Origin of the sequence: Novosphingobium sp. ERW19, from assembly GCF_012641315.1 — a bacterium.
GTDB lineage: Bacteria > Pseudomonadota > Alphaproteobacteria > Sphingomonadales > Sphingomonadaceae > Novosphingobium.
In genome coordinates this window covers 387821-443786 of the sequence record NZ_JABAIC010000001.1, presented here as the reverse complement: position 1 = coordinate 443786, position 55966 = coordinate 387821, and the positions used below count along the sequence as shown (strand labels likewise).

The 55966-nt window shown below is 64.9% G+C and carries 53 protein-coding genes, 1 tRNA gene and 1 other RNA gene (2 of these 55 cut by a window edge); 37 read left to right on the top strand and 18 right to left on the bottom strand.

What is annotated here, in order from left to right:
- The 3 genes from tig to HGI46_RS02255 form a co-directional block, all read left to right on the top strand.
- A protein-coding gene (gene tig / locus HGI46_RS02265; protein WP_168902918.1) for a trigger factor crosses the window boundary here: on the top strand, positions 1 to 960 show its 3' portion. It extends 603 nt beyond the left edge of the window; only the last 960 of its 1563 coding nucleotides appear in the window; its start codon lies beyond the left edge, outside the window; the stop codon is at positions 958 to 960.
- A 354-nt stretch (positions 961 to 1314) separates the two neighbouring features.
- On the top strand, positions 1315 to 1962 hold the full coding sequence (locus tag HGI46_RS02260; protein ID WP_168902917.1) for a hypothetical protein: 648 nt from the start codon (positions 1315 to 1317) through the stop codon (positions 1960 to 1962).
- 46 nt (positions 1963 to 2008) lie between these two features.
- On the top strand, positions 2009 to 2725 hold the full coding sequence (locus HGI46_RS02255; protein ID WP_168902916.1) for a thermonuclease family protein: 717 nt from the start codon (positions 2009 to 2011) through the stop codon (positions 2723 to 2725).
- A gap of 4 nt (positions 2726 to 2729) precedes the next feature.
- Here the strand turns inward: HGI46_RS02255 and HGI46_RS02250 are convergent, their stop codons facing one another.
- Positions 2730 to 4343 (bottom strand): amidase, encoded by a 1614-nt coding sequence (locus tag HGI46_RS02250; protein ID WP_277346240.1) that lies wholly within the window; start codon positions 4341 to 4343, stop codon positions 2730 to 2732.
- 28 nt (positions 4344 to 4371) lie between these two features.
- Between HGI46_RS02250 and clpP the strand changes: the two genes are divergently transcribed.
- Together clpP and clpX are read left to right on the top strand one after the other, a co-directional pair.
- Positions 4372 to 5064 carry an ATP-dependent Clp endopeptidase proteolytic subunit ClpP gene (gene clpP, locus HGI46_RS02245; protein ID WP_168902915.1) on the top strand — a complete coding sequence of 231 codons (693 nt, stop codon included), beginning with the start codon at positions 4372 to 4374 and terminating at the stop codon, positions 5062 to 5064.
- 150 nt (positions 5065 to 5214) lie between these two features.
- Entirely contained in the window at positions 5215 to 6471 is a 1257-nt protein-coding gene (gene clpX, locus HGI46_RS02240) for an ATP-dependent Clp protease ATP-binding subunit ClpX (RefSeq protein WP_039336115.1), read from the top strand.
- 98 nt (positions 6472 to 6569) lie between these two features.
- On the opposite strand, the gene HGI46_RS02235 is transcribed toward clpX, so the two are convergent.
- The 6 genes from HGI46_RS02235 to HGI46_RS02210 form a co-directional block, all read right to left on the bottom strand.
- Positions 6570 to 7145: a fasciclin domain-containing protein gene (locus tag HGI46_RS02235; protein WP_168902914.1), complete on the bottom strand. Its 576-nt coding sequence runs from the start codon at positions 7143 to 7145 to the stop codon at positions 6570 to 6572.
- A gap of 351 nt (positions 7146 to 7496) precedes the next feature.
- A complete protein-coding gene (locus HGI46_RS02230; RefSeq protein WP_168902913.1) occupies positions 7497 to 8453 on the bottom strand; it encodes a cation diffusion facilitator family transporter in 957 nt (318 codons plus the stop codon).
- Positions 8454 to 8496: 43 nt separating this feature from the next.
- An RNA gene (rnpB, locus tag HGI46_RS02225) (RNase P RNA component class A) lies at positions 8497 to 8908 on the bottom strand.
- A 25-nt stretch (positions 8909 to 8933) separates the two neighbouring features.
- Positions 8934 to 9638 carry an N-acetylmuramoyl-L-alanine amidase gene (locus HGI46_RS02220; protein ID WP_118074527.1) on the bottom strand — a complete coding sequence of 235 codons (705 nt, stop codon included), beginning with the start codon at positions 9636 to 9638 and terminating at the stop codon, positions 8934 to 8936.
- Between the two features lie 6 nt (positions 9639 to 9644).
- Complete coding sequence (locus HGI46_RS02215; protein ID WP_118072351.1) at positions 9645 to 10292, bottom strand: histidine phosphotransferase family protein; 648 nt, start codon at positions 10290 to 10292, stop codon at positions 9645 to 9647.
- Between the two features lie 79 nt (positions 10293 to 10371).
- Entirely contained in the window at positions 10372 to 10794 is a 423-nt protein-coding gene (locus tag HGI46_RS02210) for a M67 family metallopeptidase (RefSeq protein ID WP_168902912.1), read from the bottom strand.
- Positions 10795 to 11040: 246 nt separating this feature from the next.
- Here HGI46_RS02210 and HGI46_RS22020 point away from each other — a divergent pair, with 246 nt between their 5' ends.
- From HGI46_RS22020 to HGI46_RS02185, 5 genes are all read left to right on the top strand, one after another.
- Positions 11041 to 12798, top strand: coding sequence for a HAMP domain-containing methyl-accepting chemotaxis protein (locus HGI46_RS22020; protein WP_206065475.1), 1758 nt, complete (start codon positions 11041 to 11043; stop codon positions 12796 to 12798).
- The gene (locus HGI46_RS02200; protein ID WP_168902910.1) at positions 12795 to 13964 is read left to right on the top strand and encodes a carbohydrate porin; all 1170 of its coding nucleotides are present in this window, start codon (positions 12795 to 12797) and stop codon (positions 13962 to 13964) included. Before HGI46_RS22020 ends, HGI46_RS02200 begins: the two co-directional genes overlap by 4 nt.
- Positions 13965 to 14866: 902 nt before the next feature.
- Positions 14867 to 15283, top strand: coding sequence for a secondary thiamine-phosphate synthase enzyme YjbQ (locus HGI46_RS02195; RefSeq protein WP_168902909.1), 417 nt, complete (start codon positions 14867 to 14869; stop codon positions 15281 to 15283).
- A gap of 194 nt (positions 15284 to 15477) precedes the next feature.
- Positions 15478 to 17403: a methyl-accepting chemotaxis protein gene (locus HGI46_RS02190; protein WP_168902908.1), complete on the top strand. Its 1926-nt coding sequence runs from the start codon at positions 15478 to 15480 to the stop codon at positions 17401 to 17403.
- A gap of 41 nt (positions 17404 to 17444) precedes the next feature.
- On the top strand, positions 17445 to 17795 hold the full coding sequence (locus HGI46_RS02185) for a TonB family protein (protein WP_118072345.1): 351 nt from the start codon (positions 17445 to 17447) through the stop codon (positions 17793 to 17795).
- A gap of 119 nt (positions 17796 to 17914) precedes the next feature.
- Here HGI46_RS02185 and HGI46_RS02180 read toward each other — a convergent pair whose 3' ends face one another.
- The 4 genes from HGI46_RS02180 to ligK all read right to left on the bottom strand — a co-directional run bounded on the left by HGI46_RS02180 (position 17915) and on the right by ligK (position 21998).
- On the bottom strand, positions 17915 to 19183 hold the full coding sequence (locus HGI46_RS02180) for an amidohydrolase family protein (protein WP_168902907.1): 1269 nt from the start codon (positions 19181 to 19183) through the stop codon (positions 17915 to 17917).
- 53 nt (positions 19184 to 19236) lie between these two features.
- Positions 19237 to 20127: an amidohydrolase family protein gene (locus tag HGI46_RS02175; RefSeq protein ID WP_168902906.1), complete on the bottom strand. Its 891-nt coding sequence runs from the start codon at positions 20125 to 20127 to the stop codon at positions 19237 to 19239.
- A 136-nt stretch (positions 20128 to 20263) separates the two neighbouring features.
- Positions 20264 to 21331, bottom strand: coding sequence for a 4-oxalomesaconate tautomerase (locus HGI46_RS02170; protein WP_168902905.1), 1068 nt, complete (start codon positions 21329 to 21331; stop codon positions 20264 to 20266).
- On the bottom strand, positions 21324 to 21998 hold the full coding sequence (gene ligK / locus HGI46_RS02165) for a 4-carboxy-4-hydroxy-2-oxoadipate aldolase/oxaloacetate decarboxylase (RefSeq protein ID WP_039336089.1): 675 nt from the start codon (positions 21996 to 21998) through the stop codon (positions 21324 to 21326). Before ligK ends, HGI46_RS02170 begins: the two co-directional genes overlap by 8 nt.
- Before the next feature lie 106 nt (positions 21999 to 22104).
- On the opposite strand from ligK, the gene HGI46_RS02160 reads away from it, so the two are divergent.
- From HGI46_RS02160 to HGI46_RS02100, 13 genes are all read left to right on the top strand, one after another.
- The gene (locus HGI46_RS02160) at positions 22105 to 23256 is read left to right on the top strand and encodes a LysR family transcriptional regulator (protein ID WP_168902904.1); all 1152 of its coding nucleotides are present in this window, start codon (positions 22105 to 22107) and stop codon (positions 23254 to 23256) included.
- Positions 23257 to 23319: 63 nt separating this feature from the next.
- Positions 23320 to 24141, top strand: coding sequence for an NAD(P)-dependent oxidoreductase (locus HGI46_RS02155; protein WP_168902903.1), 822 nt, complete (start codon positions 23320 to 23322; stop codon positions 24139 to 24141).
- Entirely contained in the window at positions 24138 to 25163 is a 1026-nt protein-coding gene (locus tag HGI46_RS02150) for an amidohydrolase family protein (protein ID WP_168902902.1), read from the top strand. Before HGI46_RS02155 ends, HGI46_RS02150 begins: the two co-directional genes overlap by 4 nt.
- Positions 25160 to 25582: a protocatechuate 4,5-dioxygenase subunit alpha gene (gene ligA, locus HGI46_RS02145; RefSeq protein WP_168902901.1), complete on the top strand. Its 423-nt coding sequence runs from the start codon at positions 25160 to 25162 to the stop codon at positions 25580 to 25582. Before HGI46_RS02150 ends, ligA begins: the two co-directional genes overlap by 4 nt.
- A gap of 1 nt (position 25583) precedes the next feature.
- Positions 25584 to 26426, top strand: coding sequence for a class III extradiol dioxygenase subunit beta (locus HGI46_RS02140; RefSeq protein ID WP_168902900.1), 843 nt, complete (start codon positions 25584 to 25586; stop codon positions 26424 to 26426).
- Between the two features lie 72 nt (positions 26427 to 26498).
- A complete protein-coding gene (locus HGI46_RS02135; RefSeq protein ID WP_168902899.1) occupies positions 26499 to 27443 on the top strand; it encodes a Gfo/Idh/MocA family oxidoreductase in 945 nt (314 codons plus the stop codon).
- Between the two features lie 214 nt (positions 27444 to 27657).
- A complete protein-coding gene (locus HGI46_RS02130; protein WP_168902898.1) occupies positions 27658 to 28446 on the top strand; it encodes a CmcJ/NvfI family oxidoreductase in 789 nt (262 codons plus the stop codon).
- 56 nt (positions 28447 to 28502) lie between these two features.
- Positions 28503 to 29984 (top strand): carotenoid oxygenase family protein, encoded by a 1482-nt coding sequence (locus HGI46_RS02125; RefSeq protein ID WP_168902897.1) that lies wholly within the window; start codon positions 28503 to 28505, stop codon positions 29982 to 29984.
- On the top strand, positions 29981 to 30898 hold the full coding sequence (locus tag HGI46_RS02120) for an SDR family oxidoreductase (protein ID WP_168902896.1): 918 nt from the start codon (positions 29981 to 29983) through the stop codon (positions 30896 to 30898). Before HGI46_RS02125 ends, HGI46_RS02120 begins: the two co-directional genes overlap by 4 nt.
- A gap of 369 nt (positions 30899 to 31267) precedes the next feature.
- A complete protein-coding gene (locus HGI46_RS02115; protein WP_168902895.1) occupies positions 31268 to 31927 on the top strand; it encodes a TetR/AcrR family transcriptional regulator in 660 nt (219 codons plus the stop codon).
- Positions 31928 to 32101: 174 nt separating this feature from the next.
- A complete protein-coding gene (locus HGI46_RS02110; RefSeq protein WP_346766659.1) occupies positions 32102 to 32371 on the top strand; it encodes a cytochrome c in 270 nt (89 codons plus the stop codon).
- On the top strand, positions 32368 to 33987 hold the full coding sequence (locus tag HGI46_RS02105; RefSeq protein WP_168902893.1) for an FAD-binding oxidoreductase: 1620 nt from the start codon (positions 32368 to 32370) through the stop codon (positions 33985 to 33987). Before HGI46_RS02110 ends, HGI46_RS02105 begins: the two co-directional genes overlap by 4 nt.
- Before the next feature lies 1 nt (position 33988).
- Positions 33989 to 35167 (top strand): cytochrome P450, encoded by a 1179-nt coding sequence (locus HGI46_RS02100; protein ID WP_168902892.1) that lies wholly within the window; start codon positions 33989 to 33991, stop codon positions 35165 to 35167.
- 273 nt (positions 35168 to 35440) lie between these two features.
- Here HGI46_RS02100 and HGI46_RS02095 read toward each other — a convergent pair.
- Positions 35441 to 35517, bottom strand: a tRNA-Pro gene (locus HGI46_RS02095).
- 108 nt (positions 35518 to 35625) lie between these two features.
- Between HGI46_RS02095 and HGI46_RS02090 the strand changes: the two genes are divergently transcribed.
- Positions 35626 to 35904 carry a hypothetical protein gene (locus tag HGI46_RS02090; RefSeq protein WP_118074525.1) on the top strand — a complete coding sequence of 93 codons (279 nt, stop codon included), beginning with the start codon at positions 35626 to 35628 and terminating at the stop codon, positions 35902 to 35904.
- A 99-nt stretch (positions 35905 to 36003) separates the two neighbouring features.
- Here the strand turns inward: HGI46_RS02090 and HGI46_RS02085 are convergent, their stop codons facing one another.
- A complete protein-coding gene (locus tag HGI46_RS02085) occupies positions 36004 to 36789 on the bottom strand; it encodes a sulfite exporter TauE/SafE family protein (RefSeq protein WP_168902891.1) in 786 nt (261 codons plus the stop codon).
- Between the two features lie 10 nt (positions 36790 to 36799).
- On the bottom strand, positions 36800 to 37723 hold the full coding sequence (locus tag HGI46_RS02080; protein WP_118072332.1) for an MBL fold metallo-hydrolase: 924 nt from the start codon (positions 37721 to 37723) through the stop codon (positions 36800 to 36802).
- A gap of 110 nt (positions 37724 to 37833) precedes the next feature.
- On the opposite strand from HGI46_RS02080, the gene HGI46_RS02075 reads away from it, so the two are divergent.
- From HGI46_RS02075 to HGI46_RS02050, 6 genes are all read left to right on the top strand, one after another.
- Positions 37834 to 38139: a metalloregulator ArsR/SmtB family transcription factor gene (locus tag HGI46_RS02075; protein ID WP_168902890.1), complete on the top strand. Its 306-nt coding sequence runs from the start codon at positions 37834 to 37836 to the stop codon at positions 38137 to 38139.
- Positions 38140 to 38263: 124 nt separating this feature from the next.
- Positions 38264 to 38890: a gluconate 2-dehydrogenase subunit 3 family protein gene (locus HGI46_RS02070; RefSeq protein WP_168902889.1), complete on the top strand. Its 627-nt coding sequence runs from the start codon at positions 38264 to 38266 to the stop codon at positions 38888 to 38890.
- Positions 38891 to 38902: 12 nt separating this feature from the next.
- The gene (locus tag HGI46_RS02065; RefSeq protein WP_168902888.1) at positions 38903 to 40582 is read left to right on the top strand and encodes a GMC family oxidoreductase; all 1680 of its coding nucleotides are present in this window, start codon (positions 38903 to 38905) and stop codon (positions 40580 to 40582) included.
- Between the two features lies 1 nt (position 40583).
- Positions 40584 to 42038 (top strand): MFS transporter, encoded by a 1455-nt coding sequence (locus HGI46_RS02060; protein WP_346766658.1) that lies wholly within the window; start codon positions 40584 to 40586, stop codon positions 42036 to 42038.
- A gap of 62 nt (positions 42039 to 42100) precedes the next feature.
- Positions 42101 to 42688 (top strand): HD domain-containing protein, encoded by a 588-nt coding sequence (locus HGI46_RS02055; RefSeq protein ID WP_118074522.1) that lies wholly within the window; start codon positions 42101 to 42103, stop codon positions 42686 to 42688.
- Positions 42689 to 42800: 112 nt separating this feature from the next.
- Positions 42801 to 44384, top strand: a complete 1584-nt coding sequence (locus HGI46_RS02050; RefSeq protein ID WP_168902887.1) for a fatty acid--CoA ligase — start codon at positions 42801 to 42803, stop codon at positions 44382 to 44384.
- A gap of 49 nt (positions 44385 to 44433) precedes the next feature.
- Here HGI46_RS02050 and HGI46_RS02045 read toward each other — a convergent pair whose 3' ends face one another.
- Positions 44434 to 45090 carry an alpha/beta hydrolase gene (locus tag HGI46_RS02045; RefSeq protein WP_084278426.1) on the bottom strand — a complete coding sequence of 219 codons (657 nt, stop codon included), beginning with the start codon at positions 45088 to 45090 and terminating at the stop codon, positions 44434 to 44436.
- A gap of 126 nt (positions 45091 to 45216) precedes the next feature.
- Between HGI46_RS02045 and HGI46_RS02040 the strand changes: the two genes are divergently transcribed.
- From HGI46_RS02040 to HGI46_RS02015, 6 genes are all read left to right on the top strand, one after another.
- Positions 45217 to 46272, top strand: coding sequence for an aminotransferase class V-fold PLP-dependent enzyme (locus HGI46_RS02040; RefSeq protein ID WP_168902886.1), 1056 nt, complete (start codon positions 45217 to 45219; stop codon positions 46270 to 46272).
- Positions 46269 to 47351, top strand: coding sequence for a cysteine desulfurase family protein (locus tag HGI46_RS02035; RefSeq protein WP_168902885.1), 1083 nt, complete (start codon positions 46269 to 46271; stop codon positions 47349 to 47351). The genes HGI46_RS02040 and HGI46_RS02035 overlap by 4 nt, the downstream gene beginning before the upstream one ends.
- 2 nt (positions 47352 to 47353) lie before the next feature.
- A complete protein-coding gene (locus HGI46_RS02030; RefSeq protein ID WP_118072329.1) occupies positions 47354 to 47686 on the top strand; it encodes a 2Fe-2S iron-sulfur cluster-binding protein in 333 nt (110 codons plus the stop codon).
- 56 nt (positions 47687 to 47742) lie between these two features.
- Complete coding sequence (locus HGI46_RS02025; RefSeq protein WP_168902884.1) at positions 47743 to 48891, top strand: mechanosensitive ion channel family protein; 1149 nt, start codon at positions 47743 to 47745, stop codon at positions 48889 to 48891.
- 106 nt (positions 48892 to 48997) lie between these two features.
- Positions 48998 to 50155, top strand: coding sequence for an iron-containing alcohol dehydrogenase (locus tag HGI46_RS02020; protein WP_168902883.1), 1158 nt, complete (start codon positions 48998 to 49000; stop codon positions 50153 to 50155).
- Positions 50156 to 50291: 136 nt separating this feature from the next.
- Complete coding sequence (locus HGI46_RS02015; RefSeq protein WP_168902882.1) at positions 50292 to 52421, top strand: malate synthase G; 2130 nt, start codon at positions 50292 to 50294, stop codon at positions 52419 to 52421.
- 31 nt (positions 52422 to 52452) lie between these two features.
- On the opposite strand, the gene rsmA is transcribed toward HGI46_RS02015, so the two are convergent.
- Genes rsmA through HGI46_RS02000 form a run of 3 tightly spaced genes read right to left on the bottom strand, consistent with a single transcriptional unit; the run spans position 52453 to position 54972 of the window.
- Positions 52453 to 53274 (bottom strand): 16S rRNA (adenine(1518)-N(6)/adenine(1519)-N(6))-dimethyltransferase RsmA, encoded by an 822-nt coding sequence (gene rsmA, locus HGI46_RS02010; RefSeq protein ID WP_168902881.1) that lies wholly within the window; start codon positions 53272 to 53274, stop codon positions 52453 to 52455.
- Positions 53271 to 54272, bottom strand: coding sequence for a 4-hydroxythreonine-4-phosphate dehydrogenase PdxA (gene pdxA / locus HGI46_RS02005; protein WP_168902880.1), 1002 nt, complete (start codon positions 54270 to 54272; stop codon positions 53271 to 53273). The genes rsmA and pdxA overlap by 4 nt, the downstream gene beginning before the upstream one ends.
- A gap of 10 nt (positions 54273 to 54282) precedes the next feature.
- A complete protein-coding gene (locus HGI46_RS02000) occupies positions 54283 to 54972 on the bottom strand; it encodes an HAD-IA family hydrolase (protein ID WP_168902879.1) in 690 nt (229 codons plus the stop codon).
- A gap of 61 nt (positions 54973 to 55033) precedes the next feature.
- Here HGI46_RS02000 and glmU point away from each other — a divergent pair, with 61 nt between their 5' ends.
- Positions 55034 to 55966 carry the 5' portion of a bifunctional UDP-N-acetylglucosamine diphosphorylase/glucosamine-1-phosphate N-acetyltransferase GlmU gene (gene glmU, locus HGI46_RS01995; RefSeq protein ID WP_168902878.1) on the top strand. 429 nt of this gene lie beyond the right edge of the window, so the window shows 933 of its 1362 coding nt (coding positions 1-933); its start codon is at positions 55034 to 55036; its stop codon lies beyond the right edge, outside the window.

The following is a 55966-nucleotide window of genomic DNA, read 5'->3' as shown; positions in this document are numbered from 1 at the left end:
GAGGAACAGCTCGTCGGCGTGAAGGCCGGTGACGAAACCGTCATCACCGTGACCTTCCCGGAAGACTACCCGGCCGAGAACCTCAAGGGCAAGGAAGCCACCTTCGACATCAAGGTCAAGGCGGTGAAGAACCCCGGCGAGTTCGAAGCCAACGACGAGTTCGCCAAGGCGCTTGGCCTCGAAAGCCTCGAGCAGCTCAAGACCCTGCTGCGCGGCCAGCTCGAGCAGGAAACTGCCGGCCTGACCCGCACCCAGATGAAGCGCGCGCTGCTCGATCAGCTCGCCGCCGGTCACGACTTCGCCGTGCCGCCTTCGATGGTCGATGCCGAGTTCGAGCAGATCTGGGCCCAGCTTCAGCAGGAAGCCCAGAACGAAGAGAACCCGGAAGAGGCTCTCAAGGAAATCGAGGCCGAGAAGGACGATTACCGCAAGATCGCCGAACGCCGCGTGCGCCTCGGCCTGCTGCTGTCGGAAATCGGCCAGGCCAACGGCGTGACCGTCTCCAGCCAAGAAATGGAAATGCTGATTCGTCAGGCTGCCCAGCAGTATCGCGAGCAGGACCGCCAGCGCTTCGTCGACTACGTGCGTTCGGAACCGCTTGCCGCCGCCCAGCTGCGCGCGCCGCTCTATGAGGACAAGGTCGTCGACTTCCTGTTCGACAAGGCCGAAGTCACCGAGCGCGAAGTGACCAAGGAAGAGCTGCAGGCCGCGATCGAAGCCGAGGAAGGCGCTGCCGCCGCTGCGGCAAAGCCTGCCAAGAAGGCTCCGGCCAAGAAGAAGGCTGCCAAGGACGAAGCTCCGGCCGAGGAAGCTGCTGCTCCGGCTGCCGAGGAAGCGCCGAAGAAGAAGGCCGCTCCCAAGAAGAAGGCGGCTGATGAAGCCCCTGCTGCCGAAGCCGCCGCTGAAGATGCGCCTGCTCCGAAGAAGAAGGCCGCGCCGAAGAAGAAGGCCGAAGGCTGATCTCCATTTCGGATTGATCCGGTTCGCAAGAGCCGGATTTCGGACGGCCCGGCGCGCATCAGCACGCCGGGCCGTTGGCGTTTCTGGCCATCCGCTACGTAATTGCGCGCCGCTTGAATGCGTATTTCGTTAGGAAAAATACAGACCGTTCGGTTTCCGATCCATCTCCCGTTCGCACCCGAGTCGCATTGTGTCAGCATCCATCGGCAAGGAACCTCGTCTGGGGGAACTGCCATGCACACAGTCCGCAATCGCGTAGCCTCGCGTCCTCGTCCTCCGAAGATTTCAACCAGTGGCAGGGCGTCATCGAAGGGAAGGGCTTCACCGAAGGGTGGGGCATCACCGAAGGGGAAAGTGCCTCTGGCGCCAATGTCTGCGCGGGGGCGGCGGGAACCCTCGTTCCTTCTGCGCCAGCCAGATCCGCCGGCATTTCCGCAGCACCTGATCCTTCCCGCCCCGCGCGGCGCGGTCATCGCCAGCATCCCGTGGCCGGAAGCGCCGGTCCCACCCGCACCGAAGAAGCCCGCCAAGGTCGCCAAGGGCAAGAGCGTCAAACGCCGCCCGCCATCCGCCAGAAAGACCACCCGCAGCAAGCCGCAACGGCGCAGTAGCACCGGGGCCGTGCAAACGGTGGCGGCAACCTCAGCCGCTCCCCCGCCAGTGGAGCCGCCAGCACCCATGACCACGATCGACCTGCTCGACCGCGCGCTGGCGCTGGAGCCCGAAGTCCCCGAAACCTTGCCTCAACCCCTTTCGGCCACAGCCTCCGCAACCGTGGCCGAACCCACCCCGCTGCCGCGCTCGCACGCCCCCATGCGTCTGCGCGGCAGCGGCCTTTTCGAATTCATCGCGCAATGGTTCGAAAGCCTGGCGGTCTGGCGCAGGACACGCGGACAACTTGGGCAAAAGCGCCGCAGCCTTGCTCGCGCCAATGCCCGCCAGCGCGCGCTGCAATCGCAATTCGAAGCGCTCGAGGCCCTGCAGGCGCAAATTAAATCCTAACCTGCCTTGCGCAAAGGGATGGCCTGCCCCGTTCAGGAGATTCCCCGTGCGTGCCTTCCTTGCCCTGCTGCTTGCCACGATCCCACTCCCCGCTGCCGCGCAGATCATCAGCGGCAATGCCACGGCATTGGATGGCGACACGATCAACATGACCGGCCAGCGCATCCGCCTGTTCGCAATCGATGCCCCCGAACTCGGCCAGAAATGCGCGCGCGGCGAAACGAACTGGGACTGCGGCGCAGAGGCGAAGCGTCATCTCGGCTTGCTGCTGCAGGAGGGCGAGGTGAAATGCAGGGTCCGCGGCCAGAACGCACAGGGCTTTGCGATTGGCGAGTGCATGATCTCCGAACGGGACCTGTCCGAAGCCATGGTCGCCGCCGGGTTTGCCGTTGCCATCGAAAACAGCCCCGGCGACGCGCCGTATCTTGAATTGGAACAGGGCGTGAAGACCACGAAGGCCGGCATCTGGGGTGGCACTTTCGATTCGCCATCAGACTGGAGGAAGGCCCATCCCCAGGCCCGTATCGCCGCCAGCGTCAGGCCGAAGGCGCAAGGGGCACCCCGATCAGCCTGGCCCAGCGGGGCCCAAGTCTATCGCAACGCCTTCGGCTGCGCCATCAAGGGCAACGTCAGCCAGCGTAACGGCGAATACATCTACTACCTGCCCGGCATGAACTATTATGACGGCACGCGCCCCGAGCGGCTCTTCTGCACCGAGGCAGAGGCCCAGGCTGCAGGCTTCCGCCGGTCCCGTGGCGGCTAGAGTATCACTCCCCCCAGCGCTTGAACGAGGGCACCGGTAGTGCCGTGGTCCGGGCGCGTTCATAGGCCGCGCCCGCTTCGAGCACGCGCTTGTCGTCCCACTTCGCGCCCATGATCGAAAGGCCGATGGGCAGCCCCTCTACCGCGCCCATTGGTACGGACAGGTGCGGATATCCGGCAATGGCCGCGAGATTGCCCGCGCCCACGCCAACGAAGTGATCGCCGAGCACGAGATCGATCGGCCAGGCCGGGCCTTCGGTCGGCGCGACAAGGAAGGTCACCTTGTTCTCGCGCAGCAGCCTGTCGATGCCTTCAGCGCCAGCCAGCCTGAGCGAATTGGCGCGCGCGGCCTCGTAGGCAGCCTTGTCTGTGGTCGCCTCGGCCTGTTCGAACACGTCCTGTCCGAACCAGCGCAGTTCCTCAGGGTGGGCCTTGTTGAAGGCGATCAGGTCGGCCAGCGACTTTGGCCCCTGCCTGCCGGGCAGCGAGCGCAGGTAGGCGCCCATGTCCTCGCGCAGTTCGTAGAGCAGCACGGTGAACTCGTCGCGGCCCATCTCCGGCGCAGGCTCGTATTCGATCTCGACGAGTTCTGCACCCGCAGCCTTCATGTCAGCCAGGGCCTTGCCGAACAGGGCGAGCAGCGCGGGGTGATTGCCCGCCTGCTTGCGCAGCACGCCGATGCGGACGCCTTTGAGGCTGGCACTGGCAAGTCCGCTGGTGAAGTCCGTCTTGCGCTTGTCCGCCTCCATGGTGGCAGCATCGGCGGGGTCGCTCCCGGCAAGAGCATTCATCAGCAGCGCGGCATCGGCAACGCTGCGGGTCATCGGTCCTGCCGTGTCCTGGCTGTGGCTGATCGGGACGACGTGGGTGCGGCTGACCATGCCGACGGTGGGCTTGAACCCGACGATGCCGTTGACCGACGCCGGGCATGTGATCGAGCCATCAGTCTCGGTGCCTATGGCCGCCCATGCAAGGCCAGCCGCTATGGCCGAGCCGCTGCCCGAGGACGATCCGCAGGGCGTCCGGTCGATCGCATGCGGGTTCTTCGTCTGCCCGCCGATCGCGCTCCAGCCGCTTGACGAGGAGGACGAGCGGATGTTGGCCCATTCTGACAGGTTGGTCTTGCCCAGGATCACCACGCCTGCCTTGCGCAATCGCGCCACCAGCGGCGCATCGCGGCCGGTGACGCTGTGTTTCAGGGCGAGGCTGCCCGCCGTGGTGGGAAGGGGGCCTGCCATCTCGATGTTGTCCTTGATCAGCACAACCTTGCCCGAAAGCGGCCCCTTGATCGCCGTGGCGGCGGCTTCGTCCTTCGCGGCATCGGGATTGATCGCCAGCACCGCGTTGAGCCTCGGTCCGGAGTCATCAACTGCCGCGATCCGCGCGAGGTAATCTGCCGCGCTTTGTGCCGCGCCGGGCGAAGGCGTAAGTGCGGTCACTGCGAGAGCGATGCCAAGAAGCTGCAATTTCATCGGGGTGTCCTCGTCCGAACTTTGCCGCTGAAGCTGCGCAAGCGATCTCGCAGATGCAAGCGCCTTGGTGGAAGTGACACCATCGGGCAGGGAATTCCCCGGATTCGGGGTTAATGCCCTTGAACATCGCGCCGTGGCACGCGACATAGCGAAGCCTAACCATATGAGGATTTCCATGCTCGACCTGTTCGGCGCATCGAGTGCGCAAGGCAAATTCACCACCGATCCCGTCACCGGCGCGCTGATCCCGGTCGTGGTCGAACAATCGAGCCGCGGCGAACGCAGCTTCGACATCTATTCGCGCCTCCTGCGCGAACGCATCATTTTCGTGACCGGCGAAGTCGAGGACCACATGGCCTCGGTGATCATCGCCCAGCTCCTGTTCCTCGAGTCGGAAAATCCCTCAAAGGATATCTCGATGTACATCAACTCGCCGGGCGGCGTGGTGACGGCGGGTCTCGCGATCTACGATACCATGCAGTACATCCGCCCCCGCGTGTCGACCGTATGCATCGGCCAGGCTGCGTCGATGGGCTCGTTCCTGCTCGCCGCCGGTGAGCCGGGCATGCGCATCGCGCTTCCCAACGCCCGCATCATGGTCCACCAGCCTTCGGGCGGCGCACGCGGCATGGCCTCGGACATCGAGATCCAGGCCCGCGAGATCCTGCGCATCCGCAAGCGCATGAACGACCTTTACGTCAAGTTCACCGGCCGCTCGCTCGACGAGATCGAGAAGGCGATGGACCGCGACACCTTCCTCGAAGCCGAGGAAGCCAAGAACTTCGGCCTCGTCGACAAGGTGTTCGAATCGCGTCCGACGACCGATTCGGTTGGTGGCGAGGAAGGTTCGGGCGGCGCGCCCGCATAAGGAAAAACCCTGAGGGGCAAGGCCTTAAGCCCAGCGAAAGGCTTTGCCCCCTAGGATCACGTTACTGTAATCGAGTCCGGTTGATTAATGCCCTTGCGGTAGTAGGATGATCGGGCCCGCCTCTCGTGGAGAGGCGCCTGGGATGGACGAATGACCAAGCTTTCCGGATCGGATACCAAGAGCACCCTCTACTGCAGCTTCTGCGGCAAATCTCAGCATGAGGTGCGCAAGCTGATTGCCGGGCCGACCGTGTTCATCTGCGATGAATGCGTCGAGCTGTGCAACGACATCATCCGTGAAGAGACAAAGGCTGGCATCGCCGGCAAGAAGGATGGCGGCGTACCCACCCCGCGCGACATCTTCGAGACTCTGAACGACTACGTGATCGGGCAGGACCGCGCCAAGCGCGTGCTCTCGGTGGCCGTTCACAACCACTACAAGCGCCTCAAGCACAGCGGTAAGGGCGGCGATGTCGAACTGTCGAAGTCGAACATCCTGCTCGTCGGGCCGACCGGTTCGGGCAAGACGCTGCTGGCCCAGACGCTCGCCAAGACCTTCGACGTGCCCTTCACCATGGCCGATGCCACCACGCTGACCGAAGCCGGTTACGTGGGTGAGGACGTCGAGAACATCATCCTCAAGCTGCTGCAGGCGTCCGACTACAACGTCGAGAAGGCGCAGCACGGCATCGTCTACATCGACGAGATCGACAAGATCAGCCGCAAGGCCGAGAACCCCTCGATCACGCGCGACGTTTCGGGCGAAGGCGTGCAGCAGGCCCTGCTCAAGCTGATGGAAGGCACAACCGCCTCCGTTCCGCCGCAGGGCGGGCGCAAGCATCCGCAGCAGGAGTTCCTGCAGGTCGACACCACGAACATCCTGTTCATCTGTGGCGGCGCCTTCGCAGGTCTGGACAAGATCATCGCCGACCGGCTGCAGAAGCGCTCGATCGGTTTCGGTGCGCACGTTGCCGATCCGGAAAAGCGCCGCGTTGGCGAACTGCTCCAGAAGTCCGAGCCGGAGGATCTCCTCAAGTTCGGCCTGATCCCTGAATTCGTCGGCCGCCTGCCGGTGATCGCGACCTTGAACGACCTCGACATCGAGGCGCTGGTCAAGATCCTCAAGGAACCGAAGAACGCGCTGATCAAGCAGTACGCCAAGCTGTTCGAGCTGGAAGACGTGACGCTGACCTTCACCGACGACGCTCTCGAGGCGATCGCCAAGAAGGCCATCGAACGCAAGACCGGCGCGCGCGGGCTGCGCTCGATCGTCGAAGGCCTGCTGCTCGACACCATGTTCGACGTGCCGACCGAGACCGACATCAACGAGGTCGTGGTCGACAAGGACGTCGTCGAAGGCCGCAAGGAACCGATCCGCGTCCACAAGGGCAAGGAAGAAGCGGCCTGATTTCTGGCTTCGACTGAACATGAAAGAGGGCGGGTACCGAGAGGCACCCGCCCTTTTTGTTGGCCACTGCCCCCCCTGTTTGGAAGGGGCAAGCAAGATCAGTTCGGCAGCGAGACCGCGTCGGTCACATGGATCACGCCGTTCTTCTGCATCACGTCGGCCTGGGTCACGTGGGCCATGCCGCCCTTTTCATCGGTGAGCATGACCGTGTCGCCCATCAGCGAGGCGGTGAGCTTGCCGCCGGCGACGGTGGTGAGTTCGGTCTTGCCGCCATCTGCCTTGATCTTGGCGACGAGCTGCGCGGCGGTCACCTTGCCCGGCACGACGTGGTAGGTGAGGACCTTTGCCAGCGTGGCCTTGTTCTCGGGCTTGAGCAGGGTGTCGACAGTGCCCGCAGGCAGCTTGGCGAAGGCAGCGTTGGTGGGAGCGAAGACGGTGAACGGACCGGTGCCATTGAGCGTGTCAACCAGACCAGCGGCCTTCACGGCGGCGACCAGGGTGGTGTGATCGGCCGAGTTCACCGCGTTTTCGACGATGGTCTTCGAGGGATACATCGCTGCGCCGCCGACCATCTTGGTCTCTTCATGGTGGTTGGCGAAGGCGGGCGTGACGAATACCGGCGCAGCGGTGGCGGCGGTGGCGGCGAGGGCCGCAATCAGGAACTTCGAGCTCATCGGTAACTCCTTGGTCGAAACGTGGCTTTGTCCGGCGCAAGATACGAGGCTGCCGGCCCGCCCCTCCGCGACCAGAGGTGGTGGCTGCACCGCGCGATTCCACATGGCCCATGGTGCATGTGATTGATTATGAAGGGTTGTTTCGAAAAAATAGGCGCGCTGCGTGGGGCAGCGCGCCTGAAGAATTGGTGCCCCCGGCCGAAGGGAACGAGTAGCCGGGGATCAAGGGAGGAACCGAGGCGGAGGGGTATGTCTGCCCCGGTCGGAACGTCTCCGGCACCCGGTATGGCGCTCGGCGCCTTATCTCGCGACATGTCTCTTGGGACATCACGGGATGCCCCATGGGGCTGTTTACACTACATTATCGTGCAACAGGGCGCATTCGTGGCCGTCAATTGTCTCGACCTGGACGGTGGCGTGGCCAATGCCGAAGTCGTGGTCCAGCTCATGCGCGAGCTTGTGGAGGAAGCTGTCACCCGGATGCCCGCCCGGCATCACGAGATGGGCGGTAAGCGCGGTCTCGGTCGTGCTCATTGGCCAGATATGCAGGTCGTGCACCGCTTCGACCCCGCTCAGCGAGTTGAGGAAGTGCCGCACCTTGCGCTCGTCGATCCCCGGCGGAACGGCGTGCAGGCTCATGCGCAGCGAATCCTTGAGCAACCCCCATGTCCCGACCGCGATGATGCCGACAATGAGCAGGCTGGTGACCGGATCGATCCATTGCGCCCCGGTCAGCGTGATCAGCAGGCCGGCAACGACGACGCCGGCTGAAACCGCAGCGTCTGCGGCCATGTGCAGGTAGGCGCCGCGGATGTTGATATCGTGCTTGCGCCCGCGCATGAACATCAGCGCCGTGGCGGTGTTGATGACGATGCCGATGGCAGCCACCGCCATGACCGGGCCACCCGCGACCGGCTCCGGCTCTATCAGCCGGCGGATCGTCTCGACCAGAATGGCGCCCAGCGCCACCAGCAGGAACGCGGCGTTGCCAAGGGCGGCAAGAATCGAGCTGGATTTGAAGCCATAGGTGAAGCGGGCCGAGGGCGGCCGTGCCGCGAGCACGCTGGCCGTCCAGGCGATGACGAGGCCGAGCACGTCGGACAGGTTGTGCCCGGCATCTGCCACCAGCGCCATCGATCCGGCGATGACGCCATAGACCGCCTCGACCACGACAAAGCCCAGGTTCAGCGTGATGCCGACAGCAAAGGCCCGGCCGAAGCTGGCAGGGGCGTGGCTGTGACCGTGATGATGATCAAGGGCGTGCCCATGATCATGTTGGATGTGGTGATGATGGTGGCCGCCGGACATGGGATGCGTCCTAACAACTTACACGCCTGTAGGAAACCATCGAAGCGCCAGGGGGCCTGTAAGCCGGGTTCTGTAGCGCCGACGGTATCCTATACAGGACCGTATCGCCGCTGGCAGCCATTCCTCTAGGCGGACCGTTGCCGGAACGCTCAAGCAATCAACCCGGACTGCTGGCCCGAAACCGGCCTGCCCATTGCTGGGCGCGCAGTCCCTATTCGATCTTGCTCCGGGTGGGGTTTGCCGTGCCGCTTCCGTTGCCGGTCGCGCGGTGCGCTCTTGCCGCACCCTTTCACCCTTACTCGTCCTTGCGGACTAGCGGTCTGCTCTCTGTGGCACTTTCCCTTGACCCTCCACCTTGCGGCGTCAGGCCCGGCGGGCGTTACCCGCCACCCTTGTTTCGTGGAGCCCGGACTTTCCTCGGGATCTTGCGATCACGCGGCTGCCCGGCCCCCTGGCGAGCGGTCACCTAGCATGGCCCCCCTATCTGGCCAAGCCCATGTCGCGTTCCAACAGGAGTTCGAAGAGCAATGCGCCGATCTGGCCATCGACCTGGCCATCGATCCGCTGTGGGCGCCAGCGCCGCTGGAAGGCGCGCACGGCGGCTGCCTGATCGGAAATGTCATAGCCGAAGCGCTCGAGCGCGAGGAAGAACGCCGCCTCGTTGTCGTAGAGCAGGCGCATCGAGAGCTTGGGGGTGGGCAGGCAGAGGCGGTGGCGGGCAAGCAGCTCCCACGGGAAAAGCTCGCCGGGGTCTTCCTTGCGGGCAGGGGCAACGTCGGAGTGGCCGACCACGTTGGCGCGGGGCACGTTGTGTCGCTTGACGATGTCGGCCAGCAGCGGCAGCAGCGCCTCGATCTGGGCATCGGGGAAGGGGCGGTAGCCGAATTCATGGCCGGGATTGACCAGTTCGATCCCGACGCTCGCCGAATTGACATCGGTGATGCCGCGCCACGACGAGCGTCCGGCATGCCACGCGCGCTTGTCTTCGTCGACGAGTCCGGTGACGGTGCCGTCCTCGTCGATCAGGTAATGCGCCGAGACTTCCGCTGCCGGATCGCAGAGCCGGTCGAGCGCCGCCTGCGCAGTCTCCATGCCGGTATAGTGCAGCACCACCATGTTGACCGGCAGCTTGCGCTCGTTCCAGTTCGGCGATGGCACCTCGCGATGGACGAGCCAGCGGCGCATCATCGATCAGGCAGCCGGGAGCACTGCGCCCATGACCAGGCTTTCCGCCGTGACGTGGACCTGCACGCCGCCGCCGACCGAGGCGGCAAGCTGCTGGACCATCGCGGCGGGCGCCGTCTTGCTGGACAGTTCGCTCATCGGCAGGGTGCCTTCGAGCGCCTGGCCGACAGCCGGATCGAACGCAACGCGCTGTCCGGCGGCGCGCACGACGATCTCGATCGCGCCGCCGTTCACCTCGGCGCCGATATCCAGCGTGCCGCCGCGGACCAGCGCGTCGAGCCCGATCAGGGCCAGGTTGAGCAGGGTCTTCACCGCCGGCTTGGCGAGGGCGTCGACGCCGAACATCCAGTTCACAGCGACGCGGCCGTTGCTGCCGGCCAGCGCGTCGATCAGGGCGCGCGCCTCGTTCACCGGCACGGAGTCGCCGAAGCCGCCTGCCGCACCGAAGGCAAGGCGGAAGAACTTGAGCTTGTCGGCCGATGCCTTCGCGCTCTGTTCAAGCAGTTCGAAGCAGCGCTGGCGCATTTCGGGGTCCTTCTCCTCGACAAGGAGTTCGAGACCGTTGGAAAGCGCGCCCACCGGGCTGAGCATGTCATGGCAAAGGCGCGAGCAGAGCAGGCTGGCGAGATCGAGCGCGGAAGCAGGTGCTGTCATGTTCTGATGGAAGGCCTTTTTGGATCAGTGGTCTGCGCAAGGGACTCTGTGCGAGCAAACGGGTTGATGGCTTACAGCCTTAGCCAGCGATGATCGCATAGGAAAGCGCTTCGAACCCGTTGGGGCCATCGTGCCAACACGTAATTGCCCACGGCTTGTCCCGTTGGCCGTCGCTGAGCGGCGCGGCAATCGCCCAGATCTTGCCATCGTGCGCGGCGCTGGATGCGTCGGTGGTGGACGGGCGGGCAAGGCCATTGGGATGCGAGTGGAAATAGCCGAGCACTTCCGGCCCGCCGGCCCGCGCCGCCTTGTGCGCGGCGATCAGCGCGGCGGGATCGATCTCGAAGTGGCGGAGCGGATCCTGTGCAACGTTTGTCGTCCGAACCGCCTGCTCGATGTGCGAGCCGCTGCCGAGCAGGATGCCGCAGGCTTCGGCCGGAGCGGCCTCCTGCGCCGCAGCGATGATCGCGGCCATGGCACTCGTGTCGATCTGGAGCGGCATGGGCAAGCTTTGCAGGAAGGGGGCAATAGTTGCAAGTGCAGCGCCCGAACTCCTGGGAGACGCCGGTAATTGTGCTGCGCGCGATAGTTAACTTGATGACTAGCGCCTTGGTTGAATGTTGGTAATTGCCCCCCGTGGAATTACCTAAGGCCCTGCTTGGCCTATGTTTGCTGTTCCGCTGCACACTGCCGAACCTGTTGAAGCACCAGCGCAATGCTTGCGGTGCTCTGAGATACGGAGCGTCAGGTGGTTTCTGGGCAATCGATAAAGCGCAAGGTCACGATAGGCTGCTTGATCCTCGGCGCCGGGGCGCTGGCTTCGACCGCGCTCAGCATGGGCGGGATGTGGCGGCAGGAACTGGCGGTGGCCGAACTCAACGCCGCAACCGGCCTGTTGCGCGATCACATGGAGGCCGACATGGGCCACGATGCGATCCGGGGCGAGGTCGTCAGCATCGTCGCGGCCCGTCAGACCGCAGCGATTGACGGCGCAGAGGCCGCGCGTGAGCTCAAGGCGCGACTGGGCGAGTTCGAGAACCGGATGGCGCCAACGGCGCGGGCAACCGATGCGCCGCAAGTGCTCGCTGCGCGCAAGGCGGCGGACCCGGCGTTCCGGGACTACGTCGCGATCGGACGGTCGATCGCGGCGGCGGCAGAGCAGGGCGCGGTCCCCGACGACGCCGAGTTGCAGCGCTTCCAGCAGCGGTTCAGCCAGCTCGAAGGCGAGATGGCCAAGATTTCGGATGCGGTTGAAGCTCATGCTGCGCAGACAGTCAGCGCGGCCGATGCGGTTGCGCAGCAGGCGCGGCTTATCTCGCTCGCGAGCCTGCTGCTGCTGTTGCTTGCCCTCGCCTGGGTCGCCCGTTATGCGCGGCGGGATCTGGTGACCGCGATCATCGCCATCTCGGAGCGGGTACAGGCGATGGCCGCGGGGCGGCTCGACGTGACGATGGCGGGCGAAGACCGGCCAGACGAGATCGGCGACCTGGCGCGTGCTGTGGTGGAACTGCGCGACAACCTGAGCGAGGCACGGGCCGATACGGCACGGCAGGCCGAAGCCATTGTCGCCTCGATCGGTACCGGCCTCAGCGAGCTTGCTGCGGGCAATCTTGCCTATCGCATCGACGTTCCGCTTTCAGGGCCGTTCGAAAAGCTGCGGCGCGATTTCAACGGGGCGCTTGGCGAACTGGGTTCGGCGCTGGCCAAGATGCAAGCGTCGACCGAGCGGCTGCACGGCGTGGCGCGCGATATCGGCGGGGCGGCCGGAGACCTGTCGAACCGCAACGCCAACCAGGCGGCGAGCCTGGAGGAAACCGCCGCTGCGATCGCCAGCCTCTCGCGGCGGGTGCAAGGATCGACCGAGGCGGTCTCGACCGCGCGCACGGCCGTCGATCAGGTCGGGCAGGAGATCAATCGCGGTGGCGAGGTGATCCAGCACGCCGAAGCGGCGATGGACCGCATCGAGAGCGCGGCGCAGGAGATCGGCTCGATCGTCAGCGTGATCGACGGGATCACCTTCCAGACCAACCTGCTCGCGCTCAACGCCGGTGTCGAGGCGGCGCGCGCCGGGGATGCCGGCAAGGGCTTTGCCGTGGTGGCGAACGAGGTGCGCGCGCTGGCGCAGCGCAGCGCGGATGCCGCGCGTGAGATCAGGGACCTGATCACCAATGCCTCGGGCGAGATCGGCAATGGCGTGACGCTGGTGCGCGATGCCGGATCGAGCCTGCGCGCCATCACGGGGCAGATGGACGAGATCAACCGGGTGATGGAAGTGGTCGAGGCGGGCGCGAGCGAGCAGGACCTTTCGCTGCGCTCGATCGATGCCACGTCAAAGCAGATCGAGCAGATCACCCAGAGCAACAGCGCTGTGGCCGAACAGGTCAGCGATGCCAGCCACATGGTGATCGCCTCTATCGAGGAAGTCGTGCAGCAATTGTCGCGCTTCGAGATCGGGCACGGCAGCCATGCCGCTGCGGTTGGGGCGACGAGGGCACTGGCGGCATGATCGGGCGGATGCTCTCTTGCGGCGTGGCCTTGGGGCTGGCGCTCGGCGCGCCTGGTGCGCAGGCTCAGGATGCGCCGCCGCCTCCGGTCGATCTGGCGGGTGAGGCGATTGTCGATCTGGCGCAGCTCGTTTCGGGAAACGGCGACCGCAAGGTGCGGGCGCTGACCAACGTGAATCTCACCGCCGATCTCGACCTTGCGCGGCTGATCGGACTGGACGGGACCCGCGCCCACGTCCACGTCCTCGACAATCGCGGGGGGCGGCCCAACGATGCCGTGGCGACGCTGCAGGGCGTGGACAATATCGAAGTGCCCTATGCCGGTCTGCGCCTGTTCGAGGCATGGGTGGAGCGGGACATCGGCGGTGGCGGAGCGTCGCTGCGGATGGGTCTCTATGATGTGAACAGCGAGTTCTACGCCAACGATTCCGCCGGCCTCCTGATCGCTCCGCCCTTCGGAATCGGTTCGGAACTGGCGGCGACGGGGCCGAACGGTCCCTCGATCTTTCCCTCGAGCGCGCTGGCGGCGCGGCTCTATGTGCCGGTTGGCGAGGCGTTCGTGCGGCTGGGCGTGATCAATGCGCGGGCGAGCACGCTTGGGGACCGGGGTGGGGTGGATTTCAGCTTTCGCGATGGTGTGCTGCTGATCGGTGAGGTCGGGAGGTCCGAGGGGCGGCTGCGCGGCAACCTTGGCGTATGGCGCTACTCCCGCAATCCCGAGAACTGGTACGAAACCGCGCCGGATGGCTCGCCACTGCGCAAGCCTTCGCAAGGGGCCTATGCGGTGGTCGAGGGCGATCTTCTGCCTGAAGGCGGGGCGCGGCAAGTGACGGCGTTCCTGCGCGCAGGCCTGTCCGATCCGCATACGACGCCGTTTCATGGCGGTTTTCAGGCGGGGCTGTTGATGGCGCCGGCGCTGGCCTCGCGCCCGGATAGCCAGGTCTCGCTTGGGACGCACCACGCCTGGACGAGCAACCACTTCCGCGAAGCCATGCGCGCCGAAGGTGGCAACCCCGGCAACGAGACGGTGGTGGAACTGACCTATTCCGACCAGATCGTGCCGTGGCTGGCGCTGCAGCCGGACGTGCAGTGGGTGCACCAGCCGGGAGGCGACCGCAATGTGCCCGATGCGGTGGTGGGGATCGTGCGGCTGACCTGGAGTTTTTGAGCGCTGCCTTAGCGCCGCTTGCCCACCCCGCTGCGACTAGCTTCACTGCGTTCAGCAAGTCTCGCGGCCCTCCCGCCTGCGGGAGGGCAGAAGTCCCCCCCTCCCGCAAGCGGGAGGGGCTGGGGGTGGGCATCGCGGATACGCGATGTGGGAGAACATCCGCTGGCGAATGCGGACGGTAACGCCGGGGGGAAAGCACAGATCGCGCGACCGGTGCGGTGCCGTTGTGGCACGCAAAGGGAGGGCGCGGGACCGGTTGCGAGTGGCCGGGGGGCGGTTCCGAACCCCTTGTCGGCTCAGCCTGAGGGCGGACATGGGTGACGGGACGAAGCGTTGGCAGCGGCTCGCGGGCTGCCTTGGCTTCTGGCAAGCGGCTGCGTGAAAAGAACCTGTCGTTTGCGCCGACATTGTCACGCAAGTCAGGCGGGTTCCGCATCCGCAGCGTCGCTCAGGGTTCGGCGCCGTGCTATCAGCCCTGGGTTGTCCTGTCTGTCCTTGGGTAACGACGAAGGTTTGCCCGGTGGGTCTTGGGCTTTACGCCCCTCGTTGAACCCACGCGCACCTGCCGCACCGATCGCGCCGGAAGCCTTTGCCCCAAATTGCTCTGAGCATCGGCGTCCGAAGGGAGAGGAGCGGGTTGGCCTTGTGCCCTCTCCTGACCTGTGGGCGGGGCGTATAACCTATATGGTTCGTTTTGTCAAGTGCTCGCCGTCCCATCCTTCCGTCATCCCGGGCTTGACCCGGGATCCCGCTTCCTTGTTACGAGACCGTGCAGGAAGGAAAGCGGGGCCCCGGGTCAAGCCCGGGGCGACGGTGGTGTTTCGCGTGAGGTGAGCGTGGAATTCCGATAGAAAGGACGGTTTCGCGCTTGGGCGCAGGGGAATTGCTGCCATAAAGGCCGCATGGGCCAGTCTGCCACCGAGATCGTCATTGCCACCCCGGGCCAAGGCCTGCACGAGATCACTCGCGACGTGGTGCGCTGGACTGGCGATCAGGGCATGACCACCGGCTTGCTGACCGTGTTCTGCCGCCATACCTCGGCTTCCCTGACCATTCAGGAAAACGCGGCGCATGAAGTGCGGGGCGATATCGTCCGCTGGCTTTCCCGTCTTGCGCCTGAAAACGATGGTTATGCCCACGATGATGAAGGTCCGGACGACATGCCGGCGCACCTGAAGTCGATCCTTACCGGCGTATCGCTGTCGATCCCGCTGGTTGGCGGACAGCTGGCGCTGGGCACCTGGCAGGGTTTGTATCTGTGCGAGCATCGCAGGGCGGGCCATCGCAGGCGCGTGGCGCTGCATCTTCTTGGTGCTTGACCCGTCTGAGCCGTTAACCATGCGAACTGCGCGATGACTGGCCGATAGCCGCCTGAACGGCTGCTCTTTGGCAATCCGCCTGTGGAAAACCTTTCCGCGCCACTGCGCGACTCTACGGGTCTGCCTCCTTACCGAAAGTTCCCCCCTCGCGGCGTAAGCGGGTGACATGCCGGAAGGCCTGTCGGGGAACATGGATGTTCAGCTTCAACATAACCAAAAAATTCATCGCTGCCTTTGCAGTGCTGCTTGCGGCGATGGCAGGCATGGGCCTGTTCGCGATTTCCAAGATCGGCGAGGTCAACGCCATCGCCGCCGAACAGCGCGACGTGTGGATACCCAGCGCGGAAAAGCTGGGCGACATTCACGCCTTTACCTCGCAGTATCGCCTTAGGCAGGGCGAGATGTTCAGCGCGGCGACGCCTGAGGCGGTGGCGCGCGGCCAGAAGCTGCTCAAGAATGCGCGCAGCGCGATCGATGCGGAAATTGCCGAGTTCGAAAAGCTTGCGATCACGCCGGACCAGAAGACCGGCACTGCCGCGCTGAAGCAGGCCTGGACGACTTTCGTTGCCCAGGACGAAAGCATGCAGGCGATGGCGATGGGCGGGAACACCCAGGGCGCCCAGGCCATGCACGATGCCGAAGGCATCGACACCTTCTATGCCCTGGAAGACACGATCCTCGCCGTGATCGAGGCCAACAAGAAGGATGGCGCTGCGGTCGCCGCCAATGCCGAGAAGATCTATGCCTCGGCGCGCAAGTTCACCTTCGCCGCGGTTGGCCTTGCTCTGCTCAGTGCGGTTGTCCTGCTGTTCTATCTCATTCGCAACATTGCCAAACCGGTGGTGTCGATGTCCGACGCCGTATCGCGCCTGATCGATGGCGACCATGCCGTGGCCGTCCCGGGCCTTGGCCGATCGGACGAACTTGGCCAGCTGGCCCGCTCCCTTGATCGCTTCCGCGATGTCTTTGCATCCGACCATGCCCGCGCCGAGGCCGAGACGCAGCGCGCCCGCGAAGTGCAGTTGACCATCGATGAAATCGGCGAAGGTCTGACCGCGCTGGCGGAAGGCAACCTTACTCACCGCGTCAAGGAGAACGGATCGGGCGCGCTGGCCAAGCTGCATGTCGACTACAATGCTGCGGTGACTGCGCTTGAACGGGTGCTGGGCAAGATCGTCGAGGGTTGCCACACGATCAAGCTGGGTACGGACGAGATTTCGAGCGCGGCTTCGGACCTGGCGCTGCGCACCGAGCAGCAGGCCACGTCGCTCGCCGAAACATCGCGCACGATCAACGAGTTCAGCTCATCGGTCAGGACAACGGCCGAGAACGTGAAGCAGACGAGCACCCGCCTGTCGGTGGCCCGCAGCACCGCCGACGGTGTGGGCGATACCGCCAATCGCGCCGTGGCCGCCATGCGCAGCATTGAAGCCAGTTCACGCGAGATGGCCGAGATCGTGGGCGTCATCGACGGCATTGCCTTCCAGACCAACCTGCTTGCGCTCAATGCCGGGGTCGAGGCCGCGCGCGCCGGTGATGCCGGCAAGGGCTTTGCGGTGGTCGCCACCGAAGTGCGTGCCTTGGCGCAGCGCTCGGCCGATGCCGCGAAGTCTATCCGCGACCTGATCGGCAAGAGCACCGAGGAAGTCAGCGGCGGGGTTGCCCTGGTTGAATCCAGCGGTGATGCCTTGCGCCAGATCGTCAACGAAGTGAGTGCAGTTTCGGAGCTGGTCGATCAGATCGCCGAGGCTGCCGGACAGCAGGCAGCGGGCATCGCCGACATTTCGGCAATGGTCGGTTCGATGGACAGCTTCACCCAGCGCAACGCCGCGATGGTCGAGGAAAGCTCGGCAGGAACGCGCAATCTTTCGAACGAGACCATTGCGCTGGTGGAGCAGGTAGGCCGCTTCCGCCTTGGCACGAGCGGCCACGCCCGGTCGTCGGGGCTATCCTCGGCCAGGCCGCAAGCTTCGCCGCCTGCAACGCCAAAGCCCGCGCCGAGGCCGCTACCGGTGGCTGCTGCGACCGCAGAGCCCGCCCCACCTCCGCCACCGCGCTCTGCTCCGGTCCTCGGCAATACCGCGCTGAAGGTAGACGAGGACGACTGGTCCGAATTCTGAAAACTGCACCGTCATTCAACAAGATCGAAGGAAACCGCATCATGAAGATTATCGACAGGATCGCCCTTGGCATTGCCTCGCTTGCCTTTGCCGCAACCGCTGTGCCAGCCTTTGCCCAGTCTGCCGAGTGGCAGAAGCAGGTGACGCGCATCATCGCCTCGAAGCAGACCTATCCGCGCACGGCCCAGATGCGCGGCGAGGAAGGCACCGCCAAGGTCAAGGTCTTCGTCGGCGCTGGCGGCAACATCGAGCGCACCGAGCTTGTCGCGCCCTCGGGCTCGAGCACGCTCGACAAGGAAGCGCTGGCCATGCCGACGCGCGCCGGTTCTGTGCCGCCGCCGCCGGGTGGCGCGACGGCCGTCATCGTGCCGGTGACGTGGAAGCTGCTCTGAACGAGCGATGATTGCCTTTCTGGCAGGCTTCCCCCCTTCTGAGCCTGTCGGTTGTTGCCGGTCCTCCCTGCCGGCACAGATCGGGGCGGCCTCAATCCGAAGGCTGCCCCGATTTTTGGCTATCTGACCAGTTCGCCACCCTTCATGACGTGGCGCACGTTTTCGAGGACGGAGATATCGGCCAGGGGATCGCCGCTGACCGCGACCATGTCGGCCCAATGACCGGGCGAGAGTGCGCCGACATCCTTGCTCCACCCCAGCAGCTCGGCGGCGACGGTGGTGGCCGACTGGATCGCCTGCATCGGCGTCATCCCGTAGCGGACCATGTACTTGAACTGCCGCGCATTGGCGCCGTGCGGATAGACCCCTGCGTCGGTGCCGTAGCTCAACCTGACACCGGCCTTGACCGCCTTGCGGAAGCCCGCGCGCTGGGCTTGCGTGGTCTCGTCGTTCTTGCGCAGCATGTCGGCAGGCCAGCCATCGCGTTTGCCGACCTCGGCGATGAAATCTCCGTTGTAGATATCCATGTCGAGCCAGACGCCGCGTGCCCTGGCAAGGGCAATGCCTTCATCATCGATAAGGCTGGCATGTTCGATGGCCTTGACGCCCGACTGGATGGCAAGCTTGATGCCGGCGGCGCCATGGGCATGCGCGGTAACCCATGAACCGCGCTGGCGGGCAACGTCGACCGCTGCTTTCATCATCTCGCCCGACAGTTCGATCTGGCCGGGTTCGGTTCCTTGCGCCAGGACTGCGCCGGTGGCGATCAGCTTGATCGAATCCGCACCGTTCTGGAACAGCGCGTTGACCTTGCGGGTAACGTCCGCCGCATCGGTGACGACGCCTGCGCGCATGTCGGCAGGCACGGTGACATCGGGCGCAAAGCCAGTCACTTCGCCGCCGCCGCCGGGAATGGTGACGTAGGCGCCTACCGCGCTGATGCGAGGGCCGGGCACATCGCCGCGGTTGATCGCGTTGCGCAGTTCGACATCGGCGTAGGCGCGGAACGAGCCGACATCGTGGACCGAGGTGAAGCCTGCGAGCAGGGTCTTCTTGGCGTTGCGCGCGCCGATGAAGCCGATCTCCATGGCCGAGTGCAACAAGGGTTCGGCAATGTTGCTGGACTGTTCGACATCGGCGAGGTGCACGTGGCAGTCGATCAGGCCGGGCAGGACGGTGAAGGCAGACCAGTCCACGACGTTTGCGCCTGCGGGCAGGGGGGCATCGGGCTGAACAGCGACAACGCGCCCGTCCTCGACCTTGAGCACCTGTGCGGTGAGCACCCGCCCCGCTTCCGGATCGACCAGTCGCCCGGCGCGGACGTAGAGCGTTTCGGCGCTTGCCGTGGCGGGGATCAGGGCGAGGAAGGGGAGAAGGCGACGCAGCATGGTGCGCAGATTATCGCACCATGCTGCAAGCGCAATTGGCGAAGCTCCGGACCTCAGTCGGCCCAGTAGAGCTTCATCGGATTGTCGATCAGCAGCTTGCGCTGAAGTTCGTCAGTCGGCGCGATGCGCGGGATCATGTCGACGAGATGGCCATCGTCAGGGATCTCGGTGTCCATGTTGGGGTGCGGCCAATCGGTGCCCCACAGCACGCGGTCCTGATAATCGGCGACGAGCGGCGCGACCGCATCGGCAAAGGCATTCCACGGATCGCCCGCGCCGCCTTCCTTGATGGCATCGAGCCGGTCGGGGCAGGTGGCCTTGAACCAGATGTCCTCGCGGCTGTTCAGGAAATTGCGGAAGGCCTTCATGTCGGCACCGTCGGGGCCTTGGCGCACATCCGGACGGCCCATGTGGTCGATGACGAGGGGGACGGGGATGGCGTCCATGAACGGGCGCAGTTCCTCGAGGATGTCGGCCTCGAAATAGATCACGACGTGCCAGCCCTTGGGCAGGCGCTGGGCGACTTCGAGGAACTTGTCCTTGGGTGCGTCGTCAACCAGGCGCTTGAGGAAGTTGAAGCGGATGCCGCGGATGCCGCCATCGTGCAGGGCGTGGAGATCGGCTTCGGAGATCGCGGGATCGACCACGGCGACGCCGCGGGCCTTGCCGTTGCTCTTGGCGATGGCATCCAATGTGGCGGCGTTGTCGGTGCCGTGGCAGCTGGCCTGGACGATGACGTTGCGTTCAAAGCCGAGGTGGTCGCGCAGGGCGAAGAGCATGTCCGGCCCGGCGTCCTGCGGCAGGTATTTGGCCTTGGCGCTGAACGGGAACTGCGCCATCGGGCCGAAGACGTGGCAGTGCGCATCCACGGCGCCCGGCGGCGGGGTGTAGCGCGGCTTGCTGGGATTGGCGTGCCAGCTGATGATGCGGTTCTGGTCGGTCATGCGATCTTCCCTTCATGCTCTCTCCCCTTGAGGGGAGAGATACGCAGGCTTGTCAGCTTGCTGACTAGCCGAAGTTGAGAGGGGATCTAGCGCCTGCCCCTCTCCCAACCCTCTCCCCTGAAGGAGAGAGGGCTACTTAACCAAACACCACCCCATCCATCAGCTTGCGCGCGGTGCGCAGCAGGGCGGCGGTGCGGACTTCGCCGGCATCGTCCACTTCCAGAACGCAGCTCATTTCGCCGGTGGGGTGCTCGACCGAGAGCAGCTTGCGGCTGCCTTCGGGGATCGAGGCGACTTCGGCGGCGGGGGAGCCCGGGATCAGGCAGGCGGTGGCGACGCTGACCGCGCCGAGTACGCCGATGGTGGCGTGGGCGCGATGGGGAATGAAGCTGCGCACGGTGACCGCGCCGCCGTTCCTGGGCGGGGCGACGAGCATCATCTTCGGCACCGACTTTTCCTTGACGTCGCCAAGGTTCATGCGTTCGCCGACGGCGAGGCGGATGGCTTCGATCTTCGCCTTGAGGTCGGTGGCGTTGTCGAGCCAGTCGCGGTCCTCGTAACCGGTGATGCCAAGGTCCTCGGCCTTCATCACCACGCAGGGCATGCCGTTGTCGATCAGGGTGACGGCGACGCCATTGACCACATCGACCGCGTTGCCGGTGGGCAAGAGTGCGCCGCAGGATGACCCGGCGGTATCGCGGAACTCGAGCGGCACGGGAGCGTGGCTGCCGGGGACACCGTCGATCTTCGCATCGCCCTTGTAGGTGACCTTGCCATCGGGCGTGCTGACCGTGGCGACAGCGACCTGTCCCGTATTCTCCATGTAGATGGCGACGCGGGTTTCTTGCGCACTGGCGGCGACAAGGCCGCGCTCGATGGCGAAGGGGCCGACGCCGGCGAGGATGTTGCCGCAGTTCTGCGCGTCGGTGACGATGGCCTGATCGACGAAGACCTGGAGGAACAGGTAATCGACATCAATGCCTTCGCGGGTGGATTTCGAGACGACCGCGACCTTGCTCGTCAACGGATCGGCGCCGCCCATTCCGTCGATCTGCACGGGATCGGGGCTGCCCATCATGGCCAGCAGGAAGGCATCGCGCTGCGCGGTGTCTGCTGGCAGATCGTCCTTGAGGAAATAGCCACCCTTGGACGTGCCGCCGCGCATCCACATGCATTGTATGCCCTCGGGGATGCCCTCAGACATACTTCAGCCCTTCCTTCTCGAGGCGCTCACGCATCTTGTACATGTCGAGGCCGAGGACGCCGGCGGCGAGCTTTTCGCGCTTTTCGCCTTCGTTGGCTTCGCGAGCCTGCGCGGCCTTGAGGACTTCGGCGGCCTTTTCGCGCGGGACGACGCAGACGCCATCGTCGTCGGCGACGATCACGTCACCGGGGTTCACCAGCGCATTGGCGCAGACGACGGGGACGTTGACCGAGCCCAGCGTGTTCTTGACCGTGCCTTGCGCGTAGATCGCCTTGGACCAGACGGGGAAGTTCATTTCCGTCAAGTCGCGCACGTCGCGAACGCCAGCGTCGATCACGAGGCCACGGCAGCCGCGCGCCTGGGCGCTGGTGGCGAGGAGGTCGCCGAAGTAGCCGTCTTCGCAAGGGCTGGTCGGAGCAAGCAGGAGGATGTCTCCGGCCTGGAGCTGTTCGATGGCAACGTGGACCATCCAGTTGTCACCCGGAGGGGCGCTGATCGTGACGGCGCTGCCGGCGATGCGGGCGCCGCGATAGATCGGGCGCATGTAGGAGGCGAGCAGGCCGGTACGGCCTTGCGCTTCGTGGACGGTGGCGACGCCGCAGGCGGCAAGGCCATCGATCACGGCTGGATCGGCACGTTCGATGTTCTGGACGACGATTCCCGACATTTCCGGCTCCCATGGAAAACTGTTCGCGGGTTCCATGCGACTGCGGCGCGCGAGGAACCAATGCAATGTTTGGCACCGGCCATAAGGAAATGCTAAGCGATGGACCATGCAGCTCCACGCGATCAATGTCCGGCACATTGCGGCTTTCGCGGCAACGGTCCGCCATGGCAGCGTGACGCGGGCGGCGCGGGCGGTGAACCTGACGCAGCCTGCGCTGACGCAGGCTATTGCGCGGCTGGAGGCGGACCTCGGCTGTGCGCTGTTCGAACGCGGGCCAGCGGGGATGACGCCGACCGAACCGGCGTTGCTGCTGGCGCCGCGTGCCGAGGCAGCGATTGCGCATGTCGGTTCTCCGCGCGTGACGGGGACGCAATTGCGGGCGTTTCTGGCGCTGGCGCGGGCCGGGTCATATGCGGTGGCGGCGGAAGCTACGGGTCTGTCTTCGGCGTCGCTGCACCGGGCGGTAGCGGACCTTTCGGTGGCGCTGGGGCAGCGGCTGGTGGACCGGCGCGGGCGCTCGGTAATGCTGACCCCTGCGGGCGAGCGGCGCGCGCGCGGGTTCGGTCTGGCCATGGCGGAGCTGCGGTCAGGCCTTGCCGAAGTGGCGGCGTGGCAGGGCAAGGCGGCGGGGCGCGTGGTTGTCGGCGCGATGCCGCTGAGCCGGGCGCGGTGGTTGCCCGAGACGATCCTGCGCTTTGCCGCCGCGCATCCGGGGGTGGACGTGGCGGTGGTCGAAGGGAGCCATGCCGAGCTTTCGGGGCCACTGCGCGATGGTGAAGTGGACCTGATGCTGGGGGCGCTGCGTGATGCGTCCTCGCTCGACGACCTGGCGCAGGAGGCGGTGTTCGAGGACCGGCCCGCGCTGGTCATGCGTGCCGGGCACCCCTTGTTGGCTGGCGCGGTGGATGGGGTGGCGCTGGCGGGCTTTCCATGGATCCTGCCCGCAAGTGACACGCCCTTGCGCCACTATTGGGAAGGCATGATGCGCGGCGCCGGGGCCGAGCCGCCGCGCGTGGGGATCGAGTGCGGATCGGTGCTGACGGTGCGGCAATTGCTGCTGGGATCGGACGCGCTGACGCTGCTTTCCCCGGCGCAACTGGCGGTAGAACTCGATGCAGGGGTGCTGGCGACGCTGCCGCCGCCGGTGCCGGTCGCGCGGACCATCGGCATCACCACGCGCGAGGGCTGGCGGCCGACGGCTCCGCAGGCCGCGTTCGTCGCACTGCTGCGCGAGGTTGCCGCAGAAGGGTTTGCATAAACTTATACCCGTGGCGATGTTTGCATTTGTTCCTTTGCGCACACCAACGCAGGACCGCTGGCCATGGAGAGCGTTATTGCCCTGATCGGCTTCGGTGAGGCCGGGTCCACTTTTGCCAAGGCGGCAGGCTGGGAGTCTGCGGCGCTGGCGTTCGACATCAACCCTGCGCGCCGGGCGGTGATGGAGCAGGCCGGCGTGGTGATCTGCGGCACGGCCGAAGATGCCTTGGGCGATGCCGACATTGTGCTGTCGCTGGTGACGGCGGATTCGGCGCTGCCTGCGGCCGTGGACTATGCCGGTCTGCTGAAAGCAGGCGCGATCTGGTGTGACATGAATTCCGTCGCGCCCGATACCAAGCGCGCGGCGGCCAAGACGATCGAGGCAGCGGGCGGGCGCTATGTCGACGTGGCGGTGCTGGCCCCGGTGAACCCGGCTCGGATGAACGTGCCGCTGCTGATTTCGGGTGCCCATGCAGCAGAGGCCGAGGCGCGGCTGCAGGCGATGGGCTTTGCCAAGACGCGCGTTGTCGGTGACGAGATTGGCCGGGCCAGTGCGATCAAGATGATCCGTTCGATCATGGTCAAGGGCGTCGAGGCGCTGACCGCCGAGATGATGCTTGCGGCGACGAAAGCGGGCGTGGTCGACGAAGTGCTGTCGTCACTGGATGCCAGCGAGAAGACGCAAAGCTGGTTCGAGCGTGCCGAGTACAATGTCGAGCGCATGACGACCCATGGGCTCCGCCGCGCCGCCGAGATGGAAGAAAGCTGCAAAACGCTGGAATCGCTGGGCGTAGAGCCGGTGATGACCAGCGGCACGGTGAAGCGCCAGCGCGAGCAGGCGGGCAAGACAATCGCATTTACCCTAGAGAGGACCGAAGTCGCATGACCATGATCATCGACTGCCACGGCCACTACACCGTGCTGCCCAAGGCGCACGACGAGTGGCGCGAGAAGCAGAAGGCCGCGTTCAAGGCCGGGACCGAGTGCCCGCCCTATCCCGAGATCTCGGACGACGAGATCCGCGAGACGATCGAGAGCAACCAGCTCCGCCTGCTGAAAGAGCGCGGTGCGGACATGACGATCTTCAGCCCTCGCGCCTCGGCGATGGCCCCGCATGTGGGCGACCAGTCGGTTGCGGTGAAGTGGGCGCAGGTGTGCAATGACCTGATCGCGCGCGTGGTGGGGCTTTACCCCGAGACTTTCGCGGGCGTGTGCATGCTGCCGCAGTCGCCGGAAGCGGACATGACCAGCTCGATTGCAGAGCTGGAGCGGTGCGTGAACGAGCTGGGCTTCATCGGCTGCAACCTCAATCCCGATCCGGGCGGCGGGCACTTCAAGCATCCCCCGCTGACGGACGAATACTGGTTCCCGTTCTACGAGAAGATGTGCGAGCTGGACGTTCCGGCGATGATCCACGTCTCGGGATCGTGCAACCCGGCGATGCATGCGACGGGCGGCTACTACATTGCGGCTGACACCATCGCGTTCATGCAGCTGCTGGAAGGCGACCTGTTTGCCAAGTTTCCCACGCTGCGCTTCATCATTCCGCATGGCGGCGGTGCGGTGCCGTACCACTGGGGACGCTATCGCGGGCTGGCCGACATGCTGAAGAAGCCGGGGCTAGACACGCACCTGATGAACAACGTGTTCTTCGATACCTGCGTCTACCACCAGCCGGGGATCGACCTGCTGGCCGACGTAATCGAGAACAAGAACATCCTGTTCGGCTCGGAAATGGTCGGCGCGGTGCGCGGCATCGACCCCACCACCGGGTTCTATTTCGACGACACCAAGCGCTATGTCGATGCGCTCGACATCAGTGACGCTGAACGCCATGCGATCTTCGAGGGCAACGCGCGCCGCGTGTTCCCGCGCCTCGACGCCAAGCTGAAGGAGAGGGGCCTGTGACTGAAGCAGCCAAGCCGACCCAGAACATCCACGAATACCTCGCCGAGTTCGAGGATATCCCCGGCACCCGCGTGTTCACCGCCAAGCGCGCCCGGAAGGGCTACTGGATCAACCAGTTCGCCATGAGCCTGATGAAGCCGGAGAACCGCGAACGGTTCAAGGCTGACGAGCGCGCCTATCTCGACGAGTGGAAGATCAGCGAGGAAGCCAAGCAGGCGCTGCTCAAGCGTGATTACAACGCGCTGCTCGACCTTGGCGGGAACGTCTACTTCCTGTCGAAACTGTTCTCGTCTGACGGACTGCCGTTCGCCGAGGCGGTCAGCACGATGACCGACATGACCTGGCCGGAATATCGCCAGATGATGCTGGATGGCGGCCGCAAGCCGGAAGGCAATCGCTCGATCAAGGGAGGCTATTGAGATGGCCAAAATTACCGCTGGCGTTGGCTCCAGCCACGTTCCGCTGCTCGGTGTCGCTGTCGACCAGGGCAAGTGGCAGGATGACTACTTCGGCCCGATCTTCAAGGGTTACGAGTGGACCCGCGAATGGGAAAAGGAAAGCAAGCCCGATGTGGTGATCCTGGTCTACAATGACCACGCCTCGGCGTTCGACGCGAACATCATCCCGACTTTCGCGATCGGTTGCGGCGAGCACTACAAGTCGGCTGACGAAGGCTGGGGTCCGCGCCCGGTTCCCGACGTCGAAGGCCACGCCGATCTTGCCTGGCACATCGCGCAGAGCCTGATCCTCGAAGACTTCGACATGACCATCATCAACGAGATGGACGTGGACCACGGGTTGACCGTGCCGCTTTCGATGATGTTCGGCCAGCCGGAGAAGTGGCCGGTAAAGGTCGTGCCGCTGGCGGTCAATGTCGTCACCTACCCGGTGCCGTCGGGCAACCGCTGCTGGGCGCTCGGCGAGGCCATCGCTCGGGCGGTCGAAAGCTTCCCCGAGGATCTCAACGTGCAGATCTGGGGCACGGGCGGCATGAGCCACCAGCTTCAGGGCCCTCGCGCCGGTTTGCTCAACCGGGAGTGGGACAACAAGTTCCTCGACATGCTGGCATCGGACAACGACGACGTCCGCCACATCCCGCACATCGAATATCTGCGCGAGACCGGCAGCGAAGGCATCGAGATGGTCATGTGGCTGATCATGCGCGGCGCGCTGGGCAAGAGCGTGAAGACGCTCAACCGCCACTACCACATTCCGTGCAGCAACACCGCGATCGGGCACATCGTGCTCGAACCGGCGGACTGACGTTCACCTCATCCACCCTTGCCGGGTAGCCCTCACCGGCTACCCGGTCCTTTTTCAAGAAAGGGACAAGACATGCGCATAGCCCTGGCAGGCGCCGGTGCGTTCGGCGAAAAGCACCTCGACGGCCTGAAGAATATCGACGGCGTCGAAATCACCTCGATCATCAGCCGTACCGGCGAACAGGCTGCTGCCGTGGCCGCCAAGTATGGCGCCAAGCACTCCTCGACCGAGCTGGAAGATGCACTGGCCCGCGACGACGTGGACGCGGTGATCCTGTGCACGCCGACGCAGATGCACGCTGCGCAGGCCATCGCCTGCATGAAGGCGGGCAAGCACGTGCAGGTGGAAATCCCGCTGGCCGACAGCTGGGCGGATTCGCAGGAAGTGCTGCGCGTTCAGGAAGAGACCGGCAAGGTCTGCATGGTCGGCCACACCCGCCGCTTCAACCCCAGCCACCAGTTCGTGCACAACCGGATCAAGGCTGGCGAATTCAACGTCCAGCAGATGGACGTGCAGACCTACTTCTTCCGTCGCCGCAACATCAATGCCAAGGGTGAGCCGCGTTCGTGGACCGACCACCTGCTGTGGCACCACGCCGCGCACACGGTGGACCTGTTTGCCTATCAGGCTGGCAAGATCGTCAAGGCCAACGCCGTCGAAGGCCCGATCCATCCCGAGCTCGGCATTGCGATGGACATGTCGATCCAGCTCAAGAGCGAGAGCGGCGCGATCTGCACGCTGTCGCTGTCGTTCAACAACGACGGGCCGCTCGGCACCTTCTTCCGCTACATCGGCGATACCGCGACCTACATCGCGCGCTACGACGATCTGGTGAACGGCAAGGAAGAGCCGATCGACGTTTCCAAGGTGGACGTCAGCATGAACGGCATCGAATTGCAGGACCGCGAGTTCATCGCCGCGATCCGCGAGGGGCGTGAGCCGAACAGCTCGGTGCAGAAGGTGTTCGACTGCTACCGCGTACTGGGCGAGCTGGAACAGCAGCTGGCAGCCGGTTGATCTTGGAAAGGCCCGCCCGAAACGGCGGGCCTTTTTCGTTGGGGAGCGATCACACTGCCCTCCATCCTCGTCACCCCGGACTTGATCCGGGGTCCCGCTTTCTTCTGCGAGGTTTGGAAAGTGAAGCGGGACCCCGGGTCAGGCCCGGGGTGACGTGAACTGAAATCGTTAAAGCCGAACCCGCACCAAAAGCAGGCCGGCCAAGGAGAGCATGATGGAAGCACGCATCGCCTATTCCGGGCGCAAGTTCGCGCGGCCGCGCTACTACGCCAATGCGCACGAGCGCGATGAAGTGGACATCGTGCCGGTGCCAATGGCGATGACCGATGCGCGGGGGCTGGGCACTTCCATCGACCGCGAGGGTTTCGAGATCGTGGCGCACCGCAGCGCCGTTACCGACTTTGCCGATCGCGAGCAGGTAGCGCGCATCCACATGCGCGAGATCGAGGAACTGGTGCAGGCGCAGACCGGGGCGGACTTCGTCCACGTCGGCGCGCCTGGGCTGCTGCGCTTTTCCGAGAGGAGCGGCAAGGCGGGGAGCCTCGACAATTCGATGCCGGCGCGCTTTGCGCACATCGACATTTCCGATGCGACGGCGCGCGCCTTTGCCGAGCGGGGCGCGGGCGGGCGGTCCTACCTCAGGTGCGCGCATTACAATGTCTGGCGCGCGATTTCGCCGCCGCCGCAGGACGTGCCGCTGGCGTTCTGCGATGCGCGCAGTCTTGCGCGCGTGGACCTGATCGCCGCCGATGCCGTGTTCGATGCGCCGGGGCAGCCGGAGTGGTCGTTCGAAGGGCTGGTCGTAGCGCACAATCCAGCGCACCGCTGGCACTGGTTCTCGCAGATGACCATCGACGAGGCGGTGCTGTTCAAGACCAACGACAGCGATCCTGCCCGTGCGCATCACGTGCCGCACGTGGCGTTCGATCTGCCAAATTGTCCCGCCGACGCGCCCCCGCGTGTCAGCATCGAAATGCGCGCGACGGCCTATTGGTGGGCTTGAACGCGGCGCGCATTGCGCTACACATACCGTAACAAATGATAGGGTGAGGTGTGGCCATGGGTGCGTATCCGCAGACGATCTACTTTACCGGTGCGAACGAGCCGGTGGGGCAGGAAGTGGACCTGCGCGGGCTGAAGGTGGAGGGCGACCTGCCCGCCGAGGTGCGCGGCAGCTTCTATCGCGCCGTACCTGATCCCGCCTTCCCGCCGATGTTCGACAATGACCACACCCTTTCGGGTGATGGCATGGTCAGCCGCCTCTCGTTCAACGGTGACGGAACTGCGGATTTCATCATGAAGTTCGTGGAAACCGCGCGCTACAAGGCGGAGAAGGCGGCGGGCAAGGCGCTGTTCGGCAAGTATCGCAATCCGTTCACCGACGATGCCTCGGTGCAGGGCGTGGATCGCACGGTGGCGAACACCACGCCGGTGTGGCACGCCGGGCGCCTGCTGATGGCCAAGGAGGACGGGCGGCCCTATCGCGTCGATCCGAAGTCGCTCGAAACGCTCGGTTCCTACGATTTCGGCGGCGCGCTGAAATCTGAAACGATGACCGCGCACGTGCGGATCGATGCCGATACGGGCGAGCTGTTCTTCTATGGCTACGAGGCGGACGGTCAGGCATCGACCAAGGTGGCCTATTGCGTGGTCGCACCGGATGGCACGCTCAAGTCCGAGCAGTGGTTCGATGCGCCCTACTGCGCGATGATGCATGATTTCACGATCAGCGAGAACTACGCGCTGTTCCCGATCTACCCGACAACGGCGGACCTCGACCGGCTGAAGGCGGGCGGGGAGCACTGGCATCATGAGCCGGAGCTGGACAGCTGGCTGGGCGTGATGCCGCGATATGGCGATGTGTCTGAAATCAAGTGGTTCAAGGGGCCGAAGGGCTGCCATTCGTACCACATGATGAACGCGTGGGAGGATGCAGACGGCATGCTCCACTTCGATGCGTGCCTGAACAACACCAATGCTTTCGCCTTCATCCGTGAGCCTTCGGGCATCCAGATGGGCCCGCAGGACATGAAGGGCGCGCTGACGCGTTGGACGGTCGATCCGAAGGCTGACGGCGGCGAGGTGGTCGAAACCATCATCGGGCCTCCGGGGGATTTTCCGGTGATTCCGGCGAAGCTGCAGGGGCGGCGGTACAAGACCGGCTTCATGCTCTCTATGAATCCCGAGCTGAAGGGGCCGCCGTTGTTTGCGGGGCCGGTCGGCGTCAGCTTCAACATCTTGCTGCGATTGGACGGGATGGACACGCCGATGCCGCAGGTGACCAACGCGCTCGCCCTGCCGCCAATGGCCGGGTTCAACGAGCCGGTGCACGTGCCTGCTGCGGACCCTGCGAAGGACGGCTGGCTGGTGTTCATCATGGACCAGCAGACTGGCGACAACCAGTTCATCCACGAAGCATGGGTTGTCGATGCCGGGAACATCGGGGCCGGGCCAGTGGCCAAGGTGCACATCCCCACGCGGCTGCGTCCGCAGGTACACGGGTGGTGGGTGCCGCAGGCGCAGCTGGACATGCTCGCATGAGCCGGATCGTCATTACCGGAGCTTCGGGCAATTATGGCCGTGGCGTCACCGATCGGCTGATTGCGGAAGGGCGGGCCAGCGATCTGATCCTGATCACGCGCAAACCGGAGAAACTGGCCGACCGCGCCGCGCAAGGGTGCATCGTGCGCTATGGCGATTTCGACAAGCCCGAAACGCTGGAGCAGGCAGTGCAGGGGGCGGAGCGGATGCTCCTGATCTCGGGCACTCGCGTCGGCGCGCGGGTGGTGCAGCACAAGGCGGCGATCGATGCGGCGGCTGCAGCGGGCGTCGGGCATGTGGTCTACACCAGCTTCATCGGCATCGATGATCCCGCCAATCCCGCCGAAGTGCGGCACGATCATATCGAGACCGAACGCCTGATCCGGGCCTCTGGCTGCGGCTGGACCATGCTGCGCGATGCGCACTATGCCGACGCGATGATCCTGATGGCAGGACCGGGCGTGATGCAGAGCGGCAAGTGGTTCTCCAACGCCGGGGAAGGCCGCGAAGCCATGGTCTGGCGCGACGACTGCATCGAAAGCGCCGTGGCGGTGCTGACGGGCGAGGGTCATGAGGGCCAGATCTACAACATCACCGGGCCGGAACTGCAGACCTTCCGCGAGGTCGCGGCGATCATGGCCGAAGTCACGGGGCGGGTGGTCGAATACGTCTCGCTGGATGATGAAGGCCAGTACGCGATGTTCGACGCAATGGGCATCCCGCGCCGCCCGGTCGATGATCTGGAAGTCGCCGGCATTCCCTGGAACAGCGACGACATGGTCAGCTTCGGCCGCGCGATCCGCGAAGGGTTCCTCGAGCTTTGCACCGATGACGTCGAGAGGCTGACCGGGCGCAAGGCGCGATCGGTGCGCCAGATGATCGAGGACAACACAGCCGTGCTGCGTGGGGCGTGAGGCGCCAATCAGGCGACGCTTAATTCAGCAAGATCATGCCAGCAGCACGCCCAACGATTTCGCTGCTACAACCTTATGATCACATCGTTACTGCCGTATTCTCCAGCATAAATCGAATGCAATCAAAACGCGCCGCCGAATCAGGTCGGTGATTGCCCTTGACCTGCCCCCCGCTGCCTCCCTCCATCCGATGCAGAAGACTCTTGTCATGACCGCGGGACCAGCGGGGGGGGGAGATCAGCTGGCAAGTCGGTTTCCAGGCAACTTGCGCCATTCTGCCAACAAATTCTTGCCTGCACGAAGTCGGTGCCAGATTTGGCAATTTGTCAGATTGGTTTATGAGCCCATGCAAACGGTGCGAGGTTGAAGGTGGCAGACGCAAGATCTGACAAGGCGCGCAGGCTTGAACTGGGCCGGCAGCGGCGAGCGAAGACACGCGCCAAGGTCATCGCCGCAGCGTTCGAATTGTTTGGCGAGGAAGATGGCCTTTACGCGCGGATCGAGGACGTCTCGCAGCGCGCCGGCATCACCCGCGCGACGTTCTACGACCATTTCTCCGGCATGAGCGAGCTTCGTGAAGCCGTGACCTACGAGGTCACCCACGATTTCCTGACCGCAGTCACCCGCACCGTTTCGCTCCTGCCCGACCCGCGCGAACGCATCTCGGCAGCAATCCGCTTCTATCTGCACCGCGTGCGCGAGGTTCCCGGCTGGGGGCGGTCAATGATCAATCTCAGCGCGAATGGCATCATCTTCGGCGCGGAAACCTTCCGCCAGGCAGAACTTACGGTGATGGAGGCGATCGCCGCCGGTTACCTGACGATCGCGGACAGCGCCCTTGGCAGAGATGCGATCCTGGGGACGACCATCGCCGCGATCTCGACGATGCTGCGAGAGGAACGGGACGGCAATTACCCCGAACAGGTCGTCGCCACGATCCTCGTGGGCCTCGGTGTAGCTCCGGCAGATGCACGGGAAATCACCGAAAAGCCGTTGCCCGCGCTGGTCCCGGCACCTCTCCAAGGATAAACTTGACGATCTGCAAGATCGAACATATCCCAACTTAAATCTGACATGTTGTCGGATTTAGATTCGATGTCCTCGGTCGCAGAAGCCGATGGTTGGGAGAAGCGCAGAATGCCTGTCTTGGCACGTAACCGGCGATTTGCCGGTCCCATTGTTGCGTCCATATCTATCGCGACTGTGGCTTGCTCCGGGATAGCCGGTGCTGCGGCTGCGCCGCGCCCGCCCGAGACTGTCTACGCCAAGACCTGTGGCTACTGCCATGGCCAGCACGTGGCTCCGATCATCCGCGGGCGTGGCCTGCCGGTCGAGGTGATCGAGCAATACGTCCGCACCGGCCCGCGCGGCATGGTCGCCTTCCGACCGACCGAAATCAGCGATGCGGAACTCAAGGCGCTCGCAAAATGGCTCAATGCCTCGAAGGCCGACCCGAAGGAGAAGGGCGAATGACCGGTATCAGCCGCCGCGATGTGATCCGGACCGGCGCCGTGGGTGCCGCCATGCTGGGATCGAGCGCTTTCGCCTCGCCGCTTGATGGCCCGCGCCAATTGCCGGCTCATCTCGACAAGGGCGCCTTTGCCGCAGCCGTCAAGGAACTGCGCGCGGTCGTCGGAGCGGAATGGGTCTTCGCCGATCCCGAAACCACCTTGCCATATGCCAAGAGCTTCACGCCAGATCCCCGTCACGAGCACGTGCCGTCTGGCGCGGTCGCCCCGGCCTCGGTCGAGGAGGTGCAGGCGATCCTGAAGGTCGCCAACAGATACAAGCTCCCGCTGTGGACCGTCTCAACCGGCAAGAACATGGGCTATGGCTGCGCCACGCCTGCCAGCAGCGGCCAGATGATCCTCGACATGAAGCGCATGAACCGCATCATCGAGATCGATGCCGAACTCGGCACGGCGCTTGTGGAACCGGGCGTCACCTACCAGGACCTGCGCGACTATCTGGACGAGCACAACCTGCCGTTCTGGCTCGACGTGCCCACGGTCGGCCCGATCGTCTCGCCGCTGGGCAACACGCTTGAACGTGGCGTTGGCTACACCCCCTATGGCGATCACTTCTTCATGCAGTGCGGCATGGAAGTGGTGCTGGCCGATGGCACGGTGGTGCGCACCGGCATGGGCAGCGTCAAGAATTCGACGACCTGGCAGGCGTTCAAGTGGGGCTACGGGCCCTACATCGACGGCATCTTCACCCAATCGAACTTTGGCGTCGTGACCAAGCTGGGTTTCTGGCTCATGCCCAAGCCGCCCGCTTTCAAGCCGTTCATGGTGCGCCACAACGAGATGGGCGACGTCGCCAAGATCGTCGATGCCATGCGCCCGTTCCGCATGAACAACCTCATTCCCAACGTCGTGCTGATGATGGGCGCGGCTTACCAGATCGCCATGTTCCACCGCCGCGAGGAGCTGTGGGACAAGCCGGAAAGCATTCCCGATGACGTGGTGCGCGATTTTGCGAAGAAGCACGGCCTCGGCATGTGGAACACCTACTTCGCGCTTTATGGCACCGACGAGATCATCGCCGCGATCGAGCCGATCGTGCGCCGTGCCTTCGAGGCATCAGGCGGCGAGGTGCTGACCGAGAAGGAAATGGGCGGCAACCTGTGGTTCGAACACCACAAGAACCTGATGTCCGGCCAGCTTACGCTCGAGGAGAAAGGCATCATGCGCTGGCGCGGCGGGGGCATGTGCTGCTTTGCGCCGGTCGCTCCAGCCAAGGGTATCGAGACACAACAGCAGACCGAACTTGCCAAGGAAATCCTCGGCAAATATGGCTTCGACTACTCGGTCGCCTACGCCATCGGCGGGCGCGAACTGCACCACCTGATCTTCATTCAGTATGACAAGGAAGATCCGGTCGAGGAGAAGAAAGCCGACGACTGCATCCGCGAGATGGTCACCCGCTTTGGCGAGCGTGGCTGGGCCAGCTATCGCACCGGCGTCAACACCATGGACCTGGTGGCGAAGCAATACGGCGAAGCCAACCGCGCGCTCAACGCCCGGCTCAAGCAGGCGCTCGACCCCAACCACATCCTTTCGCCCGGCAAGCAGGGGATCGCTTGACATGATGCTGCCAGCCAGCACGGTCGACATCTTCTCGGACGCCGTCCTTGAAGACCCTTGGCCGACATACCGTGCCTTGCGCGATCTCGGTTCGGCCGTCTGGCTGGAGCCGACGAACGTCTGCTTCATCGGTCGCTATGCCGACGTGCGCCGCGCGCTCAACGACTGGCAGGTGTTTTCCTCGGCGCAGGGGATCGGCTTCAATCCCGTGATCAATGCCGCATGGGACGAGGCGCTGATCTGTCAGGACCCGCCGGTTCATACCGCAAGGCGCAAGCTGATGATGGAGGCGCTCGGCCCTGCGGCATTGAAACCCGTGGCGGACACTATCGAGCAGCGCGCTTCCGCTCTGGCGGACCGCATTGCGACGATGGGCACGTTTGACGCGGTCTCCGACTTTGCGCTCGACTTGCCGGTCGGCGTGGTCATGGACCTGATCGGCTGGCCGCACGACGTGCGCCCTGCATTGCTCGATCTGGCATCGGGATCATGGAACGCGGCGGGTCCGGCCAATGCCCGTATGGAACAGGGTCTCAGCGGTCTTCAGGAGATGATGGGACTGCTGAGCAACCTTTATGACAAGGAGCGCGTGCTGCCAGGCGGCTTTGCCGCGAAGCTGATCGCCTCTTCCCGCCGTGGCGAGATCAGCCGTGAGACCGCAATTGGCATGCTGGCGGGCTACGTCGTCGCCGCGTTCGAAACGACCATCAGCGCCATGGCCGCAGGCATCCAGCTCTTTGCCGACAACCCGGCCGAATGGGACAGGCTGCGCACCGATCCGCGCCTTGCCATGCACGCGGCCAACGAGATCGTGCGCATGGAAACGCCGCTCCAGAGCTTCGCTCGCGTCACCACCCAGGACGCCGAGCTTTCCGATGGCAGCGTGATCCCTGCGGGCACCCGCGTCGTGGTGTGCTATGCCAGCGCCAACCGCGACGAGCGCCAGTTCGAAGCGCCAGACTCCTTCCGGATCGACCGGCGCGAGAAGCAGAACCTCGGCTTCGGCCACGGCCCCCACGGCTGTGCAGGGCAGAACCTTGCCCGCATGGAATTGACCGCGGTTTTTGGAGCGCTGGCCAAGCGCATCACGCGGTTTGAGTGCCAAGGCAATGGTGTGCGCGCGCTCAACAACATTTCCCGCTCACTCGCCCGCCTGCCCACTCTCGCCGTCGCTGCCTGAGCAGGACCCGATGTATCCTTCCTGACGAGCGGCGGCAGGGGGGGAGGGGCATAGTCGAAGGCGGCGCAGACCCTAAGCGCTTCATTCCCGAACTGTGCGCGTCATGGCGAAACTGTGGCGGCAACCACGGTGCCAACCCTACACAGGGTGAGATGCCATGCGCGGAACGCCTCGCCCGTCGCTTGAGCCATGGAGACGTTTGCGCTCCACGAACTGTAGATTCTTACTCAGCTTTCTGAGCAGAATCGTGAGAAAACCGTCACTTCAAGAAAATGGTCGGGGAGATAGGATTCGAACCTACGACCCTCTGGTCCCAAACCAGATGCGCTACCAGGCTGCGCTACTCCCCGACTGGTGACGGCCCCTAGTTTCTCCAGGCCTTGCGCGCAAGCGGAAACGTCCCGCCGGTTTGCTTTGGTGGATTGCTTGCCGAGGAGCATCGCGGCACAGAAGCGGCGATGAGCAAGCGCAAGCGCCGTTATCTGACTGCGACGATGCCCGATGGTTACGTGAAGACCATCGGGCCGACGACCGACAGTTTCACGCACTACTGGCGGATCGTCGCCGAGCTTGAGAACGGCAAGACCGAGGTGTTCTGGGGCCACGCCAGATCGCTGGCCGAGGCTCGCAAAAAGCGGGCGCCGGCGCAGGAAGCGGCGAAAATGCGCGGTTGGAAGAGCTTTGCCTTCGAAATCGCCGAGCTGGTCGAGACGCCTGCGCCCGGTGCGGGGACCTAGAGCGGAATTCATTCCGATTGCATCGGAATGATCGCTCTAGCTTCCTGTTTCACCGCGTTTTCCTGGCCACCGGATGATTCCATCTGGTGCGAAAACGCTCTAGCCGATCAGCGCAGGTACGCTCCTTGCCAGCATGTAGAGCGCCACGACGACGATCAGCCCGGCAAACAGCGTGTTGAGCGTGCCCTTGCTCGCGGCCAGCCTGCCCGAAGCCTTGGTGCCCAGCACCGTGCCGATCATGCCGCCCGCGATAAAGGCCAAGGCAAGCGGCCAGTCGAGCATGCCCGCGGCTGCATAGTTCATCGAGGTCGCCAGCCCGAATGCGCTCACCGCCACCAGCGAAGTGCCGATGGCGCGGCCGATGGGCATCGATGTGCTCGCGATCAGTGCGGGCACGATCAGGAAGCCGCCACCGATGCCGAAGAAGCCCGAAAGCAGCCCTGTGCCAGCACCGAATGTCAGCACGCGGGGCAGGTTGTCGCGGTTGCAGACCACGCCTTCGATCCCCTCCGCGCCGCGCCCGCGCCACATGAAGAAGGCGACGACCAGCATCAGCAGTGCGAACAGCGCGAGCAGGCTCTGCCCGTCCACGGCCTTGCCGATGGACGATCCGCCAAGCGCGCCGAGTACGCCTGCCGCCGCGAACATGCCGCCGCAGCGCCAGTTGACGTTGCGCGCGCGGGCGTGGCTGGCGAGGCCTGACAGCGCGTTCGCCGCCACGGCCAGCGCGCTCGTGCCGATGGCAAGGTGCGGGCTGGCGACGCCAACGATGTAGACCATCAGCGGCACGGCAAGAATCGAGCCTCCGCCGCCGACCAGTCCGAGAACGAAGCCGACGATCACGCCGGACAGGCTCGCCAGCAGATGTTGCAGGTCGAAGATCACGGTCGGCGCCTTACAGCAGGTCGACAGGCAGGCGCAGGTAACGCACGCCGTTGCTGTCGGGTTCGGGCAGGTGTCCTGCGCGCATGTTTACCTGGATCGAGGGCAGGATCAGCTTCGGCATGCCCAGCGTGGCATCGCGCGCTTCGCGCATGGCAACGAACTCGTCCTCGCTGACGCCTTCGTGGACATGAACGTTGGCCGTGCGCTCGGCGCCGATTGTGGTTTCCCACACGAACTGGTCGCGCCCGGTGGCCTTGTAGTCATGGCACAGGAACACGCGCGTCTCGTCTGGCAGGGCCATCAGGCGGCGGATCGAGCGGTAGAGCGTGCGCGCGTCGCCGCCGGGGAAATCGGCCCGGGCGGTGCCGTAGTCCGGCATGAACAGCGTATCGCCGACGAACACGGCATCGCCGATGACATAGGCGAGACATGCCGGGGTGTGGCCGGGGACGTGCAGTGCTATGGCCTCGATCCCGCCGACGCGGAAGGTGTGGCCGTCGTCCATCAGCAGGTCGAACTGGCTGCCGTCACGGGCGAAGGCCGGGCCCTCGTTGAAGACCTTGCCGAACACGTCCTGCACGGTGCGGATTGCCGCGCCAATGACGATCTGCCCGCCAAGCCTTTCCTTGAGATAGGGGGCGGCAGAGAGGTGATCGGCATGGGCGTGGGTTTCGAGCAACCAGTCGACCGTGAGGCCGTGGGCTTCGACATGGGCAATCACGCGATCGGCCGAGGCATGGCTGGTGCGGCCCGAGGCCTGGTCGAAATCGAGCACCGGATCGATCACCGCGGCGCGCAAGGTGGCAGGATCATGGACGACATGAGTCGCGGTGAAAGTCGCCTCGTCGAAGAAGGTGGTGACGACAGGGGCCGCTGCCGAGGCGCGGGCGGCGCTGATCTGGGCGGTGGCGGTGACAAGGGCATGGTCGGACATCGGAAGACTCCTTTGACCCTTTATATAACTTAGAACTAATATAAGGCAAGTGTAATTTAGTTGGTGTCGCGGTCTTGTGCGTGGCGCAATCGGCGTTATCTGCTGAGCTTATGAAGCCCGCCAGCCTTGCCGATCTGAAGCAGAATGCCGCCGCTATGGCTGGCCGCATGCGCACGATGAGCCATCCCGAGCGCCTGCTCATGCTTTGCCGCATGGACGAGGGTGAGGTTTCGGTGACGGAACTGGTTGAACTGACCGGCCTTTCGCAGTCGGCAGTCTCGCAACACCTGGCGCGCCTGCGCGATGAAGGCGTGGTCGACAGCCGCGTGGCGGCCCAAGTGCGCTTCTACAGCCTGAAGGACCAGATCGTCCGCGCGATCATACACGCCCTTTGCGAAATCTGCGAAAAGCGCTAGATTAATCACTGATCAATAAGGTGGATCGGATGCAGGAAGAGTCTTGCGCCGCGCATCCAAATTAGAGTATTGATTCTATATTGCATGCGTGCGGTGATCCGTGCGCCGGGAGAGACATCGGTTGATGCAGAATGATCCGCAGCGCGGCTGGAACCGCCGCGAATTCGTCAGTGCCTCGGCGCTGATCGCTTTGGCGCTTGGCGTGCCCGCCGCCGCCGTGAGCCTGACCCGGCTCGAATCGGAAGATGCGCCGAGCGACCGGCAGCGCCTGATGATGAAGGAGGTCAGCCAGCTGGTGATCCCGCGTTCGGCAACCCCCGGTGCGGGCGATGTGGGTGCAGGCGATTTCGCGATCCTCGCGCTGGCGCACGGGCTCGATGGCTCGCGCTCACCGCTCAAGGACCCCACCGCCTATGCCCGGTTTGCGCGCAACGATGGCTCGATCCGGCATGTCGCCTGGCTCGAGAAGGAACTCGACGGGCGGGCTGGTGGCAGCTTCCTCAAGGCGCCGGCAGCGCAACGCCTTGCGGCCGTGAAGGCGCTCGATGCCGATGCCTTTGCCAGCCGTGAGAGCGAAAGCCCGTGGAAGGCGATCAAGGGCCTGATCCTGACCGGGTATTACACCAGCGAAGTCGGCGGGGCGCAGGAGCTGCGCTACGAGCCGGTGCCGGGCCGTTTCGATCCCGACCTGCCGCTGACGCCCGATTTCAGGGCGATTTCCAACGACTGGACCGCGGTCGACTTCGGATAAGGACTGACTGACATGCAATTCGACGCGATCGTGGTCGGCTCCGGGATCACCGGCGGCTGGGCAGCCAAGGAACTGACGCAGGCGGGCCTCAAGGTCCTGATGATCGAGCGCGGGCGCGAGATCGTCCACGGCGAGTACGAGACCGAGAACAAGGCACCGTGGGAAATGCCGTTCCGCGGCCTCGGCGATGCGGCGCTCTATGCCCGCGAATACCAGGTCCAGATGAAGAACCGCCACTTCAACGAGTTTACGCAGGGGCACTTTGTCAACGACAAGGAGAACCCGTACTCGACCGGCTCGGATACCGATTTCACGTGGTTCCGCTCCTACCAGTTGGGTGGACGCTCGCTGACCTGGGGCCGCCAGTCCTACCGCTGGTCGGACTACGATTTCGGCGCGAACAAGCGCGATGGCCACGGCACCGACTGGCCGATCCGCTACGCCGATCTGGCGCCGTGGTATGACAAGGTCGAGGAGTTCATCGGTGTTTCGGGCAGCCCTGAAGGCCTGCCCCAGCTGCCCGACGGCAAGTTCCAGCCGGGCATGAAGCTGAACGTGGTGGAAGAGCACGTGCGCAAGGTCGTGGCCGACAAGTACGGCCGCTGCCTGACCATCGGCCGGACCGCGAACATGACCGTGGCCAAGCCCGAAGAAGGGCGCTCGGAATGCCAGAACCGCTCGATCTGTGCGCGCGGCTGCTCGTTCGGCGCATACTTCTCGACGCAATCGAGCACGCTTCCCGCGGCCAAGGCTACCGGCAACCTGACGGTCGTGACCGATGCCATCGTCGAGGCGATCGACTATGATCCCAAGACGAAGCGCGTCACCGGCGTGCGCTATGTCAATACGAAGGACGGGACGCGGGGCAGCGCAACGGCGCGGCTGGTGTTCCTCAATGCAGGCGCCTTCAACTCGGTCCACCTCCTGCTCAATTCGCGCAACGAGGCAATGCCGACGGGCCTTGGCAATTCGAGCGGCGTGCTCGGCACCCAGATCATGGATCATGCCAACACGCTGTCGACCATCGCGCTGTTCCCGCAGTTCAACGATCGCACCACTTTCGGCAACCGGCCGACCGGGGCGATCATCGCGCGATATCGCAACATGGACGCCATGGACGGTGAGGGCCACACGCGCGGCTTCTCGTTCCAGGGGGGCGCACTGCAAAGCAACTGGGGCGCAGGCAAGCGCGAGGCAGGGATCGGCGCCGAACTCAAGGACAAGCTGCACCAGCCCGGCATGTGGCGCATGGTGCTGGTCGCCTTTGCCGACTGCGTCCCGCGTGACAGCAACCGCCTGACGCTGGACCGCACGAAGACCGACCGCTTCGGCATCCCTCAGCTTCATGTCGACTTTGCGTTCGGCAAGGAAGAGCACGCGGCGCTGGCCCAGGCCAAGGCCGACGCCACCGAGATGATGACTGCTGCCGGCGGCACGGTGATCATGGGCCTCGACCAGCCGAGCGCGGGCGGCACGGCGATCCACGAAATGGGCGGCGCGCGCATGGGTAATGATCCCAAGACGTCGGTCCTCAACAAGTGGAGCCAGTCGCACGACATTCCCAACCTATTTGTCACCGATGGCGCACAGATGGCCTCGTCCGCCTGCCAGAATCCTTCGCTGACCTACATGGCACTGACGGCGCGGGCCTGCGATGCGGCGGTGAAGATGCTGCGTGAAGGCGTGATCTGAGGTGACCTCTCCGACCATCGCCGGCATGACCGAGAGGCAGAAAAGCCTCGCCTTCTTCACGCTGATCACCGCGCTGGTGCTGGAAATCGTCGACGTGACGATCATCAACACCGCGCTGCCGGCCATGCAGGCAGACTTCGCCGCGCGCGGGCAGGACCTTGGTGGCAGCGCGGCGCAGTGGATCGCGGCAGGCTATTCGCTGGCCTTCGGCCTGCTGCTGATTCTGGGCGGCCGACTGGGCGACCTGTTCGGCGGGCGCGCGATGTTTCTTACCGGCGTTGCCGGCTTCACGCTGGCCTCGCTACTGTGTGGCGCGGCGGCCGACCCGCAACTGCTCGTCGCGGCGCGCGTCCTGCAAGGTGCCGCGGGCGCGATCATGGCGCCGCAGGTCATGGCGGTGATCCAGATCCTTTACGATCCAGTAGAGCGCATCGGGCGGCTGGCATGGTTCGGGGTGATCGGCGGCCTTGCCGGCATAGCCGGGCCGATCATCGGCGGACTGCTGATTTCGGCGGACATCGCCGGGCTTGGCTGGCGCACGGTGTTCCTGATCAATCTGCCGATCGGGATTGCCGCGTTCACCGCCGGCTGGCGCTACCTGCCGCGCGAAGTTGCGCACAAGGGCGCAAAAATTGACGTGATCGGCACGCTTGCGTTTGGCGCGGCGCTCGCAGCCGCACTGTTCCCGCTCGTGCGCGGCGAACATGCCGGGATCGATGCCGGGAGCATAACGCTTCTCGCGGCATCGCCCTTGCTGATGTGGGCGGCATGGGCCGGCCTCAACCGCCGGGCGAGAGCGGGCAAGCCGGTCATCTTCGATCCGGAACTCCTGCACAACCGCCTGTTCCGCACCGGCGCTCTGATCGGCCTGATCTTCTCCGCGGCGAACACCGGCTTCCTCTTTGTTTTCGCCCACGCCCTCCAATCGCGGCTGGGCTACTCACCGCTCCAGACAGGCCTCGTCCATATCCCGTTCAGCGCCGGCGTCATGCTCGGTATGGGCTTCCTCGGGCGGCGCTACCTTGCGAAGATGGGCAAGTGGGTACTGGTTTTTGCGGCATTGGCTCTGGTTGTGGCCAATACGGCCACCCTTTCATGGATTGCCTGGGGCGGTCCCGGCCTGCCGCTGCTGCTTCCGGCCCTGCTGCTGGCCGGCGTCGGGATGGGCTGCCTTTCCGGCCCCGTCTCGCCTGTCGCCCTGGCCCGGGTTGACCGCCGCCATGCAGGCGCGGCCAGCGGCATTCTCAAGACCGTGCTGCAAATGGGCAGCGCCTTCGGCATTGCGCTGGCGGGCAGTGCCTACTTCGCGCTGGGTGGACCGGTTTTGGCGATGGGGGCGGGCGGTCTTTTCGCGGCACTCGGGGTAATTCTCGTGCTGCTGCTCGGCTGCCTTGGCCTTGCGCTGTCGCTGCCCGACCAGATATTCGTGCCCGAGGCCTCTTCCCAAGCGGCATAATCGCGATACTCTCATGTGAAACCAGATGCGCCGAAAGCGCGCACGGGGAGAGGATTCGCATGATGGAAGAGCTGCCCACCGCCAAGTTCCACACCATGACCGAGGGCACCCAGGAAGACTGGGACGCGATCATGACGCACCTCAAGCCCCACGCAAGCAATGGCGGGGCGCGGGTTCTTGCCCACTTGCGCCTGCTTGAAGGCGATTGCGGCGGTTTTGCCGTCGATCGCCTGACCCACTGCCTCCAGACTGCGACCCGCGCCCACCGCGATGGCCGCAGCGAGGACTATGTCGTGATGGCCCTGCTGCACGACATTGGCGACATGCTTGGTGCCTACAACCACCCCGACATCGCCGCCGCCATCCTCAAGCCCTTCGTATCCGAGGAACTGCTGTGGATCGTGCAGCACCACGGCATTTTCCAGGGCTACAACTTCTTCCACTTCATCGGCCTTGATCGCAACATGCGCGACAACTTCGCCGACCACCCTTACGCTGCGGCCACGGCGGAGTTCATCGAGAAGTACGACTGCCCGGCGTTCGATCCGGACTACGACACACTGCCGCTCGAATTCTTCGAGCCGATGGTCATGCGCCTGTTCGAGCGGCCTTTGAACAGCGTCTACAAGAAGGCCATGGCCGAAGCCTGAGGCGGCCTGCCGCCATTCGGGTCACTAGGCGATGCACTCTGTCACGAATGGTGGCTTGCGCCTTCCCTTAATTGCGTGATTAACTGCGCAAAATTGCTTGGGAGAGCAACGCATGGGCGAGGCCGCCGCAAAGCCGACGACAGCAGAGCGCACCGCTGATCTGTTTACCTTCGACGAATTCATTCGCTTCTGGGCGGCCGACCGCTCGCAAGGGGTGGCGCTTGACGGGCCGGACAGGACGCTGACCTATGGCGGGCTCGATTCCACGACGGCGCGGGTGGTCGCGGGCCTTGTCGATCTTGGCATTGGCAAGGGGGACCGGATTGCCTGGTTCGGCAAGAACAGCACGCTCTACTTCACGTTGTTCTTCGCTGCTGCCCGCCTTGGCGCGGTGATGGTTCCGATCGGCTGGCGCCTGGCCCCGGCAGAGGCGACGTGGATTGCCGACGATGCGCAAGCCAAGGCGGTGTTCCTTGGCCTCGGGTTCGAAGGATTGGCGGAGACGTTTTCCGCCCTGCCTGCCGTGCGCATCGCGCTGACGCAGGACGAGGCGTGGCGGTGGATCGATGCGCAGCAGCCCATCGCCTTCGAGGCTGCCGGGCCTGATGATGCGGTGCTGCAGCTTTATACCTCGGGCACGACCGGAAATCCCAAGGGGGCGGTGCTTTCAAATCGCAACCTGTTCGGCCTGCGCAAGCAATCGCTGGGGCAGGAACAGCCCTATACCCAGATGACGGACGACGAAGCTATCCTCGTCGCCATGCCATGCGCACATATTGGCGGCACCGGCCTTGGCGTGATGGCCATCGGCGCGGGGCTGCCGGGCATCATCCTTGCCGAGTTCGAGCCGCGCGCGGTGTTCGACGCGGTGGAGCAAAAGGGCGTTACGCGCTTCTTCATCGTGCCTGCCGCCCTGCAGATGCTGCTCAATCACCCCGATTGCGCCAGCGTGGACTTCAGCCGCGTAAAGTACATCATCTATGGCGCATCGCCGATCCCGCTGGTGCTGCTGCGCGAATGTATCGCCATGTTCCGGGCCGAGTTCATCCAGGCCTATGGCATGACCGAAACGACCGGCACGATCTGTATGCTCCCGCCCGAGGACCACTGCGTCGAAGGCAACCAGCGCATGCGGTCTGCCGGCAAGCCGCTGCCGGGTGTCGAGGTCCGCGTGGTCGGCGAGAATGGCGAGGCGCTTGGCCCCAACGAGATCGGCGAGATCCAGACGCGCTCGTCAAACAACATGCTTGGCTACTGGAACCTGCCAGAGGCGACCGCCAAGACCATGACTGCCGATGGCTGGATCGCCACTGGCGATGCCGGCTATCTCGACGAGGACGGCTACGTCTACATGCACGACCGGATCAAGGACATGATCATCTCCGGCGGCGAGAATGTCTATCCCGCGCAGGTCGAAAGCGCGATCTATGGCCATCCCGATGTGCAGGAAGTGGCGGTGATCGGCGTGCCTGATGCGACATGGGGTGAAGCCGTCAAGGCGGTGTGCGTGCCCAAGCCCGGCCATACGATCGATCCGCAATCGATCATCGACTGGACGCGGGAGCGCCTGGCCGGGTTCAAGGTGCCCAAGTCTGTCGACGTGATCGCGGCTCTGCCGCGCAACCCATCCGGCAAGATCCTGCGCCGCACCTTGCGCGAGCCATACTGGGCGGGCTGCGAACGGCAGGTGAACTGACGCCGCGTTGACCGGCTGGGCGGCATTCCGACCAGCCGGTGCCAACGGATCAGCGGATCGGGCAGTCCGGCGAGAGGCGCATGTCGAGGTAGTTGTCTACCGCGCGCATCATGTCGTCCATCTCGTTTTCGAAGAAGTGGTTGGCGCGCGGCACTTCATCGTGATGGATGGTGATGTGCTTCTGCGTGCGCAGCTTGTCGACCAGCTTCTGCACCGCATTGGGCGTGACCACCGTATCGGCGGTGCCCTGCACGATGATGCCCGAGGCGGGGCACGGGGCGAGGAAGCTGAAATCGTACATGTTGGCGGGCGGCGCCACCGAGATGAAGCCGCGGATTTCCGGGCGGCGCATCAGCAGCTGCATGCCGATCAGCGCGCCGAACGAATAGCCGGCGATCCAGGTGGTGCTGGCTTCGGGATGGATCGACTGGACCCAGTCGAGCGCCGCCGCGGCGTCGGACAGTTCACCGATGCCATTGTCAAAGCTGCCCTGGCTGCGGCCGACGCCACGGAAGTTGAAGCGCAGCGTGGCAAAACCGCGCGCGACGAATGTCTTGTAGAGCGCCTGCGTGATGCGGTCGTTCATCGTGCCGCCCGCCTGCGGGTGCGGGTGCAGGATCATCGCCACCGGTGCGCGGGGGCGGGTGGCGGGCTGGAAACGGCCTTCGAGGCGGCCTTCGGGGCCGGGGAAAATGACTGCGGGCATTGCCTGTCCGGTAATCCTGTGGTCTGGCCCCATGCGGCACGGAATGCCGGGGCTGGGAATTAAGCTGATGGCTATATAGAAACCGAGCCTTCGAAAGCAATCTTTCCACGCATTCCGGGGCGAATCTTGCCGCTAAATTCGATCTATCTCGATCACGCCGCCACGACCCCGCTGCTGCCGGAGGCGCTGGCGGCAATGGAGGAGGGCTGGCGCATCTGGGCCAACCCTTCAAGCCCGCACGCGGCAGGGCGGGCGGCGAGGGCTGCGCTGGAGAGTGCGCGGGCGCGAGTGAAGGCGGCGCTGGCCTGGGACGGCGAGGTGATCTTCACCAGCGGGGCAAGCGAGGCGCTGGAGATCGCCACGAAAAAAGTTTCCCCGGGGAAACATAACAGGAACATCACCAGTGCGGTAGAGCATGAGGCGGTGCTGCGACTGACGCCAGACGCGCATCGCCTGAGCGTCGATGCGAACGGATTGGTCAGGATTTCCGAGCTGGAGCAGGTGCTTAAGCTGGAAGAGCCGGCGCTTCTGGCAGTCCAGCAGGTCAACAGCGAAACCGGTGTGATGCAGGATCTGGCGTCGGTGGCAGCGCTGGCAAAGTCGAACAATGCGCTGTTGCTGGTCGATGCCGCGCAAGGGGCCGGAAAGCTACCGCTGCCCGAAGCCGACATCATCGCGCTTTCGGCGCACAAGTTCGGCGGGCCGGTGGGCATCGGCGCGTTGCTGGTGCGCAATTACGGCTTGCTCGATCCCGGCGGCGGCCAGGAGCGCGGCTATCGTGCCGGGACCGAGCCGATGCCGCTGGTGATGGGCATGGTCGCGGCGCTGGAGGCCGGAAACGCATGGCTCAAGTGCGCTTCAGGTTTGCGGGAATCGCTGACGAATCAACTGCTTGAAACCGGGGCGGAATTGGTCGCACCGGAATCACCACGCAGTCCGACGATTGCCGCCTATCGCATGCCCGGCAAATCCAGCGCGGCGCAGCTGATCCGGTTCGATGGCGCAGGGATTGCCGTTTCTGCCGGAAGCGCGTGTTCTTCGGGTTCATTGAAGGCGAGCCACGTGCTGACGGCGATGGGCTACGCGAATCCGGGCGAGGTCATCCGCGTGTCCATCGGGCGCGAGACGAGCGAGGCCGAGATCGCCCGGTTCGTTGAAGTGTGGAAGGAGATCCGGGGGTGATCTACCTCGACTATCAGGCGACGACGCCGCTGGCCCCGGAAGCGCGCGCGGCGATGCTGCCGTGGCTGGCAGGGCCGGAGGCTGCCGGTTTTGCCAACCCGCACAGCCCGCACCGCGCCGGGCGCGCGGCGGTGGCGGCAGTCGAGGTGGCGCGGGCGCAGGTGGCGGCGCTGCTGCCGCCGGGCGGGCGCGTGGTGTTCACGTCCGGGGCGACCGAGGCGATCAATCTGGCGTTGGCCGGGTGCGGTCGCGAGAGGCTGGCGGTGAGCGCGATCGAACATGCGGCGGTGCTGGATACGGCGCGGGCGCTCGATCCCGGCGTGGCGGTGCTGCCGGTCGATGGCATGGGGCTGGTCGATCCGGAGGTGGCGATTCCGGAGGGGACGGGCCTGGTCGCGGTAATGCAGGTCAACAACGAGATCGGTACGGTCCAGCCGGTCGAAGCGCTTGCGCGGCGGGCGCACGACATCGGCGCGCTGTTCCTGTGCGATGCGGTGCAGGGGGCCGGCAAGATCGCCGCGCCCGAGGGGGCCGACCTGATCGCGGTGTCCTCGCACAAGCTCTATGGCCCCAAGGGCATCGGCGCCTTGTGGGTGCGCGACGGGGTGGAGCTTGCACCGCTGATCCGGGGCGGCGGGCAGGAGGGCGGTTTGCGTTCGGGCACACTTTCGCCAGCGCTTTGCGCGGGATTCGGCGCAGCAGCGGCCCTGTGCACAAACCTGTCGGAAACTGACCGACTTCATGTGGAAAAGCTGTGGGACAGGGCTTTGCAGCTGTTTGCGGGCTGGATGCTGAACGGCAGTCCGGCGCAGCGCTGGCGCGGCAATCTCAACTTGCGATTGCCGGGGCTGGACGTGGCAAGACTGTTGTCTGAATGCCGCAACGTGGCATTTTCTGCTGGGTCTGCCTGTGCCAGCGGGTCGGGCAGGCCAAGCCATGTCTTGCGCGCGCTCGGACTTTCGGACAGGGATAGCAGAACCGCGATCCGCATCGGTTTCGGACGCTATACGGGGGATGATGAACTGGAACAGGCTGCCGGGGCGATCAACGCCGCGGCGCGCGCGCAGGGAGTCTTGTAACCATGGTCAGCGTCACCTTCGTCACCGCCAAGGGTGAAAAGATCGCCGCAGAGGGCGAAGCGGGGACGCGACTGCTGGAACTGGGGCAAGCGAAGGGCATGCCGCTCGAAGGAACCTGCGAGGGCCAGATGGCCTGTTCGACCTGCCATGTGGTGATCGATGCCGACTGGTTCGCGAAACTGCCGCCAGCCGTCGACGATGAGGAGGACATGCTGGATCTGGCCGCCGGCGTGACGCGCACGAGCCGCCTGTCCTGCCAGATCGAACTTACCGAAGCGCTTGATGGCCTTGTGGTGCATATCCCGGCCGAGGCGCGGGACATGCAGGGGCGCTGACCCTTCGCACGCCCCACCTTCGGGAACGGATCGGAAGGCCAGCCTTTGATTGAGGCATGACGTCTTCGCCTCCCGTTCCAAAACTTGCCCTGCCTGCCAGCCCCGATGTCCTGATTGCCGACACCACCGGCTGGATTACCGACAACTGGCTGCGTATCTCAATCGCCATCGGCATTGCCGTCGTCGTGGTTGTGGTGCTTGTCGCCATCCGCAACCTCGGGCGCCGGTTCTGCCCTGAAAGCGAGGCCCTGGTCGGGTGGAAGACCATCATCGGCCGCATGGCCGGCCGCACGCGCTTCTGGTTCATCGTGTTGGTAGCCGCCGAGGCGGTCGCCAGTTACGCGCAGACACCGGCCTGGCTCGACAGGACCATTGCGTTTCTCTTCACCATCGGCCTCACCTTCCAGGCGGCACTGTGGGTGCGGGAACTGACGATCGGCCTGATCGAGCATCGCGCAGGGGAGGCCCAGCACGCCAACGGTGCGCTGAGCTCGGCGCTCAACATCCTGAGGGCGCTGGTGACGTTCCTCGTTTTCGCCATCGCCATTGTTCTCATACTCGGCAACCTTGGCGTGAATGTCGCCGGACTGGTCGCAGGCCTCGGCATCGGTGGCATCGCCATCGGTCTTGCCGCTCAGGGTATATTCTCCGACCTGTTCGCGGGCATTTCCATCCTCTTCGACCGGCCTTTCAAGGTGGGGGAAGTGATCAGCTGGGGCGGAAATACCGGCACGGTCGAGGTCATCGGCATGCGCACCACCCGTGTCAGGCTGGTAAGCGGGGAACTGCTGATCGTTTCCAACAAGAACCTGCTCGACAAGGAGATCAGCAATCTTACGGTTCGCGATCACATCCGCCTGACGTTCGCGATTGGCGTCGCCTATGAAACCCCGCCTGAAACCTTGGCGCTGGTTCCGGCAATGCTGAAGGAACTGGGTCAGGCCGAAGGCGCTAAAGTGGCGCGTTCGGGGTTCGACGCATTCGGTGCCAGCTCGCTTGACTTTACCCTGATCCTCGACGTGCCCGGTGCCGACTGGAACGTGGCGCATCCGTTGCGCGATCGTTTGCTGGTGGCAATCATGCAGCGCTTTGCTGCCGAGGGAATCAGCATTCCCTATCCCACGCAGACGACATTCACCGCCGCCCCTGACGGGACGCTGATCATGCCCTATCCCGACGGAGCCGTGGTTCCAGTCAAGGTGTAGCGATGCGCGATGGGACCACGAACCTGATTTCGACCGGGCGCTTTTGCCAGCTTGCCGTGGGGGCTGTTTTGCAGTCCCATAAGCGGATCAAGGCAAGAGGGCAGGTATGGCGGCGATCAATCTTCCACGGATCATCAGGGTAGGCGGAGGCGCACTGGCGCAGTTGCCCGAGGCGCTTGCCCAATGCGGAGTGTCCCGACCGTTCATCGTCACCGACGCATTCCTCGTGAGCAGCGGGATGGTGGCGACATTGCTTGCCGTGCTCGACGACGCCGGAATCGATGCGGTCGTGTTCGCCGAGACAGTGCCCGATCCGACCGTGGCTGTGGTTGAAACCGCCCTGGAAGCCTTGCGTGCCGCCGATTGCGACTGCGTTGTCGGCTTTGGCGGTGGCAGCCCGATCGATACGGCCAAGGCCATTGCCGCGCTGGCGGTTGCGCCCCGGCCGGTCCAGTCGATGAAGGCTCCGGCAACGACCGACGTGCCCGGCCTGCCGATCATCGCCGTGCCGACAACGGCGGGGACGGGGTCGGAAGCGACGAAGTTCACCATCGTGACCGACGAGGCCAGCAGCGAGAAGATGCTCTGTGCGGGCCTTGCTTTCCTGCCGACCGTGGCGATCGTCGATTTCGAACTGACGATGGGCAAGCCCGCCCGGCTGACGGCGGATACCGGGATCGATTCACTCACCCATGCGATCGAAGCCTACGTTTCGAAGAAGGCCAATGCCTTCAGCGATGCCATGGCCCTTTCGGCGATGAAGCTGATTGCTCCCAATCTTCTTACCGCCTGCGCCGAGCCGGGCAACCGCGCGGCGCGCGAGGCGATGATGGTCGGCGCGCATCACGCCGGGATCGCGTTCTCCAATGCCAGCGTTGCGCTTGTCCATGGCATGAGCCGACCCGTGGGCGCGTTCTTCCATGTGCCGCACGGCCTTTCCAACGCCATGTTGCTGCCTGCGGTTACGGCCTTCTCCGCGCCAGCCGCACTTGCGCGCTATGCCGATTGCGCGCGGGCGATGGGCGTTGCCAGTGCGGACGAGGGCGACCAGGCGGCGGTGGCGCGACTGCTGGAGGAACTGGCGGCGCTGAACGCCGACCTGTCCGTGCCATCCCCGCGCTCTCATGGGATCAGCGAGGCGCGGTGGTTCGAGGTGGTGCCGGAAATGGCGCGGCAGGCGCTGGTTTCGGGATCGCCGGGGAACAACCCGCGCGTGCCGGAAGCGGCGGAGATCGAGCGGCTCTACGCCGAGGTCTATGGCTGACGCCAGACTTTCGCACGATTGCAATGCCCTGCCGGATCATGCATAGGCTTTGACCGTTCCTCCCCAGGTTCATCGGATTCGGCTTTTCGCAAGTTTTGCGGGGCGCCGCTTATGTGAGCGTATGGACATGGGTGAAATGAACGAACGAATCGAACGCAGCGGCCTCAAGGTCGACGCCAGCCTTGCCACCTTCATCGACGAGAGCGTGATTGCGCCACTCGGGCTTGATGCAAGCGCGTTCTGGCAGGGTTTTGCCGAGCTGGTCGGTCATTTCGCCCCGGTAAACCGCATGCTTCTCGACAAGCGTGACGCGCTGCAGGCGCTGATTGATTCCTGGCACCGCGAGCGCAAGGGCAAGCCGATCGATGCGGCCGAGTATCGCACGTTCCTGACCGAGATCGGCTATCTTGTGGCAGAGCCTGAGGATTTCGTGATCGGCACGCAGAACGTCGACCGCGAGATTGCCTGCATGGCAGGACCACAGCTGGTCGTGCCGGTTCTGAATGACCGGTTCGTGCTCAATGCGGCGAATGCGCGCTGGGGCAGTCTCTACGATGCCTGGTACGGCACCGACGCGCTCGATGCGGCCCCGGCCCGGCCGGGCGGCTACGACAAGGAACGCGGCGCGGCGGTGGTCCGCGCAGGCAGGGCCTTCCTTGACCTGACATTCCCGCTGGACGGCATGAGCTGGACCGAATGGGACGGGACGAGCAGCCTGCCGTTGTGCGATGAGACGCAGTTTGCCGGCACGAAACCCGGTGGCATTCTGCTGTGCAACAACGGGTTGCATGTCGAGATCGTGCTCGACCGGACGCACCCTGTCGGCAAGGACGACAAGGCGGGCATTGCCGATATCGTGATGGAAGCGGCGCTTACCGCCATTGTCGACCTTGAAGACTCGGTCGCGGCGGTCGATGCCGAGGACAAGCTGCTCGCTTACCGCAACTGGCTCGGCCTGATGCGCGGCGATCTGGAAGCGAGCTTCAGCAAGGGCGGCAAGACCATGACCCGCGCGCTGGAAGCGGACCGAGAATGGACGTCTGCCACGGGCGAGGCGATCACGTTGCCCGGGCGCAGCCTGCTGTTCGTGCGCAATGTCGGCCATCTCATGACCAATCCGGCAATCCTGCTGGAGGACGGGTCGGAGATTCCCGAAGGTATCATGGACGCGGTGATCACCTCGGCCATCGCGTGCCATGACATCAATGGGCTGGGTCGCCATCGCAACAGCCGCGCCGGCAGCATCTATATCGTCAAGCCCAAGATGCACGGGCCGGAAGAGGTCGCCTTCACCAACGACCTGTTCAATGCCGTCGAGGACCTGCTGGGTCTTGAGCGCCATACCGTCAAGGTCGGCGTCATGGACGAGGAGCGCCGCACTTCGGCCAACCTCGCGGCCTGCATCAAGCAAGTCCGCGACCGGATCGTGTTCATCAACACCGGCTTCCTCGACCGTACCGGCGACGAGATCCACACCTCGATGCAGGCGGGTGCGATGATCCGGAAAGGGGCGATCAAGGGCTCCGGCTGGATCGCAGCCTATGAGAAGCGCAACGTCTGCATCGGCCTGGCGCACGGTTTGTCCGGCAAGGCGCAGATCGGCAAGGGCATGTGGGCCGCGCCCGACATGATGCACGACATGATGCAACAGAAGATCGCCCATCCCCGCACCGGGGCGAACACGGCATGGGTGCCTTCGCCGACGGCCGCAACGCTGCATGCCATGCACTACCATCAGGTCGACGTGTTCGGAGTGCAGCGCGACGTGGCGCGGGAAGCGACACCGGGTCTCGACGCGCTTCTGGCCATCCCGTTGGCCGATGGTGCCAACTGGTCGGAAGAGGAAGTGCGCGAGGAACTGGACAACAACGCGCAAGGGCTTCTGGGCTATGTCGTGCGCTGGATTGACCAGGGCGTGGGGTGTTCCAAGGTGCCGGACATCAACGACGTCGGCCTGATGGAAGACCGTGCGACCTTGCGCATTTCCAGCCAGCACATGGCCAATTGGCTGCTGCACGGCGTGGCCACCAACGAACAGGTCATGGACAGCCTCAAGCGCATGGCCGCCAAGGTCGATGCGCAGAACGCGGGCGACCCGCTCTACGAGCCGATGGCCGGTCGCTGGGAAGAAAGCTTTGCCTTCCGCGCGGCCTGCGATCTGGTGTTCAACGGGGTGGAGCAGCCCAACGGCTATACCGAGCCGCTGCTGCACGCCTGGCGCCTGAAGAAGAAGGCGGCGCTGGCGAAGGTGGCCGAACCGGCTTGAGGTTTTTGGGGCGGGCCTTGCGGGTCCGCCCTTACTTCGTCAGCACCCGTGCGATGGAGACGAACTCCTCGACGCTGAGGGTCTCGGCGCGGCGCTGGGCGTCGATGCCGAGTGTTTCCAGGGCGTCGAGCGCGCCGGGCAGGCCCTTCAAGGACTGGCGCAGCATCTTGCGGCGCTGGCCGAAGGCAGCTTCGGTCACACGCTCCAACATTCGGGCCGATACGCCTTCGGGCATAGTGCCGGGTTCGACGTGCACGATCGCCGACATCACCTTGGGCGGCGGAGTGAAGGCGCTGCGGTGGACCTTCATCGCAATGCGCGGGGCAGAGCGCCACTGCGCCAGCACGGCGAGGCGGCCATAGGCATCCGTGCCGGGCGCGGCGACGATGCGTTCGGCCACTTCCAGCTGGAACATCAGCGTCAATGATTTCCACTGCGGCGGCCAGTCCTGCCCGGAAAGCCAGCCGGTGAACAGTTGCGTGCCGACATTGTAGGGCAGGTTAGCGGCGACGTGCCACGGCCCGTCGAACAGCGTTGCCGGGTCAATCTTGGTGGCGTCGCCACCGATCACGGTGAGCTGGCCGGGGAAGGCATCGGACAGTTCGGCAAGCGCGGGCAGGCAGCGCTTGTCCATCTCGATCGCGGTAACGTTTGCGCCGGCGCGCAGCAGGGCGCGGGTCAGCCCGCCGGGGCCAGGGCCGACCTCAAGGACATTCTCGCCCTTCAGCTTGCCGGGGACGCGGGCAATGCGATCGAGCAATTGTTCGTCGAACAGGAAGTTCTGGCCCAGCGCCTTGGTGGCGAACAGGCCGTGGCGGTTGATGACATCGCGTAATGGGGGGAGGTCGGTCATGCCAAAGCCCTCCGCGCCGCACATTCTCCCGCCATGCGCAGCGCCGCGATGGTCGGGCCGACGCGCGCCTTGGCGGACCCGGCGATGCCGAACGCGGTGCCGTGATCGGGAGAGGTGCGGATGATCGGCAGGCCCAGGGTGACATTCACTCCGGCGTCGAAATCCAGCGCCTTCATCGGGATCAGCGCCTGATCGTGATACATGCAGATGGCCACGTCATACCCCTCGCGCGCCTCGGCGTGGAACATCGTGTCGGGCGGCAGCGGGCCGAAAGCGTCGATCCCGGCGGCGCGCAAGGCCGCCACGGCCGGAGCGACGATGTCGTGGTCTTCGCTGCCCATGCGCCCGTCCTCGCCCGCGTGCGGGTTCAGACCGGCCACGGCCAGGCGCGGGCTGGCAATGCCGTAGTCGCGCGAAAGCCCGGATGCAGCGATCGCCGCGCGCGATCGGATCAGTTCGGTGGTAAGCATATCCGGCACTGCGCGCAGCGACACATGGACCGTGATCGGCACGACCTTGAGGCTCGGCCCCGCGAGCATCATCACCGCATTCTCGGGCGAAATGCCGCAGGCCTGCGCGACGAATTCGGTCTGCCCCGGATGGGCGAAACCGATGCGGGCGAGACGGCTCTTGGCAATCGGGCCGGTGACCAGCGCCGAAGCCGCGCCGGAACGGACGAGGCCGGTGGCGGTGGCAAGGGCATCGAGGGCAAGGCTTGCGCCTGCATCATCGGGCTCGCCCGGGGTGTAGGGTAGTTGGGCGAGATCGAGCACCGGCAGCGCGCCGTCGAAACAATCCGCCACCTCGTCGGGCGTCTTGATCGCGCAGACCGGCACCGTGATGCCCCGCCTGCGCGCTGCCTCCTCGACGACGCGGGCCGAGCCGACCACGAAGAACGGCGGCAGGGTTTCGGCGTCGCGCAAGGACCATGCGGCGGCGGCGAGTTCCGGGCCGACGCCTGCGGGATCGCCAATGGTAAGGGCAAGGGGGGCGGTCATGGGCGGGAGCCTAGGCGCTCTGTGCCACGCTGGCGAGACGTTCGAGCGTGGGCACCAGTTCGTCGTAGTGGTCGATCACCGCGTCTGCGCCCAGATCGTCAGCGGGAAGATCGTTGAAGCCGAAGCGCACGGCGACGACCGGCATTTGCGCAGCCTTGGCGGCGCCGACGTCAAACGTGGTATCGCCAACGAACGCAGCGGGCCCACCGCCGCAGCGCTCGACCATCTCGTGCAGCATGTCGGGGCGGGGCTTGGCGCGGTGGCGGCCCAGCGTGTCACCGCCGATCACGCAGGCGAAGCGGTGGAGCAGGCCGAGCTCCTCGAACAGCTTGACCGCAAGGCCTTCTGCCTTGTTGGTGGCGATGGCGATCTTCACGCCGCGCGCGTCGAGGGCGTCCAGCATCTCCGCACCGCCGGGAAACAGTGCGGTGTGGTGGGCAATGTTCCGGCCATAGAATTCGATCAGGCTGGCCTGCAGGCCGGGGAAGGCGTCTTCATCCACCCCGCCCGATTCCGTCAGCGCCGAGCGCAGCATCTGCGCCGCCCCGCCGCCGATGTGGCGCTTGGTCTGGTCCAGCGGGACGGGTGGCCGACCGGCAAGGCCGAGCGCGTGGTTGAGCGCGACACCAAGGTCGCGGCTGGTGTCGAGCAGGGTGCCGTCGAGATCGAATCCGACAATCCGGTAAGGAAAATCCGCCATGGTGTGGCCAAGTGGCCTGCTGTTCTGGAAAGCGCAAGATTTGTCTGGCAAGGGTGCGGCCATGATTGAACAGCCCCCTCTCGCCATTATCGTCCTCGCCGCCGGAAAAGGCACCCGCATGAAGAGCGACCTGCACAAGGTGCTCCATCCGATCGCGGGCAGGCCGATGGTCAGGCACCTGATGGCCAGCGCCGCAGAGCTGGGCCCTGAGCGGCAGGTGGTGGTGGCCGGCCACGGGCGCGAGCAGCTGGAGAAGGCGCTGGGCGGCTCTGCCACGATCGCCGTGCAGGACCCGCAGCTGGGTACGGCCCATGCGGTGCAGCAGGCCGAGGGCGCGCTGGCCGGGTTCGATGGCGATGTGCTGATCCTCTATGGCGACGTGCCGTTCGTGCGGGCCGAGACGATGCGGGCGATGATCGCGCGGCTGCATGAGGCCGATGCTCCGGCGGCGGTGGTCCTTGGCTTCGCGCCGCAAGACACGCTGCAGTACGGGCGCGTGATCGCCGAAGACGGGCGCATCGTGAAGATGGTCGAGCACAAGGATGCGACCGAGGCCGAGCGTGCCTGCCGCGTGTGCAATTCGGGGCTGATGGCGGTGCGCAGCGCCGACCTGTTCGGCCTGCTGGCGCGCGTCGGCAACGACAATGCGCAGGGCGAATACTACCTGCCCGACGTGGTCAACATCGCGATTGCCGATGGCCGCACCTGCGCCGTGGTGGTGACGGACGACGCCGACGAAGTCGCCGGGATCAACAGCCGCGCGGAACTTGCAGAGGCCGAAGGTCGCTGGCAGCGCCGCCGCCGGGCCCAGGCCATGGCCGATGGCGCAACGCTGATCGCGCCCGAAACCGTGTGGTTTTCGTGGGATACGGTGCTGGGCCGGGACGTGACGGTCGAGCCCAACGTCTTCTTCGGTCCCGGCGTGACCGTGGCCGATGGCGTGACGATCCATGCCTTCTGCCATCTCGAAGGCGCAGAGCTTTCGCCCGGCGTC

What these genes read in the sequence shown, in the direction of transcription:
- HGI46_RS02190 (WP_168902908.1), top strand. Translation starts at nt 15,478, where the DNA reads ATGTTCAGCTTCAACATAACCAAAAAATTCATCGCTGCCTTTGCAGTG.
- HGI46_RS02130 (WP_168902898.1), top strand. Translation starts at nt 27,658, where the DNA reads ATGGAAGCACGCATCGCCTATTCCGGGCGCAAGTTCGCGCGGCCGCGC.
- HGI46_RS02155 (WP_168902903.1), top strand. Translation starts at nt 23,320, where the DNA reads ATGGAGAGCGTTATTGCCCTGATCGGCTTCGGTGAGGCCGGGTCCACT.
- HGI46_RS02220 (WP_118074527.1), bottom strand. Translation starts at nt 9,638, where the DNA reads ATGCGCCGCTGGCTCGTCCATCGCGAGGTGCCATCGCCGAACTGGAAC.
- HGI46_RS02080 (WP_118072332.1), bottom strand. Translation starts at nt 37,723, where the DNA reads ATGTCCGACCATGCCCTTGTCACCGCCACCGCCCAGATCAGCGCCGCC.
- HGI46_RS02195 (WP_168902909.1), top strand. Translation starts at nt 14,867, where the DNA reads ATGGGCCAGTCTGCCACCGAGATCGTCATTGCCACCCCGGGCCAAGGC.
- ligK (WP_039336089.1), bottom strand. Translation starts at nt 21,998, where the DNA reads ATGTCGGGAATCGTCGTCCAGAACATCGAACGTGCCGATCCAGCCGTG.
- clpX (WP_039336115.1), top strand. Translation starts at nt 5,215, where the DNA reads ATGACCAAGCTTTCCGGATCGGATACCAAGAGCACCCTCTACTGCAGC.
- HGI46_RS02230 (WP_168902913.1), bottom strand. Translation starts at nt 8,453, where the DNA reads ATGTCCGGCGGCCACCATCATCACCACATCCAACATGATCATGGGCAC.
- HGI46_RS02090 (WP_118074525.1), top strand. Translation starts at nt 35,626, where the DNA reads ATGAGCAAGCGCAAGCGCCGTTATCTGACTGCGACGATGCCCGATGGT.
- HGI46_RS02025 (WP_168902884.1), top strand. Translation starts at nt 47,743, where the DNA reads ATGACGTCTTCGCCTCCCGTTCCAAAACTTGCCCTGCCTGCCAGCCCC.
- HGI46_RS02055 (WP_118074522.1), top strand. Translation starts at nt 42,101, where the DNA reads ATGGAAGAGCTGCCCACCGCCAAGTTCCACACCATGACCGAGGGCACC.
- HGI46_RS02020 (WP_168902883.1), top strand. Translation starts at nt 48,998, where the DNA reads ATGGCGGCGATCAATCTTCCACGGATCATCAGGGTAGGCGGAGGCGCA.
- HGI46_RS02185 (WP_118072345.1), top strand. Translation starts at nt 17,445, where the DNA reads ATGAAGATTATCGACAGGATCGCCCTTGGCATTGCCTCGCTTGCCTTT.
- HGI46_RS02140 (WP_168902900.1), top strand. Translation starts at nt 25,584, where the DNA reads ATGGCCAAAATTACCGCTGGCGTTGGCTCCAGCCACGTTCCGCTGCTC.
- HGI46_RS02170 (WP_168902905.1), bottom strand. Translation starts at nt 21,331, where the DNA reads ATGTCTGAGGGCATCCCCGAGGGCATACAATGCATGTGGATGCGCGGC.
- HGI46_RS02235 (WP_168902914.1), bottom strand. Translation starts at nt 7,145, where the DNA reads ATGAGCTCGAAGTTCCTGATTGCGGCCCTCGCCGCCACCGCCGCCACC.
- HGI46_RS02160 (WP_168902904.1), top strand. Translation starts at nt 22,105, where the DNA reads ATGCAGCTCCACGCGATCAATGTCCGGCACATTGCGGCTTTCGCGGCA.
- HGI46_RS02135 (WP_168902899.1), top strand. Translation starts at nt 26,499, where the DNA reads ATGCGCATAGCCCTGGCAGGCGCCGGTGCGTTCGGCGAAAAGCACCTC.
- HGI46_RS02180 (WP_168902907.1), bottom strand. Translation starts at nt 19,183, where the DNA reads ATGCTGCGTCGCCTTCTCCCCTTCCTCGCCCTGATCCCCGCCACGGCA.
- HGI46_RS02210 (WP_168902912.1), bottom strand. Translation starts at nt 10,794, where the DNA reads ATGCCGCTCCAGATCGACACGAGTGCCATGGCCGCGATCATCGCTGCG.
- pdxA (WP_168902880.1), bottom strand. Translation starts at nt 54,272, where the DNA reads ATGACCGCCCCCCTTGCCCTTACCATTGGCGATCCCGCAGGCGTCGGC.
- HGI46_RS02120 (WP_168902896.1), top strand. Translation starts at nt 29,981, where the DNA reads ATGAGCCGGATCGTCATTACCGGAGCTTCGGGCAATTATGGCCGTGGC.
- clpP (WP_168902915.1), top strand. Translation starts at nt 4,372, where the DNA reads ATGCTCGACCTGTTCGGCGCATCGAGTGCGCAAGGCAAATTCACCACC.
- HGI46_RS02065 (WP_168902888.1), top strand. Translation starts at nt 38,903, where the DNA reads ATGCAATTCGACGCGATCGTGGTCGGCTCCGGGATCACCGGCGGCTGG.
- HGI46_RS02125 (WP_168902897.1), top strand. Translation starts at nt 28,503, where the DNA reads ATGGGTGCGTATCCGCAGACGATCTACTTTACCGGTGCGAACGAGCCG.
- HGI46_RS02250 (WP_277346240.1), bottom strand. Translation starts at nt 4,343, where the DNA reads ATGTCGCGTGCCACGGCGCGATGTTCAAGGGCATTAACCCCGAATCCG.
- HGI46_RS02000 (WP_168902879.1), bottom strand. Translation starts at nt 54,972, where the DNA reads ATGGCGGATTTTCCTTACCGGATTGTCGGATTCGATCTCGACGGCACC.
- HGI46_RS02070 (WP_168902889.1), top strand. Translation starts at nt 38,264, where the DNA reads ATGCAGAATGATCCGCAGCGCGGCTGGAACCGCCGCGAATTCGTCAGT.
- HGI46_RS02030 (WP_118072329.1), top strand. Translation starts at nt 47,354, where the DNA reads ATGGTCAGCGTCACCTTCGTCACCGCCAAGGGTGAAAAGATCGCCGCA.
- HGI46_RS02215 (WP_118072351.1), bottom strand. Translation starts at nt 10,292, where the DNA reads ATGACAGCACCTGCTTCCGCGCTCGATCTCGCCAGCCTGCTCTGCTCG.
- HGI46_RS02050 (WP_168902887.1), top strand. Translation starts at nt 42,801, where the DNA reads ATGGGCGAGGCCGCCGCAAAGCCGACGACAGCAGAGCGCACCGCTGAT.
- HGI46_RS02105 (WP_168902893.1), top strand. Translation starts at nt 32,368, where the DNA reads ATGACCGGTATCAGCCGCCGCGATGTGATCCGGACCGGCGCCGTGGGT.
- rsmA (WP_168902881.1), bottom strand. Translation starts at nt 53,274, where the DNA reads ATGACCGACCTCCCCCCATTACGCGATGTCATCAACCGCCACGGCCTG.
- HGI46_RS02045 (WP_084278426.1), bottom strand. Translation starts at nt 45,090, where the DNA reads ATGCCCGCAGTCATTTTCCCCGGCCCCGAAGGCCGCCTCGAAGGCCGT.
- HGI46_RS02150 (WP_168902902.1), top strand. Translation starts at nt 24,138, where the DNA reads ATGACCATGATCATCGACTGCCACGGCCACTACACCGTGCTGCCCAAG.
- HGI46_RS02200 (WP_168902910.1), top strand. Translation starts at nt 12,795, where the DNA reads ATGATCGGGCGGATGCTCTCTTGCGGCGTGGCCTTGGGGCTGGCGCTC.
- HGI46_RS02015 (WP_168902882.1), top strand. Translation starts at nt 50,292, where the DNA reads ATGAACGAACGAATCGAACGCAGCGGCCTCAAGGTCGACGCCAGCCTT.
- HGI46_RS02075 (WP_168902890.1), top strand. Translation starts at nt 37,834, where the DNA reads ATGAAGCCCGCCAGCCTTGCCGATCTGAAGCAGAATGCCGCCGCTATG.
- HGI46_RS02100 (WP_168902892.1), top strand. Translation starts at nt 33,989, where the DNA reads ATGATGCTGCCAGCCAGCACGGTCGACATCTTCTCGGACGCCGTCCTT.
- HGI46_RS02175 (WP_168902906.1), bottom strand. Translation starts at nt 20,127, where the DNA reads ATGACCGACCAGAACCGCATCATCAGCTGGCACGCCAATCCCAGCAAG.